Origin of the sequence: Streptomyces sp. NBC_00388 (assembly GCF_036061255.1) — a bacterium.
GTDB lineage: Bacteria > Actinomycetota > Actinomycetes > Streptomycetales > Streptomycetaceae > Streptomyces.
In genome coordinates this window covers 4,001,242-4,058,439 of sequence record NZ_CP107948.1, presented here as the reverse complement: position 1 = coordinate 4,058,439, position 57,198 = coordinate 4,001,242, and the positions used below count along the sequence as shown (strand labels likewise).

The following is a 57,198-nucleotide window of genomic DNA, read 5'->3' as shown; positions in this document are numbered from 1 at the left end:
TCCGCGGCCACCGCAGCATCACCATCCCTCGTGCCCCGTCCGTGCCCAGCAAGACGGTCGACAGCGGTGAACAGGGCACCGGGAGCCCCTCGCAGGCGGGTGTCCAGAACCACGTATCGCCAGTTCAGACGGCATGTGACCATCCCCAGAACCGTTGATTCCCAAGCTCAGAGCGCGGGTTCGGTTCCCGTCACTCGCTCCATTACATAGCCTCAGGTCAGCGACCTGGGGCTTCTTTGTTGCGCCACCGCGATGGCGTCGGCGGGCGGCAGCGGACGTGGGTCGCCGGGCGCGCGCCAGGCCGAGCGGAGGCGCTCCACGCGCGCTGCGATCAGGTCGTAGCGGCGGCGTCACGAACACGGAGCCGGTGAAGCCGGACGGAGTGCCGGCCCACGGCCGCCCGGCGAGCCGACGCCTGCCCCTGCCCCCGCCCGCAACCGTGTGGCCGGATTCGGCCTGACGTGTACACGGCGCTCTATAGTCGCCCGGGTCGACCGTTTTCCATGGGGGGTCCGGAACGCATGCAGTCCAGGAGATCACTGGCCACCGTCCTGCTGAGTGCCGTCGCCGTGTTGCTGCTCGGAGCCTGCGGGACCCAGCGGGTCGGGGCGGGGGCGCCGACGGAAGCGCCGCACTGGCAGAGGTTCGCGCCGTTCCGCGTGACCGCCGCCCGGCTCTCCGAAGGCGGGCGCGCGCTCAGCGTCGACGCAGACGTGCCCGGCAAGGGGAAGACCTGCGCGCGCGAACTGAAGGCGGTCGTGACCTCCACCTCGGAGCGCACCATTTGGGTGCAGGTCACCTTCTCCGCCCTGACCGGCGATCCGCACGCCGACTGCACGAAGACCGCGACCGGCACGGCGAAGGTGCGGCTGCCATCCCCGCTCGGCCACCGCGAACTGTCCGTGGACAACGACACGACGTTCACCGCGGACGACGCCGACCTGCCCGACCTGCGCCTGCGCGGCGACCGCGGCTGCCACCCGGCACCCACCGGCTGCACTCCTGACTCCTATGACCAGGCGGTGGCGGCGCTCGACGTGCCGAACCACACCTCCCGCGGCGAGGAGCACTGCGACGGGAAGTGGCTGGTGTTCGACGTGTCCTCGCGCATGGGCCCGGCCTGCGCAGAGGGCGAGGCGCCGGGCTGCGGGGCGAGCCTCGGCGACCGGTGGTTCTTCCGGGCCGAGAAGTCGGGCTGGGTGCCCCTCGCACGCGGCACGAAGGCGGGCTGTGCCGACGTGCACCGCATCGAACCCGCGTTCCCGGCCGCCCTGTGCGCCGGCCTTCCCGCCCTGCGGCGCTCGAACTGAGCCCCGCACCGGGCCTGTTGCACTGCCCGGCCCTCAGCCCGGGCACCGCCCGTTCCCGAGCACCACTTGCCACTGCAGAGCAGACCTTCAGCCACGCAAGTACGGCACGGTTGTGGTCGGCCGCGGTCGCTGGGCGGCTGTGCCGACCCGGCGTTCGCTGCGCAATGCGACGAATGCGCCGTGCCGTTCGGGTGACAACCGTTCGCGCCGCCGGTCTCCGGCGCCCGTCGGGGTCCATACCTGACGCCATGGACAGGAAACTACCGAGACGGACAGCGCGTCATGCGGTGCGAGGCGGGAATCTCGGATCCCTCCGGCATCGCCTTGTCGCCGGATGTTGTGCCCTGCTGCTCCTGACCCTGACTTCGGGTGCGGCAGCCCAGGCGGCGTCGTCGCGCGACGACGGCGGTCCCGGACGGCTCGACCCGCGGATCACGGAGATCATGCGGAAACCGGACTACCCCAACGCCCAGTGGGGCCTGCTCCAGCAGGACCCGGACAGCGGGCGGATCGTCCACAGCCGGCTCGCCGAGAAGTTCTTCATCCCCGGGTCGGTGGCCAAGCTGTTCGGCACCTCCGGAGCGTGGGACACCCTCGGCGGCGGCCACCGCTTCGAGACGCCGGTCTACGCGCTCGGCGAGCGCCACGGAACCACCCTCGACGGCGACCTCGGCCTCGTCGCCCAGGGCGATCTGACCATGGGCGGCAGGACCCGCCCCGACGGCACGGTCGACTACACCGACCTCGACCACACCTATGCCAACGACTTCCCCGGCGCCACGCTCACTCCGGAGAACCCGCTCGCCGGGATCGACAAGATCGCGCAGCAGGTGCGGAGATCCGGCATCACCCGCGTCGACGGGAACGTGATCGTCGACAACCGGCTCTTCCAGCCCGAGCCGACCTTCGTCCCCGTCCCGACGCCGCTGATCATCAATGACAACCTCATCGACCTGCTGACCACCCCCGGCGCCCGCCCCGGCGCGCCCGCCCAGCTGGACTGGCGGCCGAAAGTCTCCCCGTACCGCGTCACGTCGTCGGTGAAGACCGTGGCGGCGGGGAAGCCGGCGAGCATCGCGGTGACGACCTCCGACAACGGCACCAGGATCCAGCTCTCCGGCACCATCGCGGCCGGCTCCGAGCCCGCTCTGAAGGTGTCGCCCATCGCCGACCCGGCGGCCTTCGGGCGCACCGCGCTGATCGAGGCGCTGGGCCGGGCCGGAGTGGAGGTGACGGCGCGGCCGACGGGCGCCAACCCGGTCGGGCAGCTCCCCGGCTCGTACCAGGGCCTGCCGCGCGTGGCCCTGTACACGTCGCCGCCGTTCGCCCAGTACGCCAAACTCATCTTCAAGGTCAGCCACAACCTGGGCGGCAACCTCGCCATCTGTCTGATGGCGGTCGCGGCCGGCAGCAAGGACTGCATGGACGGCTTCCCTGTGCTGGCCGGCTTCCTGGATCACGCGGGCGTCGACCGCAAGCAGGTACAGCTCCTGGACGGCCGCGGCGGAAATCCCGCCGACCGCACCACGCCGGAGGCCGTGGTGCAGCTGCTGACGTACTGGCAGCACACCCCCGAGGCACGGGTCTTCCGGGATGCGCTGCCCATCCTCGGCGTCGACGGCCTGCTGGCCGACAACTGCACCCACTGCCCCGCCCGCGGGAAGGTGTTCGCCAAGACCGGCGCCGCCGTCGGGCTTGACGCACTCAACAATCGCCTGGCCGTCGGCGCCATCACGATCGCCGGCTACCTCGACAGGGGCGACGGCCGCTTCGACGCCTTCTTCGCGGGCGTGAACGGCGCCTCCACCCCGACCACCGACGTCAACGGCGTACTGGATATCGGCAATGACCTCGCCATGATCGCCGCGTACCTGCAGGAGGACGCGGCGCGAGGAGAAGGCTGAGAGCACCGCGTCCCGGGCCGTCGACGGGGCTCGCACACGACACGGTACGACCGGCTGTCACACCCGCGGGACGGTGTCGCAGCCGGTCGGCCGGTCGGCCTGTCTGCCCGGACAGTCCTGGCTGTCCGGACTGCCCGGAGGACCCGCGGGCGTCTCTGGCGCCCCCACCGGTGGTTCCTGCGCTCGGAGCGCACCCTCCCCCGGCGTGAAGCGCCGGCCGGGGGCGTGCTCCTCAGGGCACCCTGTATGGCGAACGTGGCGAACGGTCGGTTCACCAGGATCGCCGGACGACCAAGCTCACCAAGGCACGGTCTCACCTGAGCGGTCCAGGTACGCCAGGCCGGGTGTGCCCAGCCGGGACAGCAGGACGTCCACCAGCAGGGGAACGCTTTCCTCGACGGTGAACGGTGCGTGCGGCCCGCCCAGGGCAGTGCGAATCCAGCCTGGTGCCAGGAGGGCGAAGGCGCGCTGCGTCTCGGCCTGGCGGGCCGCGAAGCTGCGCATGAACATGTTCAGGGCCGCTTTGCTTCCGCGGTAGACCTCGCGGCCGGCGGTCGTGTTGTTCGTGATGCTGCCTTGCCCGGACGACATCGCGCCGATCAGCCCGGTGGGGGAGACCAGGTCTTCGAGCGCTTCGATGACGCGCATGGGGCTGAGAGCGTTGGTGATCATCACCTCGACGAAGTCCGCTGTGGGAACCGCACCGATCGGGGTCTCCTCGTTGTTCGCGGTGCCGGCGTTGACGAAGAGCAGGTCGAGCCGGCGGTGGGCGAGGCGTTCGTACAGGGGCACCAGGTGGCCGGGCTCGTTGATGTCGAGGTGCTCGACGCTCACACGCCCGCCGGACCGGTCCGCGAGATCATGCAGGGCGGTACGGGAAGTGGCGTCGCGGACCGTGCCGATGACGTTCCATCCCCGGTCGGAGAATTCGGTCACCATCGCGAGGCCGAGGCCACGCGAGGCCCCGATGATGAGCGCGGTCGGCGTGTGGTGATCTGTGCCAGTCGATGACATACGGCGTCATCTCCGTTCTTTCGCAGCGGACTCGCCTCGTGCACCGGGATGCCGTGGGCAGCGTGCTGCTGTGGGCAACGGACTGCTGTGGCTCTCCGGCAGTTGCTCCGCAAGTCTGTTCGCGGCGCTGTTTCCTGAGCGAACCGAAAGGCCGCCTTTGTAGGATTCCCCTCATGGAACGTATGTCTGCGTGCGAATCCGGCGTTGCGCAGCCTGATGATGTGCGCATCATTCGCGCGTTGCAGATCGCTCCACGGGCTTCCTTTGCCTCGATAGCGACCGCGCTCGGCCTCACTGAAGGCTCCGTCCAACGGCGTTACCGGCGCATGTGCGCCGACGGCCTCATCCGCGTCGCGGGCATGGTGAATCCAGGCGCGCTGGGCCAGAGCAGGTGGCTGGTACGACTGCGCTGCCGCCCCGGCAGCGTCTCGGCGATCGCCGACGCACTCGCCGAGCGCGACGATGTCAACTGGGTCGCCTTGGGCGCAGCCGGCTGCGAAATCACCTTCGCGACGCAGTCACGGACTCGTGAGCAGCGCGAGAACCTGCTCGGTCGACGGCTTCCGCGCACCGCGGCGGTACTCGATATCAGTGCCTTCGCCATGCTCCGTCAGTTCATGGGAGGCCGCGGCCACTACTGGGCGGCTCTGCGAGGAGCCCTCTCCGCGGAGCAGGAAGCCATGCTGGGCAGCGAGGGCCCGCCGTTCACCGAGGCCCCGGTCGTCGCCCGTGATCCTGTGGAGCTCACCGCAGAGGACGAGAGGATCCTGGACTCTCTTGCCGCGGACGGGCGCGCCAGTCTTGTCGACCTCGCCGCGGCGGCGGACTCCACTCCGGGGCGGGTGTCACGCCGTCTTCACGCTCTGCTCGAACGTCGCGTCGTCCACATCGACGTCGAGATCGCGGCAGTCGCTCTGGGCTATCACGCGCGGGCGAACCTGTGGCTGCGCGTGCACCCGTCCGCGGTGAAGAGTGTCGGGCGCATGCTGGCGCAGGAACCTGAGATCGCCTTCGCCGCGGCCGTGTCCGGGCCGTACAACGTCCATGCCGTCGCGCACTGCCGTGACCTCGACGAACTGTTCGAGTTCACGACGGACCGCATCGGGTCGCTGGCCGATCTGCAGAGCATGGAGGTCTCACCTGTGCTGCAGCACGTCAAACAGGCCGGCACGCTGCTGTCCGGCGATCGCCTCGTCGGACCACGACGCACCCGGGCCTGACAACCGTGCGGTCACGACGACGTACACCCGCAGGACAGCCAGGCCACCGGGCCACCGGGCCACCGGGCCACCGGGCCACCGGGCCACCGGGCCACCGGGCGAGGAACGGGAGTCACCGGCCCGGAGGTGTCCGGGCCGGTGCCGTGCGGCTCCATGGCGGCCGGGGCGGCGTCCTCAGTCGGCGAGGGCGCCCATGGGGTCCCACGCGGGCAGGACGATCGGTGCCTCGTCGAGGGCGGCGGCCAGCTCCGGCGTCAGCGCCGAGCGCCGGACCGCGATCTCGAAGACGTGCTCACCGAACCACGAGTCGTTCATCGTCCAGAAGCCCTTGTCGGCCTTCTCCTCGCCCCAGCTGTTCTCCACCCGCCAGCGGCGGGGGCTCCCCTCCACCACGTCCACGCCGGTGAACAGCATCGCGTGGGTCATCTGGGTGTCGTGGTGCAGCAGCCGGTCGGCCTTGTCCATGGTGAAGGGAGCGTCGTAGACGGCCGCGTAGTCGAAGAGCTCCGCGTCCCAGACGCCGGCGTCCGCCCGCATCATCTTGGCCACGTCGCAGCCGAACCAGACCGGCTCGCCGCCCACGATCGCGTCCATGGCCAGCTGCTTCAACAGCTCCACCCGGACGTTCAGATAGACCACCGGCGGGGCCTCCACGATGTTGCCCAGGTGCTCGACGGTGAAGGTCCGGCCTGCCGGGCTCGACTCCCGCGGGTCGTGCACCAGGCAGACGTACTCGTCCAGGGGGAGACGCACGTACGAGGCAGCGAACTCCGCAGGGGTGAGCCACCCGTCGCGGTGGAACTCCTTGTCCTTGTCCTCCCACTGCCACAGGAACCGCTGCGGTGGCGTGCCGAGGTGGATGCTGAGCACCCGGTGGACGGTCTCCAGCACTTCGCGCTTGCGCTCCCGCTGCGCCTCGGGTCCCTCGGACGCCAGCCCGCGCAGGTCGCGGGCGCCCTGGCGGAGCAGGGTCTGCAGGGCCCGGTTCAGCGCCCGGGTCGCGGAGGAACTGTCCGTCTCGGGCATGGCCGACTTGGGGACGAGACCGTGCTTGGCGACGAGCGCCGCGAACATGTTCCACTGGCCCCCGTCACCGATCGGGTCGGCCAGGACGTGCGCCACCGTGCGGTCGTCCACGTCCCGGTCCGAGGTCTCGATGACCGTCTCCAGGAAGTGGTTCGCCCGCTCGAACTTGTCCCACCAGAGCAGGTAGTTCTGGGAGAACTCGAAGTCCTTCACGCCCAGTGCCTGTGCGGCCCCGACCCGGAGCAGATTGAGTCCGGCGAACATCCAGCACCGGCCGCTCTGCTTCTGGTTGGTGACCTTCCAGTCGTCCAGGTGGTGGGAGACCGAGTGGTCGATGCCGGTGAGGACGCGCCGGTCCAGGGCGATATCGTCCACAGACGTCTGCGTGACGGCGTTCTGCATCAGCCGGTTCGTCGGCCGGGCGGCGAATCCCTTCTCGAAGGATTCGAGCTGCTCCGGCACCAGGCTGCGGTTCATCGCCGGGCGGGAATCATCGTTTCCGAAGGTCACAGCGGTCTGCCTCCACTTGCCGGTGCTCCCCAGAGGAGCGCCTCCTCACCGTCGCACGACCGTTCGGCCGGAGTCAACGGAGGGCCGGAGGCGAGCCGTCGTCGACGCGAAGGGCCGGCAGGGGCGCGGGGCAGCTCCGGGCCGCACGTCGCCGAGGGCTCCGGGGGCTTCGCCCGGGCGGTCCGCCCGCAGCACATCGCGGGCTGCGGCAGGGCTGCAACCGGAGTCCGCGTGGGGCGTGTTCAGGGCAGCCAGCGCCCGGCCTGGTCGCGCGTGACGCGGGCGGCGTCGACGTACCAGAGGCGCCTCGTACTGTCCCACCGGGCAGCGAGCCGCTGTTTTGCCTCGTCCTTCTCCCCGAAGGGGACACGGAGGTACAGCCGTCCGTCGACGACCGTGCCCGGCCCGACCTCGCTGTCCCGGCCCGGCGCGGCCGGTGTCCGCGCCGGGGATCCGGTGGCAGCGCGCCGGCTGCCACCGGCTGCCGCACGCGGGTTCCACGCGGCACGGTCCTTGCGCGCACGGTCGATGAGCCGGCTGACCCGTTCGCACGCCGACGGATCCGTGTAACGCATCATGAGATCCGTCGGGCCCCTGCTCGCGAGCAGGTTGAGCGACCCGTGCCAGAGCACCGCTCCGTCGAGGATGAGTACCTTCTCGTGCATACGCTCCCGGAAGTCCACCTCGCATCCGGCCGCGCGAAGCTCGTCGATCCGCCTCTGATGGTTCATTACCGCGGTCTCCCCCACCTGCTCCTCGGCGGACCGGGTGCGGACAGTCACCCGGACGCCCGCGTCGACCCGCTCGCGCAGCAACGCGGACCACCTGCGTACCGGTTCCGGGTTGAGGAAGGGGCAGCAGAGCTCGACGCTCGTGGTGGCGCGGGCGATGTCCCACTCCACCGCCGCGTGGACCTCGTCCGCAGGAAAGAAGGCAGGCCGGGCCAGTTCCTCTTCGGAGAGCACGGACAGCTGGGCCGCCTCGCGCGTGGGGACGAGCTGGTCGGCCGATATCAGCTGGGCGTGGGTCTCCAGGTGATCGAGCATGGTGCGGGCCTCGCTGCGCGGTGGGAGGTGCTCCCGCAGGTGGGCGATGTCGGCGACGACGATCAGATGGTCCTGGGCACGGCTGAGGGCGACGTTCAGCAGACGGCAGGTGTGGGCGGAGAGGCCGACGCCGCTGTAGAAGAACCCGGGGTCCTTGCCGGCCCCGACCGCGGTATCGAGCACGACGATCGGCCGCTGACTGCCCTGGAACCGGTGCACGGTGTCGACCAGGCCCTCGTACTCCCCGCCGAAGCGGTACTTCAAGCTGCCCTTCAGCGCCTGGACCTGCGCACGGTAGGGCGCGATGACCGCCAGTCTGTCGGTCGCGCGCTCCCCCGCCGCGATCTCCTCCTTCTCCCACTTGCGGCCGGGGAGCACACCTTCGTACTGGAGTCCGCGCACCAGCTCGTGGACGACGGCCTCGTTCACGGTGTTGGCCCGGTGATCGGGGCCGGCGATGCGCTGCTTCGACGTGTCGACGAGGATGACCGGCGCGTCGACCAGCGGGTTGAACGGGATGCTGCTGCGGCCACCGCGCCCGGTGGTCAGCGGGGCGTCCGGATAGGCGACCGCGTTGACCACGTCGCAGATCGGCTCGCGCATGCGGTACTGGGTGTCCAGAGCCACCAGCCGGGGGTCCTGCCTGACCCCTCCCGCCGTGGTCACCAGGCCGGCGGCATGGAAGGCGTCACGGGCCATCCACGCCCGGGAGTGGGCACGTTCCGCGTCCGTCGCCTTCCGGTCGCCGTCGCCCTTGGTCACGGCGGGGAGCTGCCGGAAGTCGCCGGCGATGACGACCCGCTTGCCGGCGAGACCCGCGGCCAGCCACGCCGACGGCAGGTCGACCATCCCCGCCTCGTCGATGACGACCACGTCGACGCGGTCCAGCAGCTTCCCCGACCTGACCGCCTTGGCGACGGTCGCGCCCATGACCCGGCACTTGGCACGCACCGTGTCCTTGAGTCGCTTCCGCTGCTGTTCCAGAGCCCCGGCCTGCTGCTGTGCCGCCTCGGCCTGCCGGGCGAGGACCGGCCGGTCCTGCACACCTGCCAGCTTGGCCCGGGCGGCGGCGAGGCGCCCGCTCAGCTCGGAGATGTCCGCCGCGGCGTGTCCCGCACCACGCCGGGAGTCCGCGTCGCGCCGTGTCTCGGCCCGGACTGTCTCCTCGTGCTCGGCAAGACTCTCCCTCATGGCCGCGAGCTGCGCTTCCCTGCGTTTCGCGAAAAGGCCGCCCGGAGCAGCCGACTGCACTATTTTCACCCGGAGTTGCGACGCCTCGGCCTCGGCCCGCAGCGCCGACTCCCGGGCGCCCTCGCCCGCACGCGCGGCCGTGGTGTGGAGCGCGCGGGCCGCTGCGAGCCGCTCCTCCAGTGACCGCAGGTCGTCGTGGAGGGCCAGGCCGGCCCGCGCGCGACCGAGGGTCTCTGCCGCGCGGGTCAGCGCCTGGTCCAGCCCGGCGGCGACGCGGGCGGCGACCCGGGAGGTGTCGACACATTCGCCGTACCGGTCACGCAGGGAGGGGACCTCGATGTCCCCCGCGCGCTGCACGAGGCCGTCGGCGAATCCGTCCTGCGTGGAGAGGAGGTCGCAGATGCGTTCCAGCGCCTGGTCGACCGCGACCTTCGTCGGCGCGAGGAACAGGACGTTGAGCCCCTGCCGGAAGTTCCCTTCGACAATGTGACCCACCACGTCCGTCTTACCGGTGCCCGGCGGCCCCCAGAGGAAGAGGACCTGACTCGCCAGCGCCTGTTCGACGGCTTGCCTCTGGCGCGAATTCAGCCGCAGAACCGGCCAGTTGGCCACCCACGCGCCGGGGTGCGGCTCCCGCCCCACGACCGGGTTCCCCTGCCCGACGATCCAGCCGGCGCTTTCGACGCGTACCGGGCTGTCGGGCTGCCCCGCCGATTCGAGGTGCTCAGCAGCGATGACGAGGCCGGACGAGTCGTCCTTCCGGATCTGGGCCCGGGGCACCGGCTCCCCCAGGTCCTCGGCCGTGGTCAGCCGTACGGTCCCGTCCGGCATACGTGAGGCCTCCGCGGGGGCCCAGGGGCCCCTGGAGGCCGAGTCGCGTACGAGAACGGACGTGCCGTCCAGCGACGGATGCCACTTCCGGCATACGAAGAGATACTCGAACCGCCCCGGGGCGGCGGAGACGAGACGACCGCCGGTGAGCGAGACCTTCGGTTCGTCCTTTCCTTCGCTGCGCCGCTCCGCCTGGATCTCTCCACGCACAGCCGTCAGCAACTCCGCCACCGGATACGGCACCTTGGTCTGCGTCATACGCGCGGCCCCCCGACATTCCCAAGATCGGTCAGTGACTCTACGGGCGCGGCCGCCGGGAGTCAGCCTCTTCCGGCCATCCGCCCGTGCCCTCCCGCCCCCGCGGGGCTTCCGCCGGCCCGCGGCCAGGCACCTCAAGGGTTCACCCTTAGGCAAAACGTTCGATATCAATGAACCAATGCTCTTGTTCTGCGCATGATCCCCGGATGGGATCACGGCAGCCGCTCCGTGCGGCTCCGCTCCATACAAGGAGAAGTCATGCGCATAGCCCGACCCCGGATCCGCGCCGGGGCCACAACGGCCGGGGCCACCGCCCTCGTTGCCGCTGCGATGATCGCCACCCCCCTGGGCAGCACCGCTGCCGTGGCATCCGCCCACGCCGTGCCGCAGACCAAGGCGGTCCCGGCCGTCGCCGGCCACCAGCTGGTCAGCGGTGTGAGCAGCCCCCTGCCCACCGAGCAGTGCCAGGCCAAGTGGAAGATCGCCTGCTACAGCCCGGTCCAGTACCGCCAGGCGTACGACCTCAACCCGCTGTACAAGTCCGGTATCACCGGCAAGGGCCGCACGATCGTCATCGTCGACTCCTTCGGCTCGCCGACCGTCCAGCACGATCTGGACGTGTACAGCAAGCAGTACGGGATGAAGAGCACCAAGGTGCAGGTCAAGAAGTGGGGCCATGTCCCCGCGTTCGACCCGGAGAACTCCGACATGACGGGCTGGGCCGGTGAGACGACGCTCGACGTGGAGATGGCCCACGCCGTCGCCCCGGACGCCAAGATCGTGCTCGTGGAGACCGCGGTCGCCGAGACCGAGGGTGTCACCGGCCTGCCGGAGATGATGTCCGCCGAGAAGTCCCTCATCGACCACGGCGTCGGCGATGTGATCACGCAGAGCTTCGGCGCCACGGAGAACACGTTCCCCGGCTTCGACAAGGGCGACTTCTCCAGCATCGGTTCGCTGCGCTACGCGTTCAAGGACGCCGCCAGGCGCGGGGTGACCGTCCTGGCTTCCTCCGGTGACGGCGGCGCCACCGACAGCACGGCGGACGGCAAGGGTTACTACACGAAGCGCGTCAACTCGTGGCCCTCGTCCGACCCGTTGGTGACATCGATCGGCGGCACCCAGCTGCACCTGGACGCCAAGGGCGACCGCACCGCGCCGGAGAGCGTCTACAACGACAACGGCGCGGGCGGCGGCGGCCAGTCGCACGTCTTCGGCCGTCCCGCGTACCAGAACGGCGTGAAGAAGGCCGTGGGCTCCCGCCGCGGCACCCCCGACATCTCGATGGCCGCAGCGGTCGACGGCGGTGCCTGGGTGTACTCCAGTTACGACCCGACGGCCGTCGGGTGGGACGTGTCCGGGGGCACCAGCGAGGCCAGCCCGCTGTTCTCCGGCATCGTCGCCCTCGCCGACCAGGCCGCCGGCCACCGGGTGGGCGACATCCACAAGGCGCTGTACGCCCTCTCGCCCCGCACGTCCTCGGGGGTCGTGGACGTCAGCGACGGGACGAACAACAGCTATCAGGGCGTCACCGGTTACACCGCCGTCAAGGGCTACGACATGGCCACCGGCGTCGGCACCGTGGACGCGGCCCGGTTCGTACCGGCCCTCGCACGCGCGAGCCGGCGCGGCTGAGCACAGGCCGCCCACGCGCGACACCCGCACGCGGCGGACCGCGTGCGGGTGTCCCGTACGGCAGGCGCGTCACCGCCTCCCGGCTTCAGCGCCGCTGCTTCACCTGGCCGGGTGCCGTGCGTGGTCCGTGAGGAGGGACCAGATCACGAAGACCCCGATCGCGATGGCGATGAAGGCCCAGATCGGCTGGTAGGGCAGCCACATGAAGTTGGCGACGACGCTGATCGCGGCCATCCCCACACCGAGCGCGCGGGCCCAGGGTGCGCCCCTGAGGATGCCGAGCCCGGTGAGGATGAGGAGCACGCCGATGGCCAGGTGGATCCAGCCCCAGGAGGTCAGGCTGAACTGGTAGGTGTAGTTGCCGACGTGCGTGTAGACGTTGTCCTTCGCGATACCGACGACGCCGTTGAGTACCGCCAGCACGCCGTCCACGAACAACAGCACACCGGCGAACAGGGTCCCCCCGCTTGCCCACGCGGTGTCACTGCCTCGGCCGGACTGCGTGTGGTGGGGTGCGGAGCCCCCTGACGGGGCTGTGGGCTGAGCCATGCGAGCCTCCTTCGCCGGGGTTGTCTGACTGCCCGGCGTCGCCCCGACCCTCTGCCTCCCCGGGGCGTGCCACCAGCCGGGCGGGGCCATTCGGGTGAACGGCGGGCCTGCTCGGACGGCCGCCGGGACACCCTCGCTGTGCCCTCCGGGTGCACTCGCCGTGCGCCCCGGGCCCCCGGCCGGCGCCCGCTCACCGCCGGCCGGTCACCGTGCCGCGTCCCCGGCCAGTCCGGCGAGCGCAGTGGCCTCCCTGCTGCCCTCCGGGGCGCTGAACGCGTGCACCACCAGCCCCGTCTCGCCGGGTGTCACCGGCACGTGCAGCGTCTGGGCGTCGAGGGTGAGCAGCCCGGCCACCGGATGCCGGATCCGCTTGCGTCCCGCGCCGCACATGACGACCTCGCCGGTGTCCCAGATTCTCCTGAACTCGTCGCTCCGCGCGAAGAGTTCACCGATCAGCTTGGTCAGCTCCGCGTCGTCGGGGAAGCGCCCCGCCGACACCCGCAGCTGGCCCACCGTCTCCGCGGCCCGCTCCTGCCACTCCGGGTGGACGACCCGGGACGCGGGGTCGAGGAAGTGGAACCTGGCGTTGTTCCGGTCGCGGCGGTCCGGGTCGGCCAGTCCTCCCATCAGCTCGGCCCCCAGGAGGTTCCACGCCACCACGTCGAGGCGGTGGTTCGTGACGAAGGCCGGGAAGTACGTCATGCCGTCCAGGAGCCGCTGCAGCGGTGCGCTGACGCGGGCCCTGGGCACGGGGCCGCTCCCGGCGCCGGCCAGGGTGGCCAGGTGCTTGCGCTCCGCAGCGTCGAGGCCGAGCGCCCGGGCCAGCGCGTCGAGCACCTCGTGGGACGGCTGGTGGGCACGTCCCTGTTCGAGGCGGACGTAGTAGTCGACGCTGATCCCGGCGAGCTGGGCCAGCTCCTCGCGGCGCAGCCCGCGCACCCGGCGGCGCCGGCCGCCGGCCAGGCCGACCTGCTCCGGGGCGACCCGGCCCCTGCGGGCACGCAGAAAACCGCCGAGCGCCCGGCGGGTGTCGCCGATCCCGTCGGCGGGCCCCGTCATGCCGCCGCGGCCGGGGGGTGGTTCGGCGCGGGAGCCCGGACCGGCGTTCCCGCCGGGGCGGGTGTCGGCGGGGTCGGTGCGCTCCAGCTGATTCGCGCTGTCCATGGAGCCCAGTATGGGTGGCACCGGCAGTACCAGGAACGTCGTACCGCCGGTGCGACAGGGTTCTGGCTCCCCTGCCGCGGCCGGGAGAACGTGGTGTCATGACCGAAGCCACGCAGCAGCAGCCACCTCGTCCGGCGGCCGCCGGACGGACGACCGCACCGGTGACCGCGCCGCCGGCCGGACCGAAGAAGATCCTCATCGTCACCGCCCACCCGGATCCCCGCTCGCTCACTGCCTCCCTCACCGATTTCGCGGCGGCGAGGCTGCGGGCCGGGGGGCACCACGTACAGGTGTCGGACCTCTACGCGATGAAGTGGAAGGCCGCGGTGGACGCCGACGACTTTCCCGCCCACGCCCCCGGCGAGCGGCTGGACGTGCTGGCCGCGTCGGGCGAGGCCACGCTGGCCGGGCGGCTTTCGGCGGACATCGCGGCGGAGCAGGAGAAGCTGCTGTGGTCGGACGCGGTGATCCTGCAGTTCCCGCTGTGGTGGTTCTCGGTACCGGCCATCCTGAAGGGCTGGATCGACCGGGTGTTCACGTTCCAGTTCGCGCACGGACCGTCCGTCCCCCCGCCGTACAGCGAGGGCGCCCTGGCGGGGCGGCGGGCGCTGGTCTCGGTGACGGCCGGCGCCCGGGAGACGGCCTTCGGCGACCGGGGCATCCACGGGCAGCTGAGCGGTGTCCTCCATCCGCTCCAGCACGGCCTGTTCTGGTTCACCGGCATCGCGCCGCTCGAACCGTTCGCGCTGTACGAGACGGTCGGCATCCCCGCGGAGGGGTTCGCGGCGGCGAAGCAGGCGTACGGGGAACGGCTCGACCGGCTCTTCACGGACGAGCCGGTCCCGTTCAGAACACTCACCGGCGGCGACTACGGCCATGACATGCGGCTGCTGCCGGGTGTGGAGGCGCCGGGCACGAACGGGCCGGACATCCACCTCAGGTGACCGGCCGCCCGGCGGCGGCAGGCTCCCGGTCCTGCGGTGTGCCGGCCCAGGGGCCCGCGACCGTGGAGCCCAGGCTGTCGAGGCAGGTGTCGACGGTGTGCAGCAGGGTGTCGAGCTCCCGGCCGCCGCTCGCCTGCCAGGTGCGCACCGCGACCGTCATGGCGCAGGCGTGCATGGCCACCAGGAGCTGGGGCCGGGGGTCGGACGGGTCCGTGAGGCCCTCCCGCGCGGCGAGGACCGCGGCGAGCCCGTCCTGCTGGCTCAGGAGGACGTGGTGGAAGGAGACGAGCAGGCCCGGGGTGACCGCCACGAGGTGCAGCACGGCGAGACAGGCCGGCGTGGAGCGGTAGCGGGGAAGGGCCCGTGCCACCTCGTGCAGGGCCCGGCGGGTGGCTGCGCGCAGCGCGGTGGGCGGGTCCTCGTCCGGCGGCCTGCGGTCCAGTTCGCGCAGGGTGAGGACGGCCATCTCGCGGAAGACCGCGAGCAGCACGTCGTCCTTGCCCGTGAAGTAGCGCAGCAGCGTCCGCTTGGAGACGCCGGCCGTCGCCGCGATGTCGTCCAGCGTGGTGCTCTCGTAGCCGCGGGAGCCGAACAGGTCGAGGGCGGCGTGGCAGAGCGCGTCACGGGTCCGGAGTTTCTTGCGGGCGCGCAGGCCGGCGGAGGCGGCGCGCTCTGCCGGGCTGGGGTGCATACGGGGTTCCTCCTGGGGCGGGCCGGCGCACGGGCCGCCCGCACTGTGGGCAGCCAGGGGATTCTGTCACCCGGTGCCATATGCTTTCGGGAGACACGCCTGTCCGGCTCCCGGCGGCAGGGGTGGCGTCGATCCCGTCAGGGGATCCCCACGTGGACCGGACGTGGGGGTCATGACGGCGGGCCGCAGGGCCTTCGACGCCGTCGCCCGCTGCCGCCGCCGCCCGGCGGGGCTGTCGAACCGCCTGTCCGCGTTGCCTGGAGGAACGTCCCGTATGTCTCGTCCCATCCGTGTCGCGATCGTCGGTGCCGGTCCGGCCGGCATCTACGCCGCCGACGCCCTGCTGAAGTCCGACGCCGCCCAGGCCCCGGGCGTCTCCATCGACCTCTTCGAGCGGATGCCCGCACCGTTCGGACTGATCCGGTACGGCGTCGCCCCGGACCATCCGCGGATCAAGGGCATCATCACCGCCCTCCACAAGGTGCTGGACAAGCCGCAGATACGGCTCTTCGGCAATGTGGACTACCCCGGCGACCTCACGCTGGACGACCTGCACCGCTTCTACGACGCCGTGGTCTTCTCCACCGGCGCCATGGCGGACCGCGCCCTGGACATACCCGGGATCGCCCTCGAAGGTTCGTTCGGCGCCGCGGACTTCGTCTCCTGGTACGACGGTCATCCGGACGTCGCACGGACCTGGCCGCTGGAGGCGGAGAAGGTCGCCGTCCTCGGGGTCGGCAACGTGGCCCTGGACGTCGCCCGGATCCTGGCCAAGACCGCCGACGAACTGCTGCCCACCGAGATCCCGCCGAACGTCCACGCGGGTCTGCGGCAGAACAAGGCCGTCGAGGTCCATGTCTTCGGCCGCCGCGGTCCCGCGCAGGCGAAGTTCAGCCCGATGGAGCTGCGCGAGCTCGACCACTCGCCGACCATCGAGGTCGTGGTCAACCCCGAGGACATCGACTACGACGAGGGCTCGATCGCCACCCGCCGCGGCGACAAGCAGGCCAACATGGTCGCCTCCACGCTGGAGAACTGGGCGATCCGCGACACCGGCACCCGGCCGCACAAGCTCTTCCTGCACTTCTTCGAGTCGCCCGAGGAGATCATCGGCGAGGACGGGCGCGTGGTCGGGCTGCGCACCGAGCGCACCGAGCTCGACGGCACCGGCAACGTCCGCGGTACCGGCCGCTTCACCGACTGGGACGTGCAGTCCGTCTACCGGGCCGTGGGCTACCGCTCGGAGGAGCTGCCCAAGCTGCCCTTCGACGTGGGGTCCGGCACCGTGCCGCACGAGGCGGGACGTGTTCTGGCCGCCGACAGCAGCCACCAGACCGCCGTCTACGTCACCGGCTGGATCAAGCGCGGCCCCATCGGTCTCATCGGCCACACCAAGGGCGACGCCAACGAGACCGTCGCCTGCCTTCTCGACGACCACGCGAACGGCCGTCTTCCCGGCGCCGTCCTGCCGGAGCCGGAGGCCGTCGACGCCTTCCTGCGGGACCGGGGCGTCCGGTACACGACGTGGGACGGCTGGTACCGGCTCGACAGCCAGGAGCGTGCCCTGGGCTCCGCCGAGGGCCGGGAGCGCGTGAAGGTCGTCGAGCGGGAGGACATGCTCCGCCACAGCGGCGCCTGACGCCCCTGCCGGGGAGCACCGCTCCCCGGCCCGGCAGATCCACCGGTGGACCCATCCGGCAGGCCCGGGTGGGTCCGACCGCGCTCAGGAGGGTTCCGGTCCTTCCGCCGCCACCTCGACGTGGTCGGCCACGGCGACGAGCAGCACCCGGGTGCCCTCCTCCCGGGCCCGCCAGCGGTGCCGGACCCCGCCGGTGAGGAAGAGCGTGTCGCCCCTGCCGAGACGGTAGGTGCGGCCCTCGGCCTCGACGTCGGCGCTGCCGTCGGCGACATACATCAACTCGGCGTTCCGGTGCTGGAATTCACGGTCCGCTTCGTGGCCGCCGGTGAACTCGAGCGCGTGCATCTGCTGGTGGCCGCGGACCAGCGGGCGCACCCGGGCGGCGGCGTCGAGCCCGGGGTCGGCGTCGGCGCGTACGACGTCCACCCGGCGCGGGGCACCGGCGGCGGCCAGCAGCTGCACGGCCGTGGTCTCCAGTGCGTCGGCGATGAGCTGCAGCGAGCGCATGCTGGGGCGGGCCCGGTCGTTCTCGATCTGGCTGAGGAACGGCGACGAGAGCCCGGTGAGGCCGGCGACCTCGGCGAGCGTGAGGTCCAGCGCCCTGCGCCGCCTGCGGATGCCAGGCCCGATCCGCAGTGCGGGCGATTCGGCTGTCACGTCGTGTTCCCTCGTCCCCGGTCCGTACCGTCCGCCGGACCCCGCTCGCTCTCTCCGTCCCCTGCCCGCCAGGGGTGGCGTCATCATCTCGCAGTCCGGGCGGGAGCTTCGTACTGCCTTCACAGCGCCGCAACACTGCGCCACTAGCTTCTAAGGAGATTGACCACATCAAACAAAGTTTCACAGGAGGGTCCTATGTCCCCGGTCGACCAGAACACCCGCCGCCGCCGCGGTACCGGCCTCATCGCGCTCGATCCCGAGGCGTCCGAGGGCGGCTACACCCTCTTCGCCCCGCTCACCGGGGCGGGCGAGGTGTACCTGATCGACCTGCGCGGCACGGTCGTCCACACCTGGAAGCTGCCCTACCGGCCCGGCCGGCACGCGCGCATCCTGCCGAACGGGAACCTCGCCTACAGCGGCGTACTCCCCGGTGAGCCCGCCCTCTTCCCCATGTGGCACAAGTACCGGGGCGGCGTGATGCTCGAAGCCGCCCCGGACGGCACCGTCCTGCGCGAGTACCGCGACCCGCTCCAGCACCACGACGCCCACCACCTGGGCGAAGGCCGCCTCCTCTACACCGCGCTCGAACCCCTGCGGGGCGCGGACGCGGACGGCGTGCGGGGCGGAGTGCCCGGCTCGGAGGCCGACGGCACGGTCTGGGCGGACACGATCCGGGAGGTCGGCGCGGACGGCTCGGTCAGCTGGTCGTGGCGCGCCTCCGAGCACCTCGACCGCGAGGAGTACGCGCTCCACCCCGACTACGCACGCGAGCACTGGCCCCTGATCAACAGCGTCGTCCCGCTCGCCGACGGAAACATCCTGGCAAGCCTGCGCAGCGTCTCGGCCGTCGTCGTCATCAGCCGTCGGACCGGCGAGATCCTGTGGCGGACCGGCCCCGGTGTCGTCTCCCAGCAGCACGCGCCCACCGAACCGGCCGACGGCCGGGTGCTCGTCTTCGACAACGGCGTCTTCCGGCCCGGGTCGGACGTGCCGTACTCCCGCGTCATCGAGATCGAGCGCTCCTCGGGGAAGATCGTGTGGGAGTACCACGACCCGGCCCGGGAGTCGTTCTTCGCCCCGTTCATGGGGAGCGCCCAGCGCCTGGCGGGCGGCAACACGCTCGTCACGGACTCGCCATCGGGCCGCCTCTTCGAGGTGACCCCCGACGGGTACCTGTGCTGGGAGTACGTCGTCCCGTACTTCGGCGGATACACGGAGTCCGAGGTGCGGGGCCTGTTCCCTTCGGAGCCCAACGCCGTCTTCCGCGCCTACCGGTACTCCGCGGAAGAGCTGCCCTGGCTGACCGCGGGAGCCACCCCGTGACCACCGCCGGCCCGCGTCCGGCGCAGGTCCACGCCGTCGACGAGCGGCTGCCGCTGCGCCGGCTGGCCCCGCTGTCCGCGCAACACGTCCTGGCGATGGTGGCCGCGCCCGTGTCCACGGTGTTCCTGACCGGCCAGGCGCTGGGTCTCGGCGCGGGCCGCACCGCTTCCCTGCTCAGCGCCACCCTCGTCCTGTGCGGCGCCGGGACACTCCTGCAGTCCCTCGGGGTGGGGCGGATCGGGGCCCGGCTGCCCTTCGTCATGCTGCCCGGCGGCGCCGCCACGGCGCTTTTCCTCCAGATCGCCAAGGACCACGGGCCGGCCACGGCGACCGGCTCGGTCGTGCTCGCGGCGGCGCTGCTCTGCGCCGTGCTGCCGTTCTACGCCAGGATCGTGCGGCTCTTCCCCCCGCTGGTCATGGGCGTCACCGTGCTGCTGATCGGCATCGGCATGATCAAGATCGCCGCACAGCTGATCACCGGGCCGGCCGGGGGCCCCGGGTACGCCGCGCCGGCCGCGACGGTGTCCGCCGCCGTGACCATCGGCTGCACCCTGCTGCTCCTGCTGCTGCTCCGCGGGGTGTGGCGGCAGACAGCGGTACTCCTCGGGATGGCCGCGGGGACGGTCATCGCCGTCACGACCGGCCTGGGCGAGTTCACGCCCGCCGGAGGTGACGGGGGCGGCGGCACGGCTCTTCCGCACTTCCTTCCGTACGGGGCGCCGCACTTCGACCTGCCGGCCGCGCTGCCCCTGCTCGTCTTCAGCCTCACCACACTCGCGGAGATCACCGGCCAGACCGTCCTCAACAGCGAGACCGTGGGCCGCCCCTCCGATCCCGGGCGGGATGTGCCCCGGGTCGCGAGGACCGACGCGCTGGTCTCGCTCATCGGCGGGCTGTTCGGCACGTCGCTCCTGGTGACCAGCTCGGAGAACATAGGAATCGTCCGGCTGACCGGGGTCCGCAGCCGCTTCGTCACGGCGGGGGCCGGCGCCCTGCTCGTCGTGGTGGGCCTGCTCGCCCCCCTCTCCCGGCTGCTGGCCGGAATCCCGGCGCCGGTCGTCGGAGGCTCCTCGCTGGTGATCTACGGGATCATCACCGTGATGGGCATCGACATGCTCGGCCGCGCGGCCCCCGGCGGAACGGCCGGCTCGGCGGTGATCGCCCTGGCCCTGGCCGCGGGGCTGCTCCCGGTGGTCGCACCCGATATCTACCAGGGCTTCCCCGGCTGGGCCAGGACGGTCCTGGGCAGCGGAGTGGTGGCGGGCACCCTCACCGCCGTCCTGCTCCACCCCCTCTTCCGGCGCGCGTCCCGCAGCGAGCCACCGCCACCGGACTCCCCCGTGCGGGCGTGCGCTCCGTAGCGGCGTCACACGCCGCGGGGCGCCCGGCAGGCCCCGCCCCGCCCGGCCGGGAGGCCCGGCAGCCCGGCGGGTGGCCGGGGGCCCCGGCGTGGCGCCCGCTGCCACAGGTGCGTGAGCTTGACATGGTGCGTACGGGAAGACTTGACGGGCCGTACGCCTCCGGAGAGGCGTCCCGGGCAGAGGAGCGTTGCGCATGAGCCTTCGGCTGAAGGGCATCACCCGCGAAGAACACCTGGCCTTCATCGCCACCCGGCCATCGGCGAGCCATATGCAGGTTCCGTCGTGGGGGGACGTGAAACCGGACTGGCGGGCGGAGAGCCTGGGCTGGTTCGACACGGACGGCGGCCTCGTCGGCGCGGGGCTGGTCCTCTTCAGACCCCTGCCGAGGCTGAAGCGCTACCTCGCCTATCTGCCCGAAGGCCCGGTCATCGACTGGCACGCGGCCGATCTGGGCCGGTGGCTGGAGCCGATGCTGGCCCATCTGAAGCGGCAGGGGGCCTTCTCGGTGAAGATGGGGCCGCCCGTGGTCGCCCGGTGCTGGGACACCGAAGCGGTCAAGGCGGCGATCGCCGACCCGGGAGCCGCCAGGCTGCGGGACGCCGACCCGACCTGGCACGAGCCCCGGGCGGCGGACATCGCGGACCGGCTGCGCCGGATGGGGTGGCAGCAGACCGAGCCCGGCGGGGAGGACGGCTTCGCCGCGGGCCAGCCGCGGTACGTGTTCCAGGTGCCGTTCGCGGGACGCTCGCTCGACGAGGTGCACAAGAGCCTCAACCAGCAGTGGCGCCGCAACATCAAGAAGGCGGAGAAGGCCGGTGTCACCGTGGAGCGCGGCGAGTACGCGGACCTGTCCGCCTTCTACGACCTCTACGTCGAGACCGCAGGGCGGGACCGCTTCATCCCCCGCCCGCTCCCCTACTTCCAGCGGATGTGGACCGTACTGACGGCCGAGCACCCCGACCGTATGCGGCTCTATCTCGCCCGGCACGAGGGGGAAGTGCTCGCCGCGGCCACGATGCTGACGGTCGGTGACCACGTCTGGTACTCCTACGGCGCCTCCACCAGCAGGAAGCGCGAGGTCCAGCCGAACAACGCCATCCAGTGGCGCATGATGTCCGACGCCCACGCGCTCGGCGCGGGCGTCTACGACCTGCGGGGCATCACCGACACCCTGGAGGAGAGCAACCACCTGCTGGGGCTGCTCCGTTTCAAGGTCGGCACCGGCGGCCACGCGATCGAGTACCTGGGCGAGTGGGACTTCCCGCTCAACCGCTTCCTGCACAAGGCCCTCGACCTGTACATGTCCCGGCGCTGACCGGCCCCGGCCGCGCCCGTGCCGGCCGGTCCGGACCTCACTCCCGGCCGAGCAGCTCCAGCGCCTCGGTCCAGCGGAAACGGCCGGCGGCGCCCGCCCCGCCGGGGACGAACGCGCTGAAGAGAACGCCCATGTCGCGCAGCGCGTCCACGCTCCGCCGGTAGGCGGGGTGGGCGGCCTGGGCCGCGTTCAGACAGGGCAGTACGGCGGTGGGGACGCCCGCGCCGTACGCCTCGCACAGGATGCCGAGCGCCAGGGTGTCGGAGATGCCGGCCGCCCATTTGTTGATGGTGTTGAAGGTGGCGGGCGCGACCGCGATGGCGTCAGCGGGCGGCAGCGGGCGCGGGTCGCCAGGGGCGCGCCAGGCGGACCTGATCGGGTAGCCGGTCCGGGCCACCACCGCGTCCGCGTCGATGAAGCCGAGCCCCTGCGGGGTGGCGACGACACCCACGTCCCACCCCTGTTCCTGAGCGGCGGCGATCAGCTCGCCCACCCCGCCCGCGATGCCGGACGCGCAGACCACCACGTACAGGAAGGGCCGCCGCTGCGGGGCGGACGGCCCGCTGCCGGGCCGTTCCTTCCGGTCGGACTGTTCTGTCATGCGGCCCCCGGCTGCCTGGTGGAGTGACGTGCCGGGACCAGTCTGCGGTACGCGCGGCGCGGGCGCGGACGGCTGGGGCGGGGCGCCGAGTGCGCGGGGCCGCGCCGGCAACAGCGGCCCCGCACGCCCGCCCGTCCTCAGCGTGCCCGGATCGCCCGCACCAGTTCCGCCACGCCGTGCTCCCGCAGCACCTGGTAGTGGTCGCCGGTCAGTTCCACCACCTTGGGCGGGGCCGCCGAGTAGCCCGAGCGGCCCTCGATGAACGAGTAGTCGTCCCCTGCGGCCTTGAACAGGGTGACGGGGGCGGCCAGCCGGCGCTCCACCAGCTCGCCGAAGGTGTAGTCGAACTCGTAGGTGGCCGCGACGATCCGGGTGATGCGGCGGATCACCCCCGGGTCGAGCGCGGGGACCGCCTCGTGGACGAACGCCACGAATCCCTCCTCGTCCCGCACCGTCCGCAGGCAGGCCGCGAGTTCGGGCCCGCCGATGCGTCCGAGGAACACCGACAGGAGGACCGCGGTGTAGACCGGGTTGGTGAGAGCGGCCTCACGGCTGTACTGCTCCCCCTCCGCGATCCCCACCGTCGGGTTGCCCGGGCAGATCAGCAGCACCTCGTCCACCTTGTGGCCGGCCTGCTCCAGCTGCCACGCCGCCTCGAAGGCGACGCGCGCGCCGAAGGAGTAGCCCCACAGTGTGTAGGGGCCCTCGGGCTGCACCGCGCGTATCTCCGCGATGTCCGCCGCGGCCATCTCGCCGATGGTGGCGAAGGGGGTCTCCCCGTCGTTGATCCCGGCGGCCTGGATGCCGTAGAACGGCCCGCCCGCGGCCGACTCGGCCGCCAGCGTCCGCAGGTTCATCGGGTACCCGCCGAGGCCGGGCCAGCAGAACACCGGCTGCCCCGCGCCGTTGTCGTGCAGCGGCAGCAGCCGGGACGACGCGGCGGGCGCGTCCTGCGCCACCCTGGCTGCCAGGTCGGCGAGGCGCGGGCACTCGAAGAGGACCTGCAGCGGAAGCGAGGTGCCGAACTCGCGGTTGACGCGGTGGGTGAGGGTCACCGCCACCAGGGAGTTGCCGCCCCGGGCGAAGAAGGCGTCCGCCATCGACACGTCCGGGTACTTCAGCGCCGCACCCCACAGGGCGGCCAGCCGGCGCTCGACCTCGGTCGCGGGAGCCACGTGCGGCTCCCCCGACGACCCCGCGTCGCGGACCGCGTCCGACGCGGCCAGCGCGACGGAGTCCACTTTGCCGTTGGCGGTGAGCGGCAGCGCGTCCACCACCTGCACCCGGTCGGGGATCATGTAGTCCGGCAGCAGCCGCACCAGGTCGTCGCGGATCATCTCCGTCGGACCCCGCATGTGGACCGAGTCCTCCCGCATGCCGCGGGACGACAGCTGTTCGTCGCTGACCCGGCCGCCGACGAAGAAGTAGGACGGCCCCGGGGCGATGCCCGCACCGGTCAGGAGGTCGTCGAGGCGCAGCGCGGCGGGCAGCGGGTTGCCGCTGCGGGAGGAGTAGCCGGACGACATCAGCCCCAGCCGCAGACCGTTGCACTGGAGGTGGTGGAGGGCGCGGCCCAGCACCACGTACCGCAGCCAGGGGCGCTCCTCGCGGCTGACCGCGGATATACCGAACGACGAGGTCCCGTACACCCCCTGGTTGATGGCGATCACGTCCCGGCGGCGGACCACCTCGTCCGAGACGTACCGGAGCTCACCGCCGGTGTAGCGGTACATGCCCTCCGTGAGCCCGGCGACCCGGTCACCGTGCGCCTGCACGAAGAGGTCGACCGCGGAGCCCGCGGCCTCACCGTCGGCTGCGGGCACCAGGTCGAAGGCGCCCATGTAGTGGTCGTCGGAGGCCGCGCCCAGGTGCGCGGGGAACGCGGCGTCGCGGCCTGCGGGGCGTACGGCCAGGCCGAACGCGGGCAGCACCCGGTCGAGCACGCCGAGCATGTGCCCCGCCTCGAACTCCAGCACCTCGTCGATGTTGTTGCTGTACACCGGGGCGATGGCGGCGCGGCGGCCGAGGAAGTGGACACGGGTCCCGCGGTGCGCCCCGTCCGGGAGGTCACCGACCCGTACCAGCTCGTGGCGCGAGGGGTGGAAGTAGTGGACGCCCGCGTCGAGCCGGCTGCCCGCGCCGGCCGTTCCGTCGGTCTCCAGGTACATCTGCGTCGCGTACAGGGCGCCGGGCGAGGCGTAGGCGTACTTCGGGAGCAGCCGCTCCTCACTGTGGAACGGCCCGAACCAGCGGAGCACCTCACCCAGTGCGGCGAGGTCCGGACCTCCGGCGGAGGTGCCCGGCGCGGGGACGGCGGCGGGCTGCGACAGGAGTTCCACCAGGTCGTCCCTGGTCACTGCCTCGGCGCCGTCGTGGAAGCGGTACGTCTTGCGGGCGAAGACCTCCTCCTGCTGCGCGGCGCTCCCCCCGGCGCCCGGCAGGGGCACCACGGGCAGCCCCTCCAGTTCCTCGTCGGTCCTGATCCCGGGGTGGGAGAGCTGGGCCCGCACCTGGAGCCGGCTCGCCTTGGACTGGTGGTGCGCGCCGTGGTTGCCCTGGTCCATCAGGGCGGCCTCGCGCGGGTTCAGCTCCACGCAGGCCACCAGGGTCTGCCAGCCGGTGTCGGGAGCGCGGGTGACGACGGCGGCGGCCCGGCGGACCCAGGTGTGCTCCTCGACCGCCGACGCGACCTCCTCCAGTTCCACCCGGTAGCCGCGCAGTTTGACCTGGCTGTCGATGCGGCCCGAGAACTGCAGGGTGCCGTCCGGGTTCCAGGAGACCAGGTCACCCGTGCGGTACAGCGGCTCACCGGGCGAGAGCGGGCTCGTCACGAAGCGCTGCGCCGTCTGCTCCGGGAGGTTGAGGTAGCCCCGGGCCACCTGCACGCCGCCGAGGTACAGCTCGCCCTTCTCACCGATGTCGACCGGGCGGCCGAGGCCGTCCAGCACGAAGGCGGTGACACCGTCCACGGGGGTGCCGATCGGCACGGTCGTGGACTGCGCGCCGCTCTCCGGGGCCGGTGAGGTGACCACGTGCGCCGTGGCGTTGATGGTGCACTCGGTCGGGCCGTAGAGGTTCACCAGCGACACGTCCGGCAGCGCGGCGGCGAACTCCCCGGCCAGCGCGGTCGTCAGGGCCTCGCCGCCGCAGAAGACCCGCCGCAGGGAACGGGAACCGGTGAACCCGTCGGTCTCCAGCAGCGCCTGCAGCAGCGTCGGTACGCACTGGAGTGTGGTCACCGCGTGGTCGCGCACCAGCGCGACGACCGCCTCGGGGTCCCGGTGGACGCTCGGCCGGCCCGCCACCACGGCGGCGCCCACGGCCGGGGCGAGGATCTCCCACTGCGCCGCGTCGAAGCTCATCGGGGTCTTCTGCAGGATCCGCACACCGGGACCGAGCTGACCGGTCGACCGGAGCCATCTCAACTGGGAGACCACGGAACGGTGTTCGATCATGACGCCCTTGGGGCGGCCCGTCGAGCCCGAGGTGTAGATGACATAGGCGAGGTCCCCGGGCCGGGCCGCCGGCAGGGGTGCCCGCGGCTCACCGGTGGCGGGCGGCCCCGGCTCGTCCAGGACGATCACGGTGGCCTGCGGTCCGGCGAGCGCGCGGGCCTTCTCCGCGAGGTGGGACTGGGTGACCAGCAGCCGGGTCCCCGAGTCGCGCACCATGAACCGCAGGCGCTCCTCCGGGTATTCGGGCGAGAGGGGGAGGTACGCCCCGCCGGACGCGAGGATGCCCCACACCCCCACCACCAGGTCGGCGGAGGGCTCCGCGTACAGGCCGACCGTGACATCGGCCCCGGCTCCCAGACCGGCCAGGCGGTGCCCGAGGGACTCCGCGGCGCGGACGAGATCGCTGTGGGTCAGCCGGCCCTCCGCGTGTTCCAGCGCGGTGGCACCGGGGCGTTCGGCAGCCTCCTGTCTGAGCAGGTCGAAAAGGACCGGCTCGTGCAGAGGGGTGGCTGCCCGGGCTGACGGGTGGGTCTGAGTCTCCATGGGATCCTTCGTGGCACGAGGTGCCGTGGCGTGTCCGGGCACGGCAACGGGTCTACGGGCGGACGAGGTGGGGGGACTCACCGGCTCGGTCGGCGGCGCCCGTGACACTCGCTCCATCGATCCCCCGTCGGAGCCGGGCGGGCGACGCCTGGCGGTCGCTAGGAGTGTGCGCTCGGTTATTCCCGATCACCTCCTGTCCGGATCCCGATCGGGGGTAACCGCCTAGACTCGTGCCGAACGCCGCCCCGGCCAGGGAGTTTGGCGTTCATGACGGGGGGACGGGGTATGACAGGGAAGGCAGACCCGGTGGCGCATTTCAACGTCCTGGGATCGTTGGAATGCTGGGCCGACGGAAGCCGTGTGCACGCCGGAGGACCGGTGCACGAGCGGGTGCTCGCGATGCTGCTGCTGGAGAACGGGCACGTGGTGCCGGTGGCCCGCCTGGTGGAGGCAGCCTGGGACGAGGAGCCGCCCACCACCGCCTCCCATCAGATCCGCAAGGCGGTGGCCGCGCTCAGGAGCCGAATACCGGGCGGCCGGGACCTGTTCCTCACCGACGGTCCCGGATACCGGGCGGTGGTCGACGACGAACAGCTCGACCTGCGGGTGTTCTCCCGCTCCGTGCGGCAGGGCGCCCAGGCCCTCGCGGACGGCGACCCGGTCGGAGCCCGCGGCCTGTTGCAGGCCGCGCTGGCCCTGTGGCGCGGTCCGGTGCTCGCCGGAGACGGCGGGGAGGTCATCGCCGGGGCCTCCACCCCCCTGGAGGAACGGTGGCTGACCGCCACCGAACAGCTCTTCCGGATAAGACTCGACGACGGGGAGGCCGCCGAACTCGTCGGTGATCTGCGGGCGGCCGTCGCCGCCCACCCGCTGCGGGAGACGCTCCGGGGCCAGTTGATGCTCGCTCTCTACCGGTCACAGCGGCAGGCCGAGGCCCTCAAGGAGTACGAGGCGGTCCGCGCGATGCTCCGGGACGAGCTCGGCGTCGACCCCGGGCCGCATCTCAAGGCACTCCACCGGGCGATACTCCAGGAGGCCCCGGAGGCCGCCGCCCCCGCCCGCACCAGGCGGCGCCCCGCACCGCCCGGTGCCGTCCCCGCCGATCCGTGCGAGGACCCCCCGGGACCCCGCACCCTCCCCAGCGACCTGAGCGACTTCACCGGACGGCAGGCGGAACTCGACAGGCTCCTCGCCTACGCCACCGCCCCCGAGCCCACGAACGGGCTGCGGGTGGTGGCCGTCGACGGCATGGGCGGCTCGGGCAAGACGACGCTCGCCGTCCACGCCGCACACCGGCTGGCAGCGCGCTACCCCGACGGCCAGCTCCACATCGACCTGCGGGGATTCACCCCCGGCGAGCAGCCGCTCCGGCCCGCTGCGGTCATCTCGACCCTGCTGGGCGCACTGGGCGTGCCCCCCGAGCGGGTGCCGGAGGACGACGCCGGGCGGGACGCGCTGTGGCAGTCGACGCTCGCCGGGCGGCGCATCCTGCTCCTCCTCGACAACGCGGCGGACCTCTCCCAGATCAAGCCGGTACTTCCCGCGTCCCCCTGCGCGCTGGTCCTCGTCACGAGCAGGGTCCGCCTGGTCGCCCTCGACGGGGCGGACTGGATCTCCCTGGGTGAGATGACGGGCGAGGACAGCACGGCCCTCATCGCGCGGACCCTCGGCCGTGACCTCGCCGACAACGACCCGGAGGCCACCGCGGCGCTCGCGAGTCTCTGCGGCCATCTCCCTCTGGCGCTGCGCATCTCCACCGCCCGGCTGCGCAACAGGCCACGCTGGACCGTGCGCAACCTGGTGGACCGGCTCAGCGACGAGTCCCGCAGGCTGGACGAGCTCAACTCCGGGGACCGCGGTGTGGCGGTCAACCTGCGCCTGTCGTACCAGGCACTCGACCAGTGGCACCGGACGGCGTTCCGCCTGCTCGGCCTGCACCCCGGCACCCATGCCGACGTCCACTCGGCCGCCGCCCTCCTCCAGGTCGGCACGCAGGAGGCCGACGAGGTCCTGGAGAACCTGCTCGACATGCACCTGTTGCAGCAGCACGAGGTGGGCTCGTACGCCTTCCACGATCTGGTGGGGGCGTTCGCGAGGAGTCTGCGCAACGAAGGGACGGAGGAGGCCGATGTGACCGCCTTCGAACGCCTGCTGGACTTCCTGTTCCGGGCGACGGAGCAGGCCTGCACCGTGCTCTTCCCCGGCCGTGTGGCGTACGGCGCGCCCGTCCGGGAGGAGCCGTCGGCGCAGAGCGAGCTGCCGCGGCTGGACACCCCGGAGCTGGCCCGCGCCTGGTTCGACCAGGAGCTGGACTCGCTGAAGGCCGCCGTCCGTCTCGCCCACGAGTGGGGGCTCCAGCGGCAGGCCGTACGGCTCGCGCGCAATGTGGTCTTCCACCTCAACCTGCGCAGCCGCACCGAGGAGTTCCACGAGGTCTCGATGGTCTCGGTGGCCGCCGCCCGCGACCTGGGCGACGGGCTGGCCCTCCGGATGAGTCTCTCCAACCTGGCGGCGGCCCAGTGGAAGCTGGGCAGGCTCAGGGAGGGCGCGGTGTCGGCGGAGGAAGCCGTCGAGATCGCCCGGCGGATCGGTGACAGGCGGGGCGAGGCCTTCAGCCTCGATCTGCTGGGGCTGCTCCACATGTCGCTGGGCGACCTCTCCACCGGCCGGGACCATCTGACGCAGAGCGTCGCCCTCCATGTGGCGACCGGCAACGCCGCGCAGGAGGCGACGGCGCTGTGCAACCTCAGCACCGTCAACACCTGGCTCGGCGACCTCCAGGAGGCGACGCGGGCGGCGGAGCGGGCCCGCGCCATCTACCGGCGGCTCGGGGACCACGACAACGAGGTGGCGGCGCTCAACGACCTCGCCATCGCGCACCTGCAGATGGGCGATCCGCACGCCGCGCGCCGCTGTGTGGCCGAGACCGAGGACATGGTCGACGAGAGCCGGATGCCGGAGAACCTGGCGCTCACCCTGGCCCTCGCGGCGGATGTCCACCACCGCCTCGGGGACACCGAGGGGGCGGACAGCAGGCTGGACCGGGCCCTGACCCTGGCGAGGTCGCGCGGCACCCCGATCCGGCGCGCGACGATCGAGAACATCGCCGGTTTCGTGCATCTGCGGCGTGGTGAGCCGGAGGCCGCGCTGGCCCTGCACCGCCACGCCCACCGGTCGTCCGAGTCGATCGGTTACCGCTTCGAGCAGGCGCGGGCGCTCACCGGCATGGCGGCTGCCTCCGTCGCGCTCGGATTCGGCGCGGAGGCAACGGAGTTCGGGCAGCGCGCCGCGGAACTCTTCGACCGCATGCGGGTGCCCGCCGCAGGACGGCCGCCGGTGACGGTCTGAGGCCTCCCCGGCCGTACTGCGGGAAGACCTCAGGGCAGCAGGGCGGCCGGGTCAGGCGACGGGAGCGCTGTGCGTGGGCGCACCGGGACCGGCGTTCGTGAAGGGGGTCACGCCGGGGCCGGCGTTGGTGTTCGTGGTGCCGCCGGGACCCGCGTTGGTGTCCGTGGTGGCACCCGGGCCGGCGTTGGTGTTCGTGGTGGCGCCCGGGCCGGCGTTGGTGTCCGTGGTGGCACCGGGGCCCGCGTTCGTGTCCGTAGTCGTCCCCGGGCCGGCGTTCGTGGCACTCACCGATGTGTGCTGCTGGCTCCCGGCGGTCACGCCCGCACCGAGCGCGACGACGAGGGCGGTGGTGAGTGCTCCGAAGAGAACGGTGGCTCTGTGGCTGGGCATCGGCTCTTCATTTCCTGTTCACGCGGAGTGGAAGGAGGACGAACAGATGGTGACAGGCACCGTTCCCCGATGGTTCCCGTTCGGCGACCTCCCCGGGGTAACGGGTGCCCGGCCGGCCACCTTTCGTGCCCGGTCGGCCCTCTTCCGTGCCCGTCCGGGCGCCCGTTCCTTCAGACGATCACGGTCTCCTGCTCGAAGCGTGCTCCCAGGGCCCGCAGCCTCCGCTCGCACTCCTCCCGCGTGGGCCCCGACAGCACGGCCGCCGCCAGGAAGTCGGCCGAGCCCGCGGCGCCGTCCAGTACCTGGCCCGGCTCGGCGAACACCCCGAAGAACTCCACCCACGGGTCGGCCGGACGGACCGGCACCCCCGTCACCCGGCCGGGCCGCTTCATCAGCAGCACCTGCCCCGCCATGCACCGCGGGGCGGGCCGCTCGCCGGACCCCGCCGCGACACCGGGATCCGCGAGACCCACTTCGGCGCGGGCCGCGCTGCGCGCGGGGTTGACGCCGAAGAGCGCCGTGAGCACCTCACGGATGCGGGCCCCGCCGGGCCGGGCCGCCACCTCGCAGAGCACCAGCCGGTCGTCGGGGGTGTGGAAGGCCTCCAGGTGGAACGCGTGGGTACGCGGTCCGTCCAGCGCGGCCAGCGTGTCGTCCGCCATCTGCAGCAGGCGCCCGGTCAGCGGGTCGTCCCGCTCCAGCGTGAGATCGACCCGCGCGCCGGGATCCGCCTGGAACGACGCCAGTTCGTACTGGTACTGCGACGGCCAGGCGAGCACCGTGACGCCGTCCACGACCAGGCCGTCGACGTGACACATCCGGCCCGGCACCCAGGCCTCCAGAAGCATGTCGCTGCGGGGTTCGCCGCCCTCGGGGAACACCTCGGCCACCGCGAGCGCGAGATCGTCGGCGGACCGCAGCACCCGCAGTCCGCGCGATCCGAACCCGTCGCGGTCCTTCAGCACCACGGGCAGACCGTGCCCGGCCACGAACCGCGCGACGTCGGCCGCCCCGGCCGGCACCGTGTGCGGCGCGACCTCCACCCCGGCCGCGACGGCCCGCTCCTTCATCAGCACCTTGTCGCGGAAGGGCAGCACCTGCTCCGGCCGCGCCCCCGGCAGACCGAGCTTCTCCCTTACGGCCGCCGCGAGTTCCAGGTCGCCCTCGTGGAAGGCGACCACATGACGGACGTCGAACTCCGCGGCCAGCTCCAGGGCCCGCCGCACCACCAGGCCGCCGTCCTCGAAGTCCGCGAGCACCTCCAGGTGCCGGTAGCCGCCCGGCCCGTCCGGCGGGAGCTCGCCCGCCGCACGGATGCGGTCGCCCGCGGCGAGCAGCACCACACCGCCATCGGCGTCGGCCAGCCACGTGTCGAAGGGGAAGGGGCCCAGCGGATTGCGGTGCAGAACCAGCACGCTCATGACGTCACTCCTGTCAGGGCGCGGTCTCCCGCGACCTCGATCCGGATCCCGCTGCCCGCGAGGCGCTCGCACAGCTCGACCGCCGCGTCGGTGTCCGCCGCGCGTACCGCGACGTGCCCGAGCCGGTCCCAGTTGTCCCGCACCGGACGGACGGTGTCGCCGGGCTCGACCGACACCTCCACCGACAGCACCCCCGGGTGCGCGGCGGTCTCGGCCACCCCGCCGACCGCGACCACCCGGCCCGGGTCACGCAGCAGGAACCGCGTGCAGGCGGCGCCGGTCGCCCGGGGCGCCTCGCTGAGCGCGGGCACCATGCGGAGCGGCCACGCCACCCCGTACGAGGTGAGGTCGAACCCGTAGGCCTCGCGCACCAGTTCACCGATCTGGCCACCACCGACCCGGTTGTGGCCCTCGATGACGACCGGGCCGCGGCGGGAGAGCCGGACCTCGGTGTGACTCGGGCCGTCCGTCACCCCCATCACCGTGAGGAACTCGGCCACGGCATCGGCGACCGCGCTCCGGTCGGCCACGCTCAGCCGCGCCGGGACCGCGTGCCCCAGCTCGGCGAAGTGGGACTCGTCGACGAGCTTCTCCGTGACGGCGACGACGATGTGCGCGCCGGCGAAGCTGAACGCCTCCACGCTGAACTCCGGCCCGTCGATGTACGCCTCCATCAGGAAGGCGGTGACGGTGTACAGGGTCGAGCCGCGGTCGGTGCGCCCGCCCCTGAGCTCCTCGATCCGGGCCCAGGCGCGGTCGGCGTCGGCTGCGTCGGACACCCGTATCAGCCCGAACCCGGCGGTGGTGTCCGTCGGCTTCACGATGAACGGGTAGCCGGCCAGCTCACCGAAGGCGGTGAGGGAGGCCCGGTCGGTGACGCTCCCGCTCTCCACGGTCAGCCGGGAGCCCGCCTCCCGCAGGCGGGCGCGCATCCGGCCCTTGTCCCGCAGCCGGACCGTCGCGAGGTGCGGGGTGCCGGGGAACCCCAGCTCCTCCCGCAGCCGGGCCGCGACGGCGAGGCCGCCCTCGGTGAGGGAGACGACCGCGTCGAACGCCCACACCTGGTGGGCCGCGCCGGCCAGTGGCCGCACGGTGTCCCAGTCGGTGTAGTCGACCATCAGCAGGGCGTCGGCGAGCCCCGTCTGCCGGGCGGTGAGCTTGTCGGGGTGCTGGAACATGACCACGCGCACGCCCAGTTCCTTCGCGCGCGCCAGGTGGCGGTCGGTGCCGCCGACCAGCAGCAGGGTCTTCACAGTCATCGCAGGGCTTCCTCGGGAGTTGCGGTGGGGAGGGGGGCGTCGTCCCGCCGGACCTCGGCCCGGATGGTGTTCCGTACGACGGCGATCCGTGCGGTGGCCTCTTCGGGCGTCGACGCGTCGACGACCACATGGCCGTGGCGGCTCGCGGAGTCCGTGGTGGGCGGCAGCACATCGCCCGGCCGGAAGCGGAAGGTGAGCGCGTGGACCCAGGGCAGCGCCCGCGCCTCGTCGAGACCGGCCACGGAGACGAGGATCCCGGCGGGGAACTCGAAGAACCCCACCGACGCGTACCGGCCGGGCACGATCCGGGGCAGCTCCTCTCCGGCCAGCGCCTGAAAGATGGCCGCCTCCAGATCGAAGCCGCTGGCCACGTCCACGAGGAGCGGGATGCGGTCCCCGCCGAGGCGCGCCTGCGACTCGACAACACGGGGCCCGTCCGCGGTGAGGATCACCTCGGTGTGCGCGGGGCCGAACTCGTAGTCGGCGAGGTCGAGCAGTGAGGTGACGGTGGCGCGTACCGCGGCGGTGTCCGCCTCGGGGAGGGGCGCCGGGTGGATGTGGCCGCGCTCCACGAATCCGGGCGGCCCGCTGGTCTCCTTGGCGGTGATCCCCACGACGTGGTGCTGACCCGCGACGGTGAGCGTCTCCACGCTGTACTCGGGGCCCCGCAGATACTCCTCGGCCACGAACGGCCCGGTCAGGCCGGCGGCCTCGATCCGGTCCGACCAGCCGACGAGGTCGGATGGCGAGTGCAGCAGCGCGACACCGCGGCTGCCGGCCGACCTGGCCGGCTTGACGACGCAGGGGAAGCCCAGGCTCCGCACGGCCGCGGACACGTCGGAGCAGCGGGCGGCCCCGGCCACCCGCACCGGGGAGATCCCGTTGCGGTTGAGGAGCTCACGGGTGGCGGCCTTGTCGTTGAGCAGCCGCACCGACTCGGCGCTGTTGGGGGAGAGTCCGAGCCGCTCCGCGACCCGTACCACCGGGCCCATGGTGTTCTCACTGCCCAGGTGCAGTACGTGTCCGACGCGGTGGGCGAGGGCGGTCTCCTCGACGAGGGCGCACAGCGCTTCCTCGTCCGTGAAGTCCACCAGCAGCAGCTCCTCCGAGTGCGCGGCGACCTCCCGCAGATATGCGGCGTCGCGCAGCGAGGGGTCCCAGACCGACCAGACCCGGAACCCGGCGTCGACGGCCTTGCGGACGAGCTGGTGGTACGGCATGACCATCAACAGCCGGTCGGCGTTGCGTGTTTCCTTCATGAGGTCGCTCCGTTCGGCTGGGGGGTCGCTGCCACGGTGGCCTGCGCGGGCATGGCGGCCCGGCTCTCGCGCAGCCGCAGCAGCGAGCGGTACAGCACGATCGCGGCGAGTCCGAACACGCCGTACAGGAGGCTGATGCCGAGCGGCGGGACGAGCGCGCCGAGGGTGACGAAGACCGACCCGACCAGCAGACCGATACGGGCGTTGAGCCCGTACGCCGCCATGTACTTGCTGCGCGCGGCCGGGTCCACCAGGTCGGCCAGGATGGCCTGCTTGACGGGCACGTTGATGACCTCGCCGACGGTGAGGACCACCGCGGCGGCGATCAGCACCCACCCGGAGTCGCTCACCGCCCAGACCATGTATCCGGCGGTGAAGATGGCGATGCCGAAGTAGAGCCGGGCCCGGTCGGACAGTTTGCGGAAGAGGGAGTTGGCGAACAGCGCGAGCGCCACGACCAGCGCGGTGTTCACGGCCCGCAGCACGCCCAGCATCGCCACACCGTCCAGCTGCGGCGTCCAGGCGCCCAGGCCGGCGAGGGTCTGCCGGGGGAAGTGGGCGGAGAGCCGCACCGCGATGTAGTAGCTGATCTGCACCTCGATGGAGCGGGTGAGCACCGCGGCGACCAGCAGCCGGAAGAAGACGTGGTCACGCGCGACCGACAGATAGCCCCGCAGCATCGAGGTGATACCGCCGTCGGGCCGCGCCACGGCCTCCGGGGTGCCCACGAGCGCCGGGTCGAGCGAGGGGGCGGTCTCCGCGAGCCAGCGCCAGGTGACGAACGCGGTGAGGACGGAGAGTGCGGCGCCGCCGGTCAGCAGCAGCGCGAAGTGCCCTCCGTAGAGGAAGCCGCCGACGAGCGCGCCGACGGTGAACGCCATGTTGATCGACCAGTAGTTGATCGTGTAGACGAGGGGGCGGCTCTCCGGCGTGGAGACGTCCACCATCATGGCGTCGGCCGCCGGTGTGGCCGCCCCCGAAAGACAGGTGTTGACCAGGTAGAACACGAACGTCGCCACACCCGACTGCCACCAGGGCGAGTTGGCGAGCGCCAGCGCGGCGAACGACACCGCGGCCCCCGCCTCGCCCGCGACGAGCAGCGGCTTGCGGCCGACGATATCGGCGAGGTGACCGCCGACGAAGTTGCTGCCGATACCCGCGGCGGCCACCACCAGGGTGAGTACACCCGCGGCGGCGGCTCCGTACAGCGCCGCCAGGTGGATGACCATGAGCGGCACCAGCATGACCGCCAGCATGCGCTGGACGAAGCCGACGCCCATCCGCAGCTTGATGTTCGGGTGGAGCTGGCGGAAGTTCACTACACCCCGCCCCTCGGCGGCTCTTCGCTCGCCGGCCGGGCGTCGCCCGCGTCGGCCAGTTCACCACCCATGCCCCAGTAGCCGCGGTCCACGTCCCGCACCAGCACGGTCACCGCCGACGTGGGGCAGCCTGCGACGCGGCTGACGGTGGCGGTCACCTCCTTGACGAGTTCCGCTCGTCTGGCACGGTCGTTGCCCTGCCACCAGTCCACTGTGATCACCGGCATGTCGAATGTCCTTTCCGAAGGGGGTTGGGGGGGGGTCGGCCGGTGGTTCAGGAAGCGCCCCAGAGGCTCAGATAGCGCTCACCCGTGTCGGGGAAGACGGTGACGACCGTCTTGTCCGCGTACTCCGGCTTGGCGACGAGCTGTGCGCACGCGTGGGCCACGGCTCCGGCGGAGACCCCGGCGAAGATGCCCTGGCTGCGGGCGAGTCCGCGGGCTGCGTCCAGCGCCTCCTCGTCCCCGACCGTCACCACCTGGTCGATGAGCGAGACATCCGTGGTGGGCGCGATGAAGCCGCCGTTGAGCCCGGGGATGCGGTGCTGGCCCGCCGTGCCGCGCGACAGGACCGGGGAGTTCTCCGGCTCGACGGCCACCACGTGCACCGAAGGCGACTGCTCCTTCAGGTACTTGGCGATACCGGTGAGCGTGCCGCCGGTACCGACCCCGCACACCAGCACATCGACCCGGCCTGCCGTGTCGGCCCAGATCTCGGGGCCCGTGGTCTCGTAGTGCGCGGCCACGTTGTCCGGGTTCTCGTGCTGGCACGGGAACCACGAACCGGGCGTCGCCGCGTGCAGCTCCTCCGCCTTCGCGATCGCCCCCGGGTAGCCGTCGGCCTGCGGGGTCTGCACCACCTCGGCGCCGAGCGCCTTGAGCAGCGCCACGCGCTCGGCGGTCGCACTGTCGGGCAGCACGATGATGCACCGGTAGCCGCGGCTCGCCGAGAACGCGGCGAGCGAGATACCGGTGTTGCCGCTCGTCGCCTCGATGACGCTGCCGCCCGCCGCGATGTCGCCGCGGCGCTCCGCGTGCCGCAGCATCGAGAGCGCCGCGCGGTCCTTGCTGCTGGAGAGCGGGTTGGCCGACTCCAGCTTGGCGAGGACGGTGGCGCCCGGCGCGGCGCCCTCGACCCTCAGGCGGACCAGCGGCGTCCCGCCGACCAGGTCCTCGATGCTCTCAGCGATACGGGGGCGCTCGGTGCTCTTCACTGTGTTCTCCACGACGTCGGGCCGCACGGCGCTCTCACGGCCGCGCGAGGTGGGCGGAAGCTCTGCTCTGCTGGGGGCGGCTGCCGTACGGGGGTTACCAGGACCCGGCGGACGCGGTCACCGCGTAGTTCTCGGCCACCGGCCGCCGCGCGCCGCCCGCGGTGTGGACCACGGCGGTCGGAGCCAGCACCCGGGCCCCGGCGGGCACATCGCGGTGGACGAGCGCCTGCGCCCCGACCACGGCGTGGTCGCCGATGGTCACCGGGCCGAGGACGGTGGCCCCGGTGCCCAGCACCACGTGGTGGCCCACCACCGGATGGCGGCGTTCGCCATCGGGGCGCAGCACATCGCTCCACCAGCCGACCGCCCCGAGCGTCACCTGGTGGTAGAGGGTCGAGTCGGCGCCGATGACGGCGGTCTCGCCGATGACGACGGCGGCCCCGTGGTCGATGAACACCCGGCGGCCGATCCGCGCCCCCGGGTGGATCTCCACCGAGGTCGCGCGACGCGCCATCGCCGCCACGAGCCGGGCCGGCAGCCGCAGGCCACGCCGGTGCAGCCGGTGCGCCACCCGGTGCGCCCAGAGCGCGGGCAGCGCCGCGTGCAGCAGCCCTTCGCGCCGGTTGCGGATCGAAGGGTCACGGGCGACGACCACGTCGAGGTCCTCCCACATCGTGCGCAGGAGTCCCGGCTCCGCCGGGTCCGCCGGGTCCGCCATGGACTCCGCCAGGAGTGCGGTGGATCCGCTCGCCGCGGCCGGCCGCCTCACACCAGCACCGTCTCGCGGGGCTCGACCGCTGCCAGTACGGCGTCGGCCAGACCGCTCAGGGCGTCGACCACACCGGGGTCGGTGACCAGGCCGTCGGGCTGGACCAGGGCCGTCGCGTTGCCGACCGCGACCGGTGGGTGCTCCACCACGCGCGCTCCGCAACGCCCCAGGACCGTCTTGAGGGTGACCTGCGCGTCGAGGGCTCCGCGGGCGCCCGGTGAGGCGCTGAGCACGGCGGTCGTCAGGCCGCGCAACGCTCCCGGCGCGTCGCCGTCCGGCCGTGACAGCCAGTCCAGGGCGTTCTTCAGGGCCCCGGGCATCTCACCGTTGTACGCGGGTGTGCTGATCAGCATGGCGTCGGCCGAGGCGACCAGCGCCTGGGCGGCCAGGACGGGTGCGCACTCCCGGGCGAGTTCCAGCTCCCGCTCGTAGTGCGGCAGCTCCCCGACGCTGATCCAGTGGACGTCGACGGCACCGGCCCGCCCGGCGATGAGCCGCTCGACCGTGGCCAGGAGCGCCGTGTTGGCCGACTCCCGGCGCGTACTGCCGGAAACAAGGACGATCTTCAGGGGGGTTTCCACCGGCTCTCCTCCTCACAGGCCCGCCGCTGGGCCCCGTGCTGGAGCAAGAGTGGAACAGACACTTCCCGATGGCCTCCCACTCCGTTCCCCCGTCCGAAACCCGGGCGGGACCGGGCAGCGGGAGCCCGGCCGCGCCGCCGTCCTGGGACGGCGGGCAGCCCGGCCACGGCCGCCTACCCCTCGGTGCCGCGCCCCGCCACGTAGACGGTGTTGGTCGACGTGCCCCCCTGGAGGGGGTTGTCGAAGGTGACCACGTGCGCCTCCGTACGGGCGAAGACCTCCGCGAGTACGGCGCCGAACTCCGCGTCCGGCGGGTCGTTCGACCAGAGCGCGAAGACCCCGCCGGGCCGCAGCAGCGCGGCGAGAGCCCGCAGCCCGGCGGGCCGGTAGAGCGCCGCGTGGCTCGGGTGCAGCACATGGCGCGGCGAGTGGTCGACGTCCAGCAGGACGGCGTCGAAGCGGCGGCCCGGTGCTTCGGGGTCCAGGCCGCCGGGGCTCGCGGCCAGCGCGAAGAAGTCACCCAGGACCAGCCGGCAGCGGTCGTCCGATGCCAGGCCTGCGCCCAGCGGGACCAGCCCCCGCCGGTGCCAGTCGATGACCTCGCCGAGGGCGTCGACCACCACCAGTGAGGCCACGCGCGGGTCGTCGAGCGCGGCCCTCGCCGTGTACCCGAGGCCGAGACCGCCCACGGCGACGTCCAGCGGGGCGTCCGGCAGCCCCGCGAGGCCGAGCCGGGTGAGCTCGGTCTCACCCAGGGTGAAGAGGCTCGACATCAGGAACTCGTCCCCGAGCTTCACCTCGTACACGTCGTCGCCCGATGCCGGATCCCGCCGGCGTCGCAGGCTGATGTCGCCCATGGGCGTGGGCTGCCAGTCGATTTCCTCGAAACGTGCGCTCATCCGCCGACTCTCTCCGGGGCCACGGCCGGACGGAGCCCGGCGCCACTGGAGGGTCCCACAGCGGGCGGCGGGGGCCGGCCCGCGCCGGACGCGGGTCCCGGCCGGGTCCCGCCTTGCCGCACACTGGTGGTTCGGACGGACGAGGGACTGGTGGCGAGGGTGCAGACGTACGGGACTTCCGCAGACAAGAGGGACTCCCCCGGCGGGGCCGGCGTGAGCGGGACGGCGGCCGAGGCGGCCAGGCGGCGGACCTTCGCGGTCATCAGCCACCCCGACGCGGGCAAGTCGACGATCACCGAGGCCCTGGCCCTGCACGCGCACGCCATCACCGAGGCGGGCGCCGTGCACGGGAAGTCGGGCCGGCGCGCGGTCGCGTCCGACTGGATGGAGATGGAGAAGGCGCGCGGTATCTCCGTGACGTCGGCCGTCCTCCAGTTCGACCACCGCGGTCATGTGCTCAACCTCCTCGACACCCCCGGCCACGCCGACTTCTCCGAGGACACCTACCGCGTGCTGGCGGCGGTCGACTGCGCGGTGATGCTCATCGACGCCGCCAAGGGGCTCGAAGAGCAGACCCGCAAGCTCTTCGACGTCTGCCGGCACCGCCGTATCCCGGTGATCACCTTCGTCAACAAGTGGGACCGGCCCGGCCGGGAGGCCCTGGAGCTGCTGGACGAGATCGAGCGCGAGCTGCGTATCCGGCCCACCCCGGTGACCTGGCCGGTCGGCGAGGCCGGTGAGATGCGCGGCCTGATCGACGCCCGTAAGCCCGGGCAGATGCTGCGGTACACCCGCGCGCCCGGCGGCGCCCACCAGGCCGAGGAGGAGCTCATCACCGCCGAGCAGGCGGCCACCGAGGAGGGCGACCGCTGGGAGCAGGCGTCCGAGGAGCTCCAGCTGCTGCAGGCCGAGGGCGCCGAATTCGACGCGGAGTCCTTCCTGGGCGCCACGTCGACCCCGGTCTTCTTCGGTGCGGCGGTCTCCAACATCGGCGTACGGCTGCTGCTCGACGCGATCGTCGACCTCGCGCCGGCACCGCACGCCCGCGAGACGGAGGGCGGCGGCGCCCGCCCGGTCGACGCGCCCTTCTCCGGGCTCGTCTTCAAGGTGCAGGCGAACATGGACCCCTCGCACCGCGACCGCATCGCGTTCCTGCGGGTCTGCTCGGGAGTCTTCGAGCGCGGGGCGAGCGTCACCCGGGCCGGTACCGGGAAGGCGTTCGCCACCAAGTACGCGCACAGCATCTTCGGTCAGGACCGCTCCATGGTCGACACCGCCTACCCGGGCGACGTGGTCGGCCTGGGCAACGCGGCGGTGCTCCGGGTGGGCGACACGCTGTACGACGGGCCGGCCGCCCAGTTCCCGCCGATGCCGACCTTCGCGCCGGAGCACTTCGCCGCCGTGCGCCCGGTCGACATCAGCCGCTCCAAGCAGTTCCGGCGCGGTATCGCCCAGCTCGACGAGGAGGGCGTGGTGCAGGTGCTGATCTCGGACCGGCGCGGGGACCAGTCGCCGGTGCTCGCGGCGGTGGGGCCCATGCAGTTCGACGTGGTGACGCACCGGATGGCGGGCGAGTTCTCCTCCCCGGTCCGGCTGGAGTTCCTCCCGTACCACCTGGCCAGGTCCACGGACGCGGCAGGCGGTGAGGCCCTGAACGGTGCCCGGCTGGTGCAGGGCGAGGCGCTGACCCGGGTCCGCGACAAGGAGGTGCTGGCGCTCTTCCCGGACAAGTGGCAGGCCAACTCCTTCCAGCGCGCGTTCCCGGACGCCCGCCTCGACCCTCTGCTGGCCGCGCACGAGTGAGCCCCCCGGCCGGGGCGTCCGGGGGCCGCACGGCCGCCGGACGCGCCCCGGGCGGTCTCAGCCGGCGCAGTACGTGTCGGTCTCCGGCCGCTGCCCCGTGGTGAGGAACCGTGTCACGGCGCGGTCCCCGCAGGCGTTCCCGGTGCCCAGGTAGGAGCCGTGCCCGCCGCTGTCGACGGTCACCAGGCGGGCCCTCGCGCCGAGCGCCGCGCGCATCCTCAGTGCGCCGGAGTACGGAGTGGCGGGGTCCCGGCGGTTCTGGACCATCAGGACGTCGGACGGGCCCCGGTCGGTGATCCGGGCGGGCGGCGCCGTCGGTCCGTCCTTCCAGAACGTGCAGGGCGTGATGTTCACCGGCATCCCCGCCGTGAGCGGATGGGCTGCCCGGTCCGCCGCCACCGCGGGACCGTACGAGGAGACCGGGTCGGGCCAGCGCACGTCGTTGCAGATCACCCCGATGGTGACCGTCGCGTCCTCGTCGGGCATGGCCTGCGAGAGATCGGGGCTCAGGACGGGCGTCGCCGCCGGATCCTGCGCCGCCCGGATCAGCCGGGCCAGCTGCGGGAAGGCGTTGTCGTCGTAGAGCGCGGTCTGCAGCGCCTGCCGCAGCAGGGTGCCGGTCAGCGGGACGCCCGGTGTGGTCGTCTCCTTCGGTCGCCGGTCCAGCCGTGCGGCCAGGGCGAGGAACAACGGCCTGACCTGCTCCGGCCGTCCGGCCAGCCGCAGCCCCTCGTCCGCCCTGGCCGGGTCGGCGGCCCAGGCCGCGAAGTCGGGCATCCGGTCGTCCGCGCCGACCGCCATGTTCGCCAGCCAGCCCCGTGCGACCCGCGACGGGTCGGGGTCCCCGCTGCTGTCCAGGACCCAGCGGTCGGTGCGCCGCGGGTACTTCTGCGCGTACTCGGCGGCGACGTACGTCCCGTACGAGACCCCCCATGCGGAGAGCTTCTCCTCGCCCAGTGCCTGCCGGAACCGGTCGATGTCCCGCACCTCGTCGGCGGTGGTCAGGCTGCGGAGGACGGGCCCGCCGTTGCGGGCGCACGCCTCGGCGATCCGCCGGGACCCGGCGATGTTCTCCGCGATCCCGCCGTCCGCCGCCGGCCAGGACCTGAGGGTCACCAGATGCCGGTCGGCCGGGTCGATCCCGCAGCTCGCCCGCGTACTGCCGCCCACCCCGCGCGGGTCGAGGCTGACGATGTCGTAGGCACCGTCCAGCTGACCGCGCAGCGCGGTCCCCTTCTGCGTCAGCCGCTGCACACCCGACGATCCCGGACCGCCGGGGATCACGATGAGCGTCCCGCGGCGCGCGGCCGGCCGGTCGCTGCGCAGGCGGGACACGGCAAGGGTGAGCTGCGGGCCGTCCGGATGCCGGTAGTCGAGCGGTACGGGCAGCTCGGCGCACTCCTGGCCGGCGGGGCCGCCGGGCCGGTCACAGGCCCGCCAGGCGAGCGAGGAGGCCGGCGCCGGTCCGGCGGACGGGGCTGCCCCGGCGTGCGCCGCCGGTACGGCGGTGGCGGTGAGCGCGGCGGCCACGGCCGTCGCGGACAGGGTGCGGAAGAGGCCCTGACGGGCGTAACTGGTCATGCCACAAGGGTTGTTGACCCGATCCCTGCTGCCCATACGACAGGCACGAGGACGGAGGTGGGGGTAGCCCCCTGCCGCCGTCGCGGTGCCGGGCGGGCTCAGGCCGGTGCCGGGGCGCCGAAACACTCCTGGGCCCGGCTCAGCACCAGGTCGATGAAGTCGCTGACGACCGGGGTGCGGGTGCGGGCCGTCACCCGGGTCAGACCGACCGTGCGGGAGGCCCCCGGGTCGTCGAGCGGCAGGTCGACGAGGCCGGACACCCGGACCGGCGAGGGGGGCAGCACCGCGACCCCGAGCCCCGCGGCGACGAAGCCGCGGATGGTGGCGATCTCGGCGCCCTCGAACGCGACGCGCGGCGGGAAGCCGGCGGCGGCGCAGAGACCGTTGACCAGACGGCGCAGTCCGTAACCGGATGCGGCCATCACGAAGTCCTCGTGCTCGGCGTCGGCCAGCCGGACCCGGCCCCGCCCGGCCAGCCGGTGTCCTGCGGGGACGACCAGACTCAGCGGCTCGGCGGCGACGGGCAGGGTGGTGATGCCCGGTTCGTCGGGCAGCGGTGAGGTCAGGCAGAGATCGACCTCGCCCGCCCGCAGCCGGTCGAGCAGCCCCTGCGCGTTGTCCTGGACCAGCTGGAAGCGGGCCTGGGGGTGGCGCTCCCGGAACCAGCTGACCAGCATCGGCACCGGGGCCGAGCCGAGCGCGGGCAGGAAGCCGAGAGCCACGGTGCCCGGCATGTCGGTGGCCAGCCGCAGCTCCTCGCAGCCGGTCGCGATCTCCTCCAGGCCTCGCTGCACCCGGGCCAGGAAGGCGCGGCCCTGCCGGGTCAGCCGCAGCCCCCGGCCCTCCCGGTCGAAGAGCGGGGTGCCGACGGCCGCCTCCAGCCGGGCGACGCTGCGGCTGACCGTCGACTGCGGGGTGCCCAGCTCGCTCGCCGCTGCGGACAGGTGCTCAAGACCGGCCACCGTCACGAACCGCACGAGGTCCGGGCACATCCCCAGCAGCGGCGCCGGCAGGAGCGCGGCCTCACGCGGCAGCGCGCCGGGCGCAGCCGCCGGGGGAAGGGCGGGCGCCGGGCGGCCGGAACCGTACGGTCGGTGTTCCATATACGGAACATACATCGGGCATCCATGCATTGGACGCATGAACAGCGCCCGGCCTACCGTCGTCGGGTGACTGACCCGCACATATCGCCTGCCGCTCACACGCGGGGGACACCCGGCTTCCGCCGGGCCACCGGAGCGCTGTTCGCCGCCGGGATGACCACGTTCATGACGCTGTACTGCGTCCAGGCGCTGCTGCCCGCCCTGTCCTCGCACTTCGGCCTGTCCCCCGCGGCCTCGTCGCTGACCATCTCGGTCTCCACCGCGGCCATGGCCGTCGCCGTGGTCCCGCTGACCGCTCTCTCCGACGCGTGGAGCAGGACCGGGATGATGAGCGTGTCGCTGGGTGCGGCGGCGCTGCTCGGCGTCGCGGCGGCCTTCGCGCCCAACTTCGCGACGCTGCTCGTCTTCCGGGTGCTCCAGGGCCTCGCGCTCGCCGGACTCCAGGCGACCGCCATGTCGTACCTCGCCGAGGAGGTGCACCGCGAGTCTCTCGGTCAGGCCATGGGGCTCTATGTGGCGGGCAACGGCATCGGCGGGATGGCGGGACGGCTCGTCGCCGACGGCGTGCTGGACCTGACCGGCAGCTGGCGCTGGGCGATCGGCGCGGTCGGCGCGGTGGCGGCGGTCGCCGCTGTCGTCTTCCATCTGACGGTGCCCGCTTCGGTGCGCTTCGTCCGCAGGGAGGCCCGGCCGCGCGCCCTGGCATCGGCCATCGGCCGGGCGCTGCCGGACTCCGCGCTGCTCAGGCTCTATCTGATCGGCTTCCTGGCGATGGCCGCGTTCGTCACGGTCTACAACTACCTGGGGTTCCGGCTGATCGACGCGCCGTTCAACCTGTCCCAGACGACGGCGGGGCTGCTCTTCATCGCGTACACCGCCGGTTCGTTCTCCTCGGCGGCCGCGGGCCGGCTGGTCGACAGGTACGGGCGGCCGAAGGTGCTGCTGCCCGCGCTGCTCGTCGCTCTCGCCGGGCTCGCCGTGATGCTCGTACCGCATCTCGGCGCCGTCATCCCCGGCCTGGTGATCTTCACGGTGGGCTTCTTCGCGGCCCACGCGGTGGCCAGCGGCTGGGTCGGCGGGCGCTCCTCCCTGCTGGGGGTGCAGGGCGCGGCGGTCTACCTGTTCTTCTACTACATCGGCAGTGCGGTCGGCGGTTCGGTGGGCGGTATCGCGTACTCGGCGGGCGCGTGGAACGGCCTGACCCTCTACTGCGGCTGCCTGGTGGCGGTGGCGCTGCTCAGCGCGGTGACGCTGCGCCGGGTACGTACCGCGGCCCGGCCGGGCGACCGGGCCGCGCAGCCGCCCCTGCCCGCCGGGTCCGCCGCATCCCCGGGACCTGTGGAGTCCGCGGGCGGTCCCTCCGCCGTCACTCGACCCGGCGACGGCTCCGGCGGCGTGCGGTGAAGCGCTTGCGGTAGGCACCGGTGAGCAGCAGCAGGGTGGCCGCGGCGATGGTCACGGCCTGCGCGATCACCGTGAGCCACTTGTCGCCGAACCAGACCGGCTCGTACATGTTCGGCACCGGGCCGAGCTTGCCCACGTTGACGTACCGGTAGACGAGCAGCAGCGCGAGGCCGCCCGCGGCGACCAGCCAGGCGAACGCGTCGGAGACGGCGCGGCGCCAGACCAGCACGAGCAGCGCCGCCAGCGCGGCCACCCCGGCCTCGATCCGGAAGAGGGTGCCCTGGCTGATGCTCGCCGAGATGGGGTCGTAGCGGTCGGCGAGGTGCGCGTGCACATAGGCGTCGACCGCGAGACCCGCGGCGGCCAGCACGCGGAGCAGCACCCGCAGATACCGGCGGCCCGGACGGGCTGTGGGGTCCGGCGGCTCGGCGAGCGACGGATCGGACGGCATGGGGGTCCCTTCCCGGCACGGTGGAGCGGGCGGTGGAGCCGGCGCGGGTGTTCCGGGGCCGGCGAGGTGCTCCCGGCGCGGTGGAGTCAGCACCGGGGACACGGGCGGGTACGGCAGGGCCGTGCACGGTCCGCGGTCAGCCGACCGTGAGCGAACCCTTCATGTACTGGTGGATGGTGCAGATGTAGGGGTACTTGCCCTTGGCGGACGGCGCGGTGAAGGTGACCGTCTTGCCCGCCGCGATGTCACCCGTGTCGAACGCCTTCTTGCCGGTGGCGGTGACGGTGTGGGTCGTCGAGTCCTTGTTCATCACGGTGATCTTCGTGCCCGGGGCCACGGTCAGGTCCGCGGGCATGAACTTGAAGTTCTTGATCGTGATCAGGTGGCCCTTGCCGCTCGCCGTGGAGGCCGCGGTCGTGGGGGTGGTGGACGACGGTGACGAGGACTTCGAGCCGCTGTCCGAACAGCTGGTGACAGCGGTCAGCATGCAGAGCGCCGCTGCGGCGACCGCCACACGCGGCCGGCGGGTCCGGGTGAGCATCGGGTTCTCCGGTGAGGTGTCGGGACGGCCGACCCCGGCCGGGCGCGTGGGGGGGGTACGCGCCCGGCCGGGGAGCCTGGAGGGGGACGGGACGTGCGTCCGGTGTCAGACGGTCAGCAGGCTGGGGCTTGCCGCCTTCTTCGTACCGATGAAGGCGTCCGGAACCGGGTACTGGCCCAGCACGTAGTGCAGGATCGCCGCGTGCATGGCCTCGACCGGAGCGATCGTGGCGGCCGTGTTGACCCCGCCCATGCTCTTGACGTTGTACGTCGCGAAGACATAGGTCTCGGTGGCCTGGTCCTCCAGCTGGAGGGCCAGCTTGGCCACCCCGGTGACGTCCTTGACCTGGCCGAGCGCCTTGGTGACGGCGGGCTGGTCGGAGAGCGGCACATCGGTGATCTTGGGCTTCCCCGCGCTGGAGAGCACGCCGTTCCACGCGTTGGCGTGGTCCTTGTGCTGCGCCATCGCGGTCTGGATGAACGTCGCGACCGCCGGCGGCACCTTGCCGAGCTTGCCGGCGTTGGCCGCCTTGAGTGCCGCCTGGTAGGCGGCGACGGCCTGGTTCTCCAGGGCCACCGCCAGCGCGACGACCTTCAGGTCACCGGTGTACTGGCCGGCCCCCGAGGACGAGGACGCCGACGCGCCCGTCGACGGGGAGCCGGAAGCGCTGCCGCCGGTCGGCGTGGAGCCCGACTTCCCGCCGCACGCGGCGAGCGCCAGCATGGCGGCGGACGCGCCGGCGCCGGTCAGGAAGCGGCGGCGCGCCAGGTGCACACGCTCCTCGTGGACCCGGTCGGGGCCCGAGGTCTCCAGGTCCTTGAGCTCCGTCGACAGCTCACGGGCGGACGCGGCCATGACGGGCAGGGTCGCCCGGTGGGCCTCGTCCATCTCGGTCGTCAGGCGGGACATCTCGCCCTCGCTGATCGGCAGCTCCCAGCTGCCCCTGGTGCTGCTCATTTGACGGCCCCTTCACTGACCGGCGAAGCCATCTTGGTGGGGTAGAAGGCGTCCGGGAAGCCGACGCTGCCGATGTTGGCGGGAAGCTTCGCGACGTCCGTGGGGATCGCGATGAGGTTCGTCTTCCCGTCGGCCAGCAGGGCCTGCACGGCCAGCAGCGTGGCACGGTGCTGGGCCTCCACCGGCGCGACCGAGGCGAAGAGCTGGCGCAGGTTCGTGTCGCTCACCTGCCCGATGTTCTTGGTGTACGTCTGCGCCGCGACGTCCTCCAGCGTGATGGCCAGCTTGACCACGTCGGCCGAGGTCTTGATCGTCGGAAGGGTCTTCTTGACGACCGCCGCGTACTTCGGGTCCGTGCCCGTCTGCTCCTTGCCGCCGGCCTTCTTCGCGGCGGCGTTGAACGCCTGGGCGTGCGCGGTGTGCTGCTGCGCCGTCTTCGTGATGAAGGCCAGCACGGTCTTGTTGCCGGTCTTGATGAACGGCAGCCCGGCGGCGGTGTGATAAACGCTCACCGCCAGATTCTCGATCGAAGCAGCCGTCTGGAGCGCCATGACGTCGGTGCTCGACGCGGCCGCGGCGCGGCCGGCGCCCAGCAGGGTCGCCGCACCCGCGGCTCCCAGCAGCGTGCCGCGCCGCTGCCACCAGCGGCGGCTTGAGGACTCGGCTGTCTCGGCGAAGTCCGCCAGCGCGGAGTTCGTCACCCGGAGCGCGTCGCTGTTCAAATCCTGCGACTGCTCGGTCAGCTCCTTCAGCAACCCGGTGTCGATGTGATCGGTACCCATCGCGTCCCATCTCCTTCCCCGCGCCGGACAGCACGGGTGTCCCCCCGAGAGTTGGTCAGGAGGTACCGGCAGGGCCCGCTCGCTGAGACCGAATGCCACAACGCGTACCCGAACGGAGGACCAATCGGTTGCCCGGGGCACACATCTCTCCCCGGCCGGGGAACGAGAAGCCCCGGACGCGGCGAGGGAAGAAGCAGCCCCCTCAGATTGTTGGTAAATACAAATACCTGAACCGGACTGCCGACCCAGTCCGGACTGTCGAACCGAGGAGCATCCGTGCAGCCCACCGAGAAGCCCGCCGAAGCCGTCGCCCGGCTCCGTGCCACCTTCCGCACCGGCCGGACCAAGACCCTGTCCTGGCGCACCGAACAGCTGCACGGCCTGCGGGCGATGCTGACCGAGCACCGCCAGGAGCTGGCCGCCGCGCTCCACACCGACCTGGGCAAGAGCGAACGCGAGTCCTTCCGCACGGAGATCGACTTCACCGTGCGCGAGATCGACCACACCCTGGAGCGGCTGGAGGGCTGGCTGCGGCCCGAGCCCGTCGACGTACCCGAGCACCTGGGCTCGGCGTCCGCCTGGACCGTGCAGGACCCGCTGGGGGTCGTCCTGGTGATCGCCCCCTGGAACTACCCGGTCCAGCTGCTGCTCGCCCCGGTGGCCGGGGCGCTCGCCGCGGGCAACTGCGTCGTCGCCAAGCCCAGCGAAGTGGCCCCCGCCACCTCACGGGCCGTCGCCGAGCTGCTGCCCCGCTATCTCGACCGGGACGCGGTGGCCGTGATCGAGGGTGCGGTGCCGGAGACCACCGCCCTGCTCGAAGAGCACTTCGACCACATCTTCTACACGGGCAACGGCACCGTGGGCCGCATCGTGATGCGCGCGGCGGCCGAACATCTGACACCGGTCTCGCTGGAACTGGGCGGCAAGTCACCGGCCTTCGTCGACCGGGACACGGATCTCACCGCGGTGGCCGCCCGGCTCGTCTCGACCAAGTTCCTCAACGCGGGCCAGACCTGCGTCGCCCCGGACTACGTCCTCACCGACCCGGGGACCGCCCGCGAGCTGGAGGGCGCGCTGGCCTCGGCCGTACGCGAGCTGTTCGGCGCGGACCCGGCCACCTCCGGGGACTACGGCCGGATCATCAACGAACGCCACTTCGACCGGCTGACCGGCCTGCTCGGCTCCGGCAGGGTGGTGGTCGGCGGTGACAGCGACCGTGCCCAGCGCTACATCGCCCCCACCGTGCTCGCGGAAGTGTCGCCCGGTTCACCGGTCATGGCCGAGGAGATCTTCGGCCCGGTCCTGCCCATCGTGGAGGTGGACGGGCTGGACGAGGCCATCGCGTTCATCAACGACCGGGACAAGCCGCTGGCGCTGTACGCGTTCACCGAGTCGGTGCTGACCCGCGACCGGCTCACCACGGAGACCTCGTCCGGCGGCCTCGGCTTCGGCCTGCCGGTGGCTCACCTCACCATTCCCGACCTGCCGTTCGGCGGGGTGGGGGAGAGCGGGATGGGCCGCTACCACGGCCGGTACTCGCTGGAGACGTTCAGCCACCGCAAGGCGATCCTGGACAAGCCGCTCGGCTGAGACCTCCTCGGCACAGGGCGCACCGGCGGAGCGCCCCGGCGGAGCAGAGCGCCCCGGATCCCCCGGCTCTCCGCGGAGAGCCGGGGGATCCGTCGTGCCGTGGCCGGCCGTTCAGCCCCCGGTTCCTGCCGGGCCGCCACCGGACCGGCCGCGCTCCGCCGCGGAGCCGCGGCCGGCGCCGCTCTCCGCGAGACTGCGGTCGGCGAGGAACCGCAGGTACTCCTCCCGGTCGAGCGGATTGCCGTCGGTGCGCCGGCGGACCGGCACCCGGCCGCGTACCCGCCGGTCCTGCCCCGGGCCCGACCACATCGCGCCCTCCCCACGGGTCAGTCCGGGCAGCACCTTGCGGAACTCCTGCACCCGCCTCACCGGCAGCTCCGCCGTCACCCGCCAGGACCGGCCGGCCCCGGTGGAGCCGGTGATCTCGGCCCCGAGCGGGACGAGGGCGCCGACGACGGCGTTGAGGGAGTCCTCCGGGATCTCCGCCTCCACCGCCAGGCACGGCTCGAAGACGCGGCTGCCGGCGCGGTCCAGCGCGCGCATCAGCACCAGCGGCGTGAGATGCCGGAAGTGCGCGGCGACGGTGAGCGGTGCCACGTAACCGGTCGCGGTGAGCGTGACCGTGCAGTCGGTCACCTCCCAGCCGGACAGGCCCTGTTGCAGGGTCCGCAGCGCGGACTCCTCGATGGCGCGGTGGAAGGCGCGGGGCAGTGAACCCAGCTCGACCTCCCGCACGAAGGTGACACCCGCGCCGTGCGGGGCCGCGTCCACCCGCAGCCCCACCGTCGCCAGGAAGTCGTTGGGGCCGTGCCGGTCGATCCGGGTGACCGCATCGCCCCGGCCCGCGGGCCGCTCGAAGTACACCGGGCGGACCGGCTCGAACCGCACCCCGACGCCGAAGTCCCGCTCCAGCCGGGCGGCGAGCACCTCCTGCTGCACGGCCCCGTAGAGCAGTACCGACGTGGCGCCGCCGCCCGCCACCCGGGTGCGGATCAGCGGGTCCTCGTCCGCGAGCGCCACCAGGGCGGCGTGCAGCCGCGCCTCCTGCCCGGGGCGGCAGGCCCGTACGACCGTCTCCAGGCTCGGCGGGGAGAAGTGGAGCTCCTCCGGGCGGTCGCCGGGAGCGCCCAGCCGGTCTCCGACACGGATACCGGGCAGACCCCGCACGCGCCCGATCCTTCCCGCCGTCAGCCCCGGGCCGGTCGTCCCTGCGGCGCCGTCCGGGGAACCCGGGGCGGTCACGACCTCCACGCCGGTGATCCTGCCGGTGAACTCGGCCTGCTTCCCGCCGGGTTCACGCTGCCAGTAGGTGATGCGCTGCCGCTCGCGCACCTCCCCCGAGAACATCCGGAGGTACGCGACCTTCTCCCCGGCGGCCGTGCGCTCGACGGCGAACACCGTGCCCTGCGGACCGGGCGCGGAGGGCGCCGGGACGGCAGGAGGCGGGCGCAGCAGCGTGGTGATGCCGTCGGTGAGCGCGGTGATGCCGTCGCCCGTCACGGCCGACCCTGCGAAGACCGGGTACAGCACCCCGGCCCCGCACTGCCGGGCCAGCAGGGTGCGCACCTCCTCCACCGACGGCAGCGCGCCCTCCACGAGCCGCGCCAGGAGGGCGTCGTCGTGCTCGGCGAGCGCCTCGGCGGCCTCGCCGCGGAACTCCGTTCGCTCCAGCGTCCGGGCGGCCGACCGGGCGGCGGCGGTGCCCGCGTCCCGTACCGCGCTCATGGGGAGGATGTCCGGGGTGAGGAGGGCCCGGATCTCGTCCTGCACGCCGTCCGGGCGCGCACCCGGGCGGTCGGTCTTGTTGACGAAGAGCACCGTGGGCAGCCGCAGCCGGCGCAGCGACCTGAACAGGACACGGGTCTGCGCCTGGACGCCCTCGACGGCGGACACCACGAGGACCGCCGCGTCGAGCACGGACAGCGCCCGCTCGACCTCGGCGATGAAGTCGGGGTGGCCCGGGGTGTCCACCAGGTTGATCTGCAGACCGCCGGCGGTGAGGGGCGCCACCGCCGAGCGGATCGTGATGCCACGCTCCCGCTCGATCTCGCCGGTGTCCGTCTGCGTACTGCCGGCGTCGACGCTGCCGAGTGCGGAGATGGCGCCGTTGTCGAGCAGCAGCCGCTCGGTGAGGCTGGTCTTACCGGCGTCGATGTGGGCGAGCACGCCCAGGTTCAGGGTGGTTCCGGAATGCGGGATTGCGTGGGGCACAGAGGTCCTCGGTGGGAGTGGAGGTGAGACACGACCTGATGACTCCGTGGACCTGGCGCATCGTCTTCCTCTTCCTGAACCCTCTGGGACCCGGTGGGCCCACCTGACCTGCCGCCCCTCCGCGGATCCGCGGGACTCCGCAACGGGGCACGTGAGGGTACCGGCACGCGCCAGGCCCCGGCGACCGGTTTTCGGGCCGTCGCCCCGGCCTCCGGGGGCGGTGTGCCGCTGCCCCGTACGGTGGCGGGATGACCGACTCGGAATCCGGAGCGCCGGCGCCCGCGACCAGCGCAGCCGGGCGGCGGTTCCCCGCCGACCGGGCGCCCGGCTGCGCCGACCTGGCCACGCTGGACGCCGAGGTGGTCCACTGCCGTGCCTGCCCCCGGCTGGTGGCATGGCGGGAGCAGGTGGCCGGGGAGAAGCGGGCCGCGTACCGGGACTGGGAGTACTGGGGGCGGCCGGTCCCCGGCTTCGGCCCGGCCGACGCGGCGCTGGCCGTGGTGGGTCTGGCGCCCGCGGCACACGGCGGGAACCGGACGGGCCGGATGTTCACCGGCGACCCGGCGGGCGACTTCCTGGTCGCCGGACTGCACGCCGTCGGCCTCGCCTCCCAGCCGACCGCGACCACGGCCGGTGACGGGCTCACCCTGCGCGGCGTACGGATGGCCGCCCCGGTGCACTGCGCGCCGCCGCAGAACAAGCCGACCACCGCGGAGCGCGACACCTGCCGGCCCTGGCTGGCGGCGGAGCTGGCGCTGCTGCGTCCCGGACTGCGCGCGGTGGTGGTGCTCGGCGGCTTCGGCTGGCAGGCGCTGCTGCCCGTACTGGCGGAGGCCGGCTGGCTGCTGCCCCGGCCCCGTCCGGCGTTCGGCCACGGCGCGCGGGCCACACTCACCCGCGCCGACGACCACGGCGAGCTGCGGCTCTTCGGCTGCTACCACCCGAGCCGGCGCAATGTGAACACCGGGCGGCTGACGCGCCCCATGCTGGAGTCGGTCTTCCGCGAGGCAGCCGCCGCGGCCGGTCTGTAGGGCGGGCGCTGCGGCGACCGGTACCGCCCCCCGGCTGCGGGGACCGGCGGTGACACACTGGCCCGCGGTCCGCCGAAGGAGCCACACCATGCCGATGTTCCGTACCCTGCGCCGCGCCGTGCGGCGCCCTCCCCGCCGCCCGGTCGATCTCAGCCACCCCGCCCGTTCGCCGCTCGGCAGCGCGGTCGTGAACTGCGTGGTCTACCGCGACGGCGTCCGGCAGCCGGGCGACTGCCCGCCGCAGGAGGCACTGCGCCGGGTCAGGGCCGAGGGCAGCGGATTCGTCTGGGTCGGGCTCCACGAGCCGGAGCAGCAGGAGCTCGGCGCGCTCGGGGAACTGTTCGGGCTGCACCGGATAGCCGTCGATGACGCGCTGCGCCCGCATCCCCGGCCCAAGATCGACATCTACGGCGACATCCTCTTCGCCGTGCTCAAGACCGTCGGCTACGTCGAGCACAGGGAGCTGACGACCACCAGCGAGATCGTCGACACCGGGGAGCTCTCCGTCTTCACCGGCCCGGACTTCGTCCTCACCGTCAGGCGCGGCAGGTACGGCTCGCTGGGGCCGCTGCGCGAGTCCCTGGAGGCCGACCCCGGACAGCTCGCCAAGGGCCCGGGGGCCGTGCTGCACGCCATCGCCGACCATGTCGTCGAGGAGTACGCCTGTGTCGCCGACGCCGTGCAGGACGACATCGACGCCGTCGAGTCCACGGTCTTCTCCCAGCAGGCGGCGAGCGGTGACGCCGGGCGGATCTATCTGCTCAAGCGCGAACTGATGGAGTTCCGGCGCGCGGTGGTCCCGCTCTGCCGCCCGCTGGAGAAGCTGCTCACCCGGCAGCCGCTGCCCCTGATGACCCAGGACATCCGGACGTACTTCCGCGACGTGGCGGGCCGTCTCACCCGGATCACCGAGCAGACCACGGCGTACGACACCCTGCTCGACTCCATACTCCAGGCGCATCTGGCCCAGGTGGGCGTCGAGCAGAACGAGGACATGCGGAAGATCACCGCCTGGGCGTCCATAGTCGCCGTGCCGACCATGGTGTGCGGGGTGTACGGCATGAACTTCGACCACATGCCCGAGAAGCACTGGGAGTACGGCTATCCACTGGCCATCACGGTGATCCTGGCCGCCTGCCTGGTCATGTACCGGGGCTTTCGCCGCAACGGCTGGCTGTAGCCCCTTCCGCTCCCCTCCCCCGGCTCCCGGTGTTCCCGCTACCCGGCGCTGCCCGCGTGCTGGATCGCGCGGCTCCACGCCTCGTACGTGGGCTGCGGACGCTGCGGCCCAAGGGGCTCCTGCGGCTCGCGCGGCCGCACATCCCCGAACCGGGACCAGCCCCACCCCTGCATCGCGCTTCTGACCGGATCGTTCCCCGGCTCCACCAGGGCGGCGACCAGCGCGGCGCGCGAACGCACCAGCAACTGGTCGACGAGACGGGTGGCGATCCGCCGCCGCCGATAGGCGGGCTGCACCATCAGCTCGGCCAGGACGAACACCTGCCCCGACGCGGTCAGCTCCTCGATGTCCACCGGGAGACCGCCGCGGAAACCCCGCCAGAGACCGCCGTCCCGCTCCAGGACGTATCCGTACGCGCACCCGGCAAGCGAAGGACCGTCGGCGACCATCATGTCGAAGCCGGGCCGCTGCATGTCCTCGGCGAAGCGCTCCAGGAACAGCTGACGGTCGTGGAACTCCTCCCCGCGCGGACCCCGGTACGCCTCGACATAGGTGTCCGCCAGGGCCTCCCGCTGCGATTCGGCCTGCCATCTGGTCAGGCGGCGCATGAAGACCTCTGCCATGTGTTCCTCCCGTTTTCCGGCCATCGTCTCAGCGCTCGGCGACCAGGGAAACGGATAGTGCAGGATCCGGCCTCGCCCGGGGCCCCGCAGGCGAGGCCCGGTGGCGCGGCGCCGACCCGGCGCGGGACGGAAATGGCCGAATGGCGCCGCCCGGAGTGCGGACCCCCCGCCGGTGTCTTCCCCTGGAGACGTGACGGACGACGGCGCGGGCGGACTCGGCGGGCGGCGGGCCGGAGCCGCCGCACCGCGGGGCGGCGCCCCGCGCCACCGGCTGCGGTCGTTCCTCGCCGTGCTGCTGATCGTGGCCGCCGGGATCCTGACCCCGGTCGCCGCCGTGGCCGTCTGGACGCGCGACGAGGTGGGCAGCACCGACCGCTATGTCGCACTGATGCGGCCGCTGGCCTCCGACCCGGCCGTCCAGTCCGCCGTGACCGACCGCGCCACGGACGCCATCATGAAGTACGTCAGTGTGGACGCGCTGCTGAAGCCGGTGAGCCCCGCCGAACGGGCCAGGATCGAACTGGCCCTCGGCGCGCTGGACGGGACGATCACGTCCGGGCTCCGCGAACTGGTGCACAGCGCGGTCGCCGGATTCGTCGACAGCAGCGACTTCACGGCCGTCTGGACCCAGCTCAACAGGACCGCGCACGAAGCGGCCGAGGAGGCCCTGACCAGCGACCGGGGCAAGGCCCTCACCATCGATCTGGCGCCCGTGACGGACGCCGCGAAGCGGCGGCTCGTGGACCGCGGGCTGACCGTCGCCGCGAAGATCCCCACCGTGCACACCCGCCTCACGGTGCTGGACTCCGCGGCCGTCGGCCGGGCACGCACCGCCTTCCGGCTGCTGCGGATCGGCGGGCTCTGGCTGCCGCCGGTGACCGTTCTGCTCGCGGTGGCCGGCGTCCTCCTCGCGGTCCGCAGACGGCGCGCCCTGGTGACCGCCGGCCTGGCGGTGGCCGCGGGCGCGCTGCTGCTCGGGCTGGCGCTCGCCGTCTTCCGCAGCCTGTACCTGGACCGGCTGCCGGACGGCATCCCGCAGCCCGCGGCAGCTGCCGTCATCGACGCGCTGACGGCGTTCCTGCGGACCTCGGTACGCCTGATCGCCGTCCTCGGCGCGGTGGTGGCACTCGCCGCCTGGCTGGGCGGCGGTGGCCGGATCCCGGCACGGGTGCGGGCGGGCTGGCGCGGCGGCATCGGCGCCGTACGCGACGCCATGGGGCTGCGCACCGGGCGCGCCGGGCTCCTGGTGCTGCGTGCCAGGGCCTGGCTGAACCGCACGGTGGTGGCCGTCGCGCTCGCCGTCTATCTGGTCTGGGACCGGCCGACCGCCGCGGTCGTGGCGGGCATCGTGCTGTCCGCGCTCGTCGCGCTGGCGCTCGTGGAGCTGCTCGCCGACGACGGGACGCCGCACACACCGGGCGGCGGCCCGTCACCGGCGGGCAGTGCCACGCCGTGAGATCACTCCCCGCCTCCCCGTACGACGGGGAGCTCGCTCCCGTCCTGCGGCGCGACCGTCACTCCTCGTGTGTGTAGAACAGGTAGAACGTCGTGACCAGGGCGCCGATCCCGAACCCGGCGCCGATGAACGACGACGACAGGACGCTCGACCCGGTCATCGAGTACAGGAACCCCATCGCTCCGCCGATGAGCACGCCGTACCCGGCGGCCCTCGCCTCCTTGGGAAGCGTGTGCTGGATCCGGCCGAAACCGAAGGCGAGCGCCGCGAGAACGAGCCCCGAGACCACGCTGAGGACCGTCTTGGCGGTGCTGAACACCTGGCCGGAACTGAGCAGGAACGCCGTGTAGAGGCCGTAGACGACACCGAGGAGTACCGGCACCGCCACGGCCGGTGCCGGGAGGTGCCCGCGGGCCGGCGGACGCCGGTGGGAGGGCCGGTGTCCGTGGAGTGTGGTGGGTGTGGCCATGGCAGATTCCTTCCGCTCGCCCTCCCACCAGCGCACACCCGCAGCCGCGTACCGGCAACTCGTACACCGGCTCCGGGCCCGCCCGGCCGGGGCCGGGCACGCGGGCGACAGGGGAAACCCGCACGCCAGGACGTAGTTTGTCGGCATGGGTGACACGGCGGGCAGCAGCGCGGACGCAGGGCGAAGGCAACCGCTGGTCTCACCGCCCGAGTGGCTGATCCGGGGGCTGCGCCCGCAGCCTGCCCCGATCCCCTGGGCCGCGGTGGTGCGCGCGAGTATCGCCCTGGCCGCACCGCTTGCGGCCGGCCTCGCCGCCGGACAGCCGGGCTACGGTGCGCTGGTCGCCATGGGCGCGCTGTCGGGCGTCATCGGCGACACCGCCGACGCCTACCGGATGCGGATCCTCAACATCGCCGTGCCGCAGTGCTTCGGCGCGGTCGGCGTCATGATCGGCACTCTCGTGTACGGCGACGGCTGGACCGCGGTCGCCGTGCTCACCCTGGTCGCTCTGGTCTCCGGGATGATCTCCTCGATCGGCGCGGTGGCGTCCGTATCGGGCCTGCTGCTCCTGCTCAACTCGGTCGTCGGCGCGGGCCTCCCGATGCCGGGCCCCTGGTGGAAGGCCCCGCTGCTGCTCTCGCTCGGCGGGCTCTTCGTCCTGGTGCTCGCACTGGCCGGATGGCCGCTGCGGGCGCGGGCGCCCGAGCGGACCGCGGTCGCCGCTGCCTACCGCGCCGCCGCCGAACTGCTCGCGGTGGCAGGCACGTCCGCGTACGACGTCAGGCGCCAGGCCGTCACCGCCTCGCTCAACGCCTCGTACGATCTGATCCTCGCCCGGCGCGCCCACTACCACGGCCGCAGTACGTCGATGGTGCGGCTGCTCGCCCAGCTCAACGTGCTCGTCCCGCTGATCGAGGCGGCCGCCGCCGCCCATCTGCACGGCCGCGCCTCACGCAGACCGGAAATCGCCGCCGCCGTGCGGGACTTGGCGGATGTGGTCGCCGCCGGCCGGTCGGACGCGGTACCCGACCTGGCCCTCCCCGAGCCGGAGGGGCCCGCCGACCGCGCCATGAACGCGGCGCTGCGGCACGCGGCCGCCGTCGTCGGCCACGCGGACTCCGGCCACCCGGACCACCACGGCACCGACGACCGGCTCGGCCGCCCCGCCGGACTCGGGGTCAGGGCGCGCCGGGCCGCCCTCACCGTGCTGCTCTCGCCCGCCTCCTGGCGCTACGGTCTGCGGCTCGCGCTCTGCATCGGCCTCGCCCAGGCGCTGGTGTCGGTGGTGAGCGTCCCCCGCTCGTACTGGGTCGCGCTGACCGTCACCTTCGTGCTCAAGCCGGACTTCGGCTCGGTCTTCTCCCGCGCGGT

At 72.7% G+C, this 57,198-nt stretch carries 46 protein-coding genes and 1 pseudogene (1 of these 47 only partly in view); 18 read left to right on the top strand and 29 right to left on the bottom strand.

The genetic code is table 11. The features are described 5' to 3' along the window. Positions 1-242 precede the first annotated feature (242 nt). Positions 243-311, bottom strand: a pseudogene (locus OG917_RS18250) (flavoprotein); the annotation flags it as partial. Between the two features lie 210 nt (positions 312-521). On the opposite strand from OG917_RS18250, the gene OG917_RS18245 reads away from it, so the two are divergent. Both OG917_RS18245 and dacB read left to right on the top strand, forming a co-directional pair. Beyond that, positions 522-1,310 (top strand): hypothetical protein, encoded by a 789-nt coding sequence (locus OG917_RS18245; protein ID WP_328318671.1) that lies wholly within the window; start codon positions 522-524, stop codon positions 1,308-1,310. A 287-nt stretch (positions 1,311-1,597) separates the two neighbouring features. After that, positions 1,598-3,214 (top strand): D-alanyl-D-alanine carboxypeptidase/D-alanyl-D-alanine endopeptidase, encoded by a 1,617-nt coding sequence (gene dacB / locus OG917_RS18240; RefSeq protein WP_328318670.1) that lies wholly within the window; start codon positions 1,598-1,600, stop codon positions 3,212-3,214. Positions 3,215-3,511: 297 nt separating this feature from the next. Here the strand turns inward: dacB and OG917_RS18235 are convergent, their stop codons facing one another. Then, a complete protein-coding gene (locus OG917_RS18235; protein WP_328318669.1) occupies positions 3,512-4,228 on the bottom strand; it encodes an SDR family NAD(P)-dependent oxidoreductase in 717 nt (238 codons plus the stop codon). A gap of 173 nt (positions 4,229-4,401) precedes the next feature. Here OG917_RS18235 and OG917_RS18230 point away from each other — a divergent pair, with 173 nt between their 5' ends. After that, positions 4,402-5,448, top strand: coding sequence for an Lrp/AsnC family transcriptional regulator (locus tag OG917_RS18230; protein WP_328318668.1), 1,047 nt, complete (start codon positions 4,402-4,404; stop codon positions 5,446-5,448). Between the two features lie 174 nt (positions 5,449-5,622). Here OG917_RS18230 and OG917_RS18225 read toward each other — a convergent pair whose 3' ends face one another. Together OG917_RS18225 and OG917_RS18220 are read right to left on the bottom strand one after the other, a co-directional pair. Further along, positions 5,623-6,984 (bottom strand): aminopeptidase C, encoded by a 1,362-nt coding sequence (locus OG917_RS18225; RefSeq protein ID WP_328318667.1) that lies wholly within the window; start codon positions 6,982-6,984, stop codon positions 5,623-5,625. A 242-nt stretch (positions 6,985-7,226) separates the two neighbouring features. Continuing rightward, positions 7,227-10,310, bottom strand: a complete 3,084-nt coding sequence (locus OG917_RS18220; protein ID WP_328318666.1) for an AAA domain-containing protein — start codon at positions 10,308-10,310, stop codon at positions 7,227-7,229. 258 nt (positions 10,311-10,568) lie between these two features. On the opposite strand from OG917_RS18220, the gene OG917_RS18215 reads away from it, so the two are divergent. Further along, positions 10,569-11,945: a S53 family peptidase gene (locus OG917_RS18215; protein ID WP_328318665.1), complete on the top strand. Its 1,377-nt coding sequence runs from the start codon at positions 10,569-10,571 to the stop codon at positions 11,943-11,945. Between the two features lie 99 nt (positions 11,946-12,044). On the opposite strand, the gene OG917_RS18210 is transcribed toward OG917_RS18215, so the two are convergent. Both OG917_RS18210 and OG917_RS18205 read right to left on the bottom strand, forming a co-directional pair. Then, positions 12,045-12,494, bottom strand: a complete 450-nt coding sequence (locus OG917_RS18210) for a DUF7144 family membrane protein (protein WP_328318664.1) — start codon at positions 12,492-12,494, stop codon at positions 12,045-12,047. Between the two features lie 204 nt (positions 12,495-12,698). Beyond that, positions 12,699-13,658 carry a helix-turn-helix domain-containing protein gene (locus OG917_RS18205; RefSeq protein ID WP_328318663.1) on the bottom strand — a complete coding sequence of 320 codons (960 nt, stop codon included), beginning with the start codon at positions 13,656-13,658 and terminating at the stop codon, positions 12,699-12,701. A gap of 98 nt (positions 13,659-13,756) precedes the next feature. On the opposite strand from OG917_RS18205, the gene OG917_RS18200 reads away from it, so the two are divergent. Further along, on the top strand, positions 13,757-14,602 hold the full coding sequence (locus tag OG917_RS18200) for an NAD(P)H-dependent oxidoreductase (protein WP_328318662.1): 846 nt from the start codon (positions 13,757-13,759) through the stop codon (positions 14,600-14,602). Here the strand turns inward: OG917_RS18200 and OG917_RS18195 are convergent. Continuing rightward, on the bottom strand, positions 14,595-15,293 hold the full coding sequence (locus tag OG917_RS18195) for a TetR/AcrR family transcriptional regulator (RefSeq protein WP_328318661.1): 699 nt from the start codon (positions 15,291-15,293) through the stop codon (positions 14,595-14,597). The two genes, OG917_RS18200 and OG917_RS18195, sit on opposite strands and share 8 nt — an antisense overlap. A gap of 274 nt (positions 15,294-15,567) precedes the next feature. Here OG917_RS18195 and OG917_RS18190 point away from each other — a divergent pair, with 274 nt between their 5' ends. After that, on the top strand, positions 15,568-16,932 hold the full coding sequence (locus OG917_RS18190; RefSeq protein WP_328318660.1) for an FAD-dependent oxidoreductase: 1,365 nt from the start codon (positions 15,568-15,570) through the stop codon (positions 16,930-16,932). A gap of 84 nt (positions 16,933-17,016) precedes the next feature. On the opposite strand, the gene OG917_RS18185 is transcribed toward OG917_RS18190, so the two are convergent. Next, positions 17,017-17,589 (bottom strand): helix-turn-helix domain-containing protein, encoded by a 573-nt coding sequence (locus OG917_RS18185; RefSeq protein ID WP_328318659.1) that lies wholly within the window; start codon positions 17,587-17,589, stop codon positions 17,017-17,019. Between the two features lie 195 nt (positions 17,590-17,784). On the opposite strand from OG917_RS18185, the gene OG917_RS18180 reads away from it, so the two are divergent. The 3 genes from OG917_RS18180 to OG917_RS18170 all read left to right on the top strand — a co-directional run bounded on the left by OG917_RS18180 (position 17,785) and on the right by OG917_RS18170 (position 21,588). Next, positions 17,785-18,912: an aryl-sulfate sulfotransferase gene (locus OG917_RS18180; RefSeq protein WP_328318658.1), complete on the top strand. Its 1,128-nt coding sequence runs from the start codon at positions 17,785-17,787 to the stop codon at positions 18,910-18,912. Continuing rightward, on the top strand, positions 18,909-20,273 hold the full coding sequence (locus OG917_RS18175; protein ID WP_328318657.1) for a uracil-xanthine permease family protein: 1,365 nt from the start codon (positions 18,909-18,911) through the stop codon (positions 20,271-20,273). Before OG917_RS18180 ends, OG917_RS18175 begins: the two co-directional genes overlap by 4 nt. 193 nt (positions 20,274-20,466) lie before the next feature. Next, the gene (locus OG917_RS18170) at positions 20,467-21,588 is read left to right on the top strand and encodes a lipid II:glycine glycyltransferase FemX (RefSeq protein WP_328318656.1); all 1,122 of its coding nucleotides are present in this window, start codon (positions 20,467-20,469) and stop codon (positions 21,586-21,588) included. Positions 21,589-21,625: 37 nt separating this feature from the next. Here OG917_RS18170 and OG917_RS18165 read toward each other — a convergent pair whose 3' ends face one another. Together OG917_RS18165 and OG917_RS18160 are read right to left on the bottom strand one after the other, a co-directional pair. Continuing rightward, on the bottom strand, positions 21,626-22,189 hold the full coding sequence (locus OG917_RS18165) for a flavoprotein (RefSeq protein ID WP_328318655.1): 564 nt from the start codon (positions 22,187-22,189) through the stop codon (positions 21,626-21,628). A gap of 137 nt (positions 22,190-22,326) precedes the next feature. Then, a complete protein-coding gene (locus tag OG917_RS18160; RefSeq protein WP_328318654.1) occupies positions 22,327-26,187 on the bottom strand; it encodes an amino acid adenylation domain-containing protein in 3,861 nt (1,286 codons plus the stop codon). 285 nt (positions 26,188-26,472) lie between these two features. Here OG917_RS18160 and OG917_RS18155 point away from each other — a divergent pair, with 285 nt between their 5' ends. Then, a complete protein-coding gene (locus OG917_RS18155; protein ID WP_328318653.1) occupies positions 26,473-29,535 on the top strand; it encodes an AfsR/SARP family transcriptional regulator in 3,063 nt (1,020 codons plus the stop codon). 51 nt (positions 29,536-29,586) lie between these two features. Here OG917_RS18155 and OG917_RS18150 read toward each other — a convergent pair whose 3' ends face one another. From OG917_RS18150 to OG917_RS18105, 10 genes are all read right to left on the bottom strand, one after another. After that, the gene (locus OG917_RS18150) at positions 29,587-29,925 is read right to left on the bottom strand and encodes a hypothetical protein (protein ID WP_328318652.1); all 339 of its coding nucleotides are present in this window, start codon (positions 29,923-29,925) and stop codon (positions 29,587-29,589) included. A gap of 170 nt (positions 29,926-30,095) precedes the next feature. Further along, positions 30,096-31,346 carry a hypothetical protein gene (locus OG917_RS18145; RefSeq protein WP_328318651.1) on the bottom strand — a complete coding sequence of 417 codons (1,251 nt, stop codon included), beginning with the start codon at positions 31,344-31,346 and terminating at the stop codon, positions 30,096-30,098. Beyond that, positions 31,343-32,605 carry an ATP-grasp domain-containing protein gene (locus tag OG917_RS18140; RefSeq protein WP_328318650.1) on the bottom strand — a complete coding sequence of 421 codons (1,263 nt, stop codon included), beginning with the start codon at positions 32,603-32,605 and terminating at the stop codon, positions 31,343-31,345. The genes OG917_RS18145 and OG917_RS18140 overlap by 4 nt, the downstream gene beginning before the upstream one ends. After that, a complete protein-coding gene (locus OG917_RS18135) occupies positions 32,602-33,864 on the bottom strand; it encodes an ATP-grasp domain-containing protein (protein ID WP_328318649.1) in 1,263 nt (420 codons plus the stop codon). Before OG917_RS18135 ends, OG917_RS18140 begins: the two co-directional genes overlap by 4 nt. Further along, positions 33,861-35,183 carry an MFS transporter gene (locus OG917_RS18130; protein ID WP_328318648.1) on the bottom strand — a complete coding sequence of 441 codons (1,323 nt, stop codon included), beginning with the start codon at positions 35,181-35,183 and terminating at the stop codon, positions 33,861-33,863. Before OG917_RS18130 ends, OG917_RS18135 begins: the two co-directional genes overlap by 4 nt. Beyond that, the gene (locus tag OG917_RS18125) at positions 35,183-35,410 is read right to left on the bottom strand and encodes a tautomerase family protein (protein WP_328318647.1); all 228 of its coding nucleotides are present in this window, start codon (positions 35,408-35,410) and stop codon (positions 35,183-35,185) included. The genes OG917_RS18130 and OG917_RS18125 overlap by 1 nt, the downstream gene beginning before the upstream one ends. Positions 35,411-35,457: 47 nt before the next feature. After that, entirely contained in the window at positions 35,458-36,396 is a 939-nt protein-coding gene (gene cysK, locus OG917_RS18120) for a cysteine synthase A (RefSeq protein ID WP_328318646.1), read from the bottom strand. 94 nt (positions 36,397-36,490) lie between these two features. Next, positions 36,491-37,114, bottom strand: a complete 624-nt coding sequence (epsC, locus tag OG917_RS18115; RefSeq protein WP_328321987.1) for a serine O-acetyltransferase EpsC — start codon at positions 37,112-37,114, stop codon at positions 36,491-36,493. A 47-nt stretch (positions 37,115-37,161) separates the two neighbouring features. Next, on the bottom strand, positions 37,162-37,746 hold the full coding sequence (locus OG917_RS18110) for an NADPH-dependent FMN reductase (RefSeq protein ID WP_328318645.1): 585 nt from the start codon (positions 37,744-37,746) through the stop codon (positions 37,162-37,164). A gap of 173 nt (positions 37,747-37,919) precedes the next feature. Beyond that, the gene (locus tag OG917_RS18105) at positions 37,920-38,645 is read right to left on the bottom strand and encodes a spermidine synthase (RefSeq protein WP_328318644.1); all 726 of its coding nucleotides are present in this window, start codon (positions 38,643-38,645) and stop codon (positions 37,920-37,922) included. Between the two features lie 213 nt (positions 38,646-38,858). On the opposite strand from OG917_RS18105, the gene OG917_RS18100 reads away from it, so the two are divergent. Next, a complete protein-coding gene (locus OG917_RS18100) occupies positions 38,859-40,448 on the top strand; it encodes a peptide chain release factor 3 (protein WP_328318643.1) in 1,590 nt (529 codons plus the stop codon). 57 nt (positions 40,449-40,505) lie between these two features. On the opposite strand, the gene OG917_RS18095 is transcribed toward OG917_RS18100, so the two are convergent. Next, positions 40,506-42,029: an alpha/beta hydrolase gene (locus tag OG917_RS18095; RefSeq protein ID WP_328318642.1), complete on the bottom strand. Its 1,524-nt coding sequence runs from the start codon at positions 42,027-42,029 to the stop codon at positions 40,506-40,508. A 98-nt stretch (positions 42,030-42,127) separates the two neighbouring features. Further along, positions 42,128-43,132, bottom strand: coding sequence for a LysR family transcriptional regulator (locus OG917_RS18090; protein WP_328318641.1), 1,005 nt, complete (start codon positions 43,130-43,132; stop codon positions 42,128-42,130). Positions 43,133-43,198: 66 nt separating this feature from the next. On the opposite strand from OG917_RS18090, the gene OG917_RS18085 reads away from it, so the two are divergent. Continuing rightward, entirely contained in the window at positions 43,199-44,536 is a 1,338-nt protein-coding gene (locus OG917_RS18085) for an MFS transporter (protein WP_328318640.1), read from the top strand. On the opposite strand, the gene OG917_RS18080 is transcribed toward OG917_RS18085, so the two are convergent. From OG917_RS18080 to OG917_RS18065, 4 genes are all read right to left on the bottom strand, one after another. After that, entirely contained in the window at positions 44,499-44,987 is a 489-nt protein-coding gene (locus OG917_RS18080; RefSeq protein ID WP_328318639.1) for a hypothetical protein, read from the bottom strand. The genes OG917_RS18085 and OG917_RS18080 overlap by 38 nt on opposite strands. Positions 44,988-45,123: 136 nt before the next feature. Then, the gene (locus OG917_RS18075) at positions 45,124-45,528 is read right to left on the bottom strand and encodes a cupredoxin domain-containing protein (protein WP_328318638.1); all 405 of its coding nucleotides are present in this window, start codon (positions 45,526-45,528) and stop codon (positions 45,124-45,126) included. 105 nt (positions 45,529-45,633) lie between these two features. Then, complete coding sequence (locus tag OG917_RS18070) at positions 45,634-46,485, bottom strand: ferritin-like domain-containing protein (protein ID WP_328318637.1); 852 nt, start codon at positions 46,483-46,485, stop codon at positions 45,634-45,636. Beyond that, positions 46,482-47,267, bottom strand: coding sequence for a ferritin-like domain-containing protein (locus tag OG917_RS18065; protein WP_328318636.1), 786 nt, complete (start codon positions 47,265-47,267; stop codon positions 46,482-46,484). Before OG917_RS18065 ends, OG917_RS18070 begins: the two co-directional genes overlap by 4 nt. 276 nt (positions 47,268-47,543) lie before the next feature. Between OG917_RS18065 and OG917_RS18060 the strand changes: the two genes are divergently transcribed. Next, positions 47,544-48,857 carry an aldehyde dehydrogenase family protein gene (locus OG917_RS18060; RefSeq protein WP_328318635.1) on the top strand — a complete coding sequence of 438 codons (1,314 nt, stop codon included), beginning with the start codon at positions 47,544-47,546 and terminating at the stop codon, positions 48,855-48,857. Between the two features lie 111 nt (positions 48,858-48,968). On the opposite strand, the gene OG917_RS18055 is transcribed toward OG917_RS18060, so the two are convergent. Next, entirely contained in the window at positions 48,969-51,068 is a 2,100-nt protein-coding gene (locus tag OG917_RS18055) for a translation factor GTPase family protein (protein ID WP_328318634.1), read from the bottom strand. Positions 51,069-51,316: 248 nt separating this feature from the next. Between OG917_RS18055 and OG917_RS18050 the strand changes: the two genes are divergently transcribed. Both OG917_RS18050 and OG917_RS18045 read left to right on the top strand, forming a co-directional pair. Beyond that, positions 51,317-52,099 carry a uracil-DNA glycosylase gene (locus tag OG917_RS18050; protein ID WP_328318633.1) on the top strand — a complete coding sequence of 261 codons (783 nt, stop codon included), beginning with the start codon at positions 51,317-51,319 and terminating at the stop codon, positions 52,097-52,099. A gap of 88 nt (positions 52,100-52,187) precedes the next feature. Next, positions 52,188-53,279, top strand: a complete 1,092-nt coding sequence (locus tag OG917_RS18045; protein ID WP_328318632.1) for a magnesium and cobalt transport protein CorA — start codon at positions 52,188-52,190, stop codon at positions 53,277-53,279. A 38-nt stretch (positions 53,280-53,317) separates the two neighbouring features. Here the strand turns inward: OG917_RS18045 and OG917_RS18040 are convergent, their stop codons facing one another. Then, positions 53,318-53,902, bottom strand: coding sequence for a GNAT family N-acetyltransferase (locus OG917_RS18040; protein ID WP_328318631.1), 585 nt, complete (start codon positions 53,900-53,902; stop codon positions 53,318-53,320). Positions 53,903-54,092: 190 nt separating this feature from the next. On the opposite strand from OG917_RS18040, the gene OG917_RS18035 reads away from it, so the two are divergent. Further along, a complete protein-coding gene (locus tag OG917_RS18035; protein ID WP_328318630.1) occupies positions 54,093-55,358 on the top strand; it encodes a hypothetical protein in 1,266 nt (421 codons plus the stop codon). Between the two features lie 58 nt (positions 55,359-55,416). Here OG917_RS18035 and OG917_RS18030 read toward each other — a convergent pair whose 3' ends face one another. Continuing rightward, a complete protein-coding gene (locus OG917_RS18030) occupies positions 55,417-55,827 on the bottom strand; it encodes a hypothetical protein (RefSeq protein WP_328318629.1) in 411 nt (136 codons plus the stop codon). Here OG917_RS18030 and OG917_RS18025 point away from each other — a divergent pair. Continuing rightward, complete coding sequence (locus OG917_RS18025; protein WP_328318628.1) at positions 55,826-55,963, top strand: hypothetical protein; 138 nt, start codon at positions 55,826-55,828, stop codon at positions 55,961-55,963. The genes OG917_RS18030 and OG917_RS18025 overlap by 2 nt on opposite strands. Before the next feature lie 9 nt (positions 55,964-55,972). After that, positions 55,973-57,198: the 5' portion of an FUSC family protein gene (locus tag OG917_RS18020; RefSeq protein WP_328318627.1), read on the top strand. The gene runs 802 nt beyond the window's last position; the window shows 1,226 of its 2,028 coding nt (coding positions 1-1,226); the start codon lies at positions 55,973-55,975; the stop codon falls past the right edge of the window.

Excerpts from the sequence above, each read along its gene's own strand:
- epsC (WP_328321987.1), bottom strand. The coding sequence starts at position 37,114 with ATGGCGGACCCGGCGGACCCGGCGGAGCCGGGACTCCTGCGCACGATG.
- OG917_RS18205 (WP_328318663.1), bottom strand. The coding sequence starts at position 13,658 with ATGGACAGCGCGAATCAGCTGGAGCGCACCGACCCCGCCGACACCCGC.
- OG917_RS18080 (WP_328318639.1), bottom strand. The coding sequence starts at position 44,987 with ATGCCGTCCGATCCGTCGCTCGCCGAGCCGCCGGACCCCACAGCCCGT.
- OG917_RS18165 (WP_328318655.1), bottom strand. The coding sequence starts at position 22,189 with ATGACAGAACAGTCCGACCGGAAGGAACGGCCCGGCAGCGGGCCGTCC.
- OG917_RS18235 (WP_328318669.1), bottom strand. The coding sequence starts at position 4,228 with ATGTCATCGACTGGCACAGATCACCACACGCCGACCGCGCTCATCATC.
- OG917_RS18150 (WP_328318652.1), bottom strand. The coding sequence starts at position 29,925 with ATGCCCAGCCACAGAGCCACCGTTCTCTTCGGAGCACTCACCACCGCC.
- OG917_RS18170 (WP_328318656.1), top strand. The coding sequence starts at position 20,467 with ATGAGCCTTCGGCTGAAGGGCATCACCCGCGAAGAACACCTGGCCTTC.
- OG917_RS18040 (WP_328318631.1), bottom strand. The coding sequence starts at position 53,902 with ATGGCAGAGGTCTTCATGCGCCGCCTGACCAGATGGCAGGCCGAATCG.
- OG917_RS18180 (WP_328318658.1), top strand. The coding sequence starts at position 17,785 with ATGTCCCCGGTCGACCAGAACACCCGCCGCCGCCGCGGTACCGGCCTC.
- OG917_RS18070 (WP_328318637.1), bottom strand. The coding sequence starts at position 46,485 with ATGAGCAGCACCAGGGGCAGCTGGGAGCTGCCGATCAGCGAGGGCGAG.
- OG917_RS18075 (WP_328318638.1), bottom strand. The coding sequence starts at position 45,528 with ATGCTCACCCGGACCCGCCGGCCGCGTGTGGCGGTCGCCGCAGCGGCG.
- OG917_RS18200 (WP_328318662.1), top strand. The coding sequence starts at position 13,757 with ATGACCGAAGCCACGCAGCAGCAGCCACCTCGTCCGGCGGCCGCCGGA.
- OG917_RS18195 (WP_328318661.1), bottom strand. The coding sequence starts at position 15,293 with ATGCACCCCAGCCCGGCAGAGCGCGCCGCCTCCGCCGGCCTGCGCGCC.
- OG917_RS18230 (WP_328318668.1), top strand. The coding sequence starts at position 4,402 with ATGGAACGTATGTCTGCGTGCGAATCCGGCGTTGCGCAGCCTGATGAT.
- OG917_RS18245 (WP_328318671.1), top strand. The coding sequence starts at position 522 with ATGCAGTCCAGGAGATCACTGGCCACCGTCCTGCTGAGTGCCGTCGCC.
- OG917_RS18090 (WP_328318641.1), bottom strand. The coding sequence starts at position 43,132 with ATGGAACACCGACCGTACGGTTCCGGCCGCCCGGCGCCCGCCCTTCCC.
- OG917_RS18190 (WP_328318660.1), top strand. The coding sequence starts at position 15,568 with ATGTCTCGTCCCATCCGTGTCGCGATCGTCGGTGCCGGTCCGGCCGGC.
- OG917_RS18145 (WP_328318651.1), bottom strand. The coding sequence starts at position 31,346 with ATGAGCGTGCTGGTTCTGCACCGCAATCCGCTGGGCCCCTTCCCCTTC.
- OG917_RS18030 (WP_328318629.1), bottom strand. The coding sequence starts at position 55,827 with ATGGCCACACCCACCACACTCCACGGACACCGGCCCTCCCACCGGCGT.
- OG917_RS18140 (WP_328318650.1), bottom strand. The coding sequence starts at position 32,605 with ATGACTGTGAAGACCCTGCTGCTGGTCGGCGGCACCGACCGCCACCTG.
- OG917_RS18155 (WP_328318653.1), top strand. The coding sequence starts at position 26,473 with ATGACAGGGAAGGCAGACCCGGTGGCGCATTTCAACGTCCTGGGATCG.
- OG917_RS18135 (WP_328318649.1), bottom strand. The coding sequence starts at position 33,864 with ATGAAGGAAACACGCAACGCCGACCGGCTGTTGATGGTCATGCCGTAC.
- OG917_RS18050 (WP_328318633.1), top strand. The coding sequence starts at position 51,317 with ATGACCGACTCGGAATCCGGAGCGCCGGCGCCCGCGACCAGCGCAGCC.
- OG917_RS18215 (WP_328318665.1), top strand. The coding sequence starts at position 10,569 with ATGCGCATAGCCCGACCCCGGATCCGCGCCGGGGCCACAACGGCCGGG.
- OG917_RS18095 (WP_328318642.1), bottom strand. The coding sequence starts at position 42,029 with ATGACCAGTTACGCCCGTCAGGGCCTCTTCCGCACCCTGTCCGCGACG.
- OG917_RS18210 (WP_328318664.1), bottom strand. The coding sequence starts at position 12,494 with ATGGCTCAGCCCACAGCCCCGTCAGGGGGCTCCGCACCCCACCACACG.
- OG917_RS18220 (WP_328318666.1), bottom strand. The coding sequence starts at position 10,310 with ATGACGCAGACCAAGGTGCCGTATCCGGTGGCGGAGTTGCTGACGGCT.
- OG917_RS18160 (WP_328318654.1), bottom strand. The coding sequence starts at position 26,187 with ATGGAGACTCAGACCCACCCGTCAGCCCGGGCAGCCACCCCTCTGCAC.
- OG917_RS18025 (WP_328318628.1), top strand. The coding sequence starts at position 55,826 with ATGGCAGATTCCTTCCGCTCGCCCTCCCACCAGCGCACACCCGCAGCC.
- OG917_RS18105 (WP_328318644.1), bottom strand. The coding sequence starts at position 38,645 with ATGAGCGCACGTTTCGAGGAAATCGACTGGCAGCCCACGCCCATGGGC.
- OG917_RS18045 (WP_328318632.1), top strand. The coding sequence starts at position 52,188 with ATGCCGATGTTCCGTACCCTGCGCCGCGCCGTGCGGCGCCCTCCCCGC.
- OG917_RS18065 (WP_328318636.1), bottom strand. The coding sequence starts at position 47,267 with ATGGGTACCGATCACATCGACACCGGGTTGCTGAAGGAGCTGACCGAG.
- OG917_RS18125 (WP_328318647.1), bottom strand. The coding sequence starts at position 35,410 with ATGCCGGTGATCACAGTGGACTGGTGGCAGGGCAACGACCGTGCCAGA.